This is a genomic window from Blautia sp. HCP3S3_B11 (assembly GCF_052064435.1).
In the GTDB taxonomy this organism is placed as follows: domain Bacteria; phylum Bacillota; class Clostridia; order Lachnospirales; family Lachnospiraceae; genus Blautia_A.
Genome location: NZ_JBQHVP010000002.1, coordinates 230,686 through 271,103 on the forward strand (window position 1 = coordinate 230,686; position 40,418 = coordinate 271,103).

37 protein-coding genes and 1 pseudogene (1 of these 38 running past the window's edge) are annotated in these 40,418 nt (G+C 40.7%); 4 read left to right on the forward strand and 34 right to left on the reverse strand.

Annotation, left to right across the window (positions count from 1 at the left end):
- The 3 genes from recG to ACTNC0_RS02580 all read right to left on the reverse strand — a co-directional run.
- Window positions 1–1,157, reverse strand: the 5' portion of a protein-coding gene (gene recG / locus ACTNC0_RS02570) for an ATP-dependent DNA helicase RecG (protein WP_441086239.1). 925 nt of this gene lie to the left of the window's left edge; only the first 1,157 of its 2,082 coding nucleotides appear in the window; it begins with the start codon at window positions 1,155–1,157; the stop codon falls past the left edge of the window.
- 141 nt (window positions 1,158–1,298) lie between these two features.
- Window positions 1,299–2,933, reverse strand: a complete 1,635-nt coding sequence (locus ACTNC0_RS02575) for a DAK2 domain-containing protein (RefSeq protein WP_441086275.1) — start codon at window positions 2,931–2,933, stop codon at window positions 1,299–1,301.
- Between the two features lie 58 nt (window positions 2,934–2,991).
- Complete coding sequence (locus ACTNC0_RS02580; protein ID WP_020993850.1) at window positions 2,992–3,351, reverse strand: Asp23/Gls24 family envelope stress response protein; 360 nt, start codon at window positions 3,349–3,351, stop codon at window positions 2,992–2,994.
- 208 nt (window positions 3,352–3,559) lie between these two features.
- Between ACTNC0_RS02580 and rpmB the strand changes: the two genes are divergently transcribed.
- The gene (gene rpmB / locus ACTNC0_RS02585; protein ID WP_019161496.1) at window positions 3,560–3,748 is read left to right on the forward strand and encodes a 50S ribosomal protein L28; all 189 of its coding nucleotides are present in this window, start codon (window positions 3,560–3,562) and stop codon (window positions 3,746–3,748) included.
- A 231-nt stretch (window positions 3,749–3,979) separates the two neighbouring features.
- On the opposite strand, the gene ACTNC0_RS02590 is transcribed toward rpmB, so the two are convergent.
- The 17 genes from ACTNC0_RS02590 to rsxC form a co-directional block, all read right to left on the reverse strand.
- Window positions 3,980–4,117, reverse strand: coding sequence for a hypothetical protein (locus ACTNC0_RS02590; RefSeq protein WP_178760763.1), 138 nt, complete (start codon window positions 4,115–4,117; stop codon window positions 3,980–3,982).
- A gap of 83 nt (window positions 4,118–4,200) precedes the next feature.
- Window positions 4,201–4,572, reverse strand: a complete 372-nt coding sequence (locus tag ACTNC0_RS02595) for a GerW family sporulation protein (protein WP_117677344.1) — start codon at window positions 4,570–4,572, stop codon at window positions 4,201–4,203.
- A gap of 2 nt (window positions 4,573–4,574) precedes the next feature.
- Window positions 4,575–5,531, reverse strand: a complete 957-nt coding sequence (locus ACTNC0_RS02600; protein WP_441086240.1) for a hypothetical protein — start codon at window positions 5,529–5,531, stop codon at window positions 4,575–4,577.
- 4 nt (window positions 5,532–5,535) lie between these two features.
- Window positions 5,536–5,847, reverse strand: a complete 312-nt coding sequence (locus tag ACTNC0_RS02605) for a hypothetical protein (RefSeq protein WP_441086241.1) — start codon at window positions 5,845–5,847, stop codon at window positions 5,536–5,538.
- A gap of 171 nt (window positions 5,848–6,018) precedes the next feature.
- A complete protein-coding gene (locus tag ACTNC0_RS02610; RefSeq protein WP_441086242.1) occupies window positions 6,019–6,474 on the reverse strand; it encodes an NUDIX hydrolase in 456 nt (151 codons plus the stop codon).
- Between the two features lie 458 nt (window positions 6,475–6,932).
- The gene (locus tag ACTNC0_RS02615; protein ID WP_441086243.1) at window positions 6,933–8,432 is read right to left on the reverse strand and encodes a peptidoglycan D,D-transpeptidase FtsI family protein; all 1,500 of its coding nucleotides are present in this window, start codon (window positions 8,430–8,432) and stop codon (window positions 6,933–6,935) included.
- Window positions 8,341–9,714 (reverse strand): FtsW/RodA/SpoVE family cell cycle protein, encoded by a 1,374-nt coding sequence (locus tag ACTNC0_RS02620; RefSeq protein ID WP_441086244.1) that lies wholly within the window; start codon window positions 9,712–9,714, stop codon window positions 8,341–8,343. Before ACTNC0_RS02620 ends, ACTNC0_RS02615 begins: the two co-directional genes overlap by 92 nt.
- Window positions 9,715–9,719: 5 nt before the next feature.
- Complete coding sequence (locus ACTNC0_RS02625; RefSeq protein WP_441086245.1) at window positions 9,720–11,999, reverse strand: peptidase U32 family protein; 2,280 nt, start codon at window positions 11,997–11,999, stop codon at window positions 9,720–9,722.
- Window positions 12,000–12,243: 244 nt separating this feature from the next.
- On the reverse strand, window positions 12,244–12,651 hold the full coding sequence (zapA, locus tag ACTNC0_RS02630; RefSeq protein ID WP_441086246.1) for a cell division protein ZapA: 408 nt from the start codon (window positions 12,649–12,651) through the stop codon (window positions 12,244–12,246).
- 245 nt (window positions 12,652–12,896) lie between these two features.
- Entirely contained in the window at window positions 12,897–13,901 is a 1,005-nt protein-coding gene (gene ruvB / locus ACTNC0_RS02635) for a Holliday junction branch migration DNA helicase RuvB (RefSeq protein ID WP_441086247.1), read from the reverse strand.
- A gap of 31 nt (window positions 13,902–13,932) precedes the next feature.
- A complete protein-coding gene (gene ruvA / locus ACTNC0_RS02640; protein WP_117845857.1) occupies window positions 13,933–14,541 on the reverse strand; it encodes a Holliday junction branch migration protein RuvA in 609 nt (202 codons plus the stop codon).
- 174 nt (window positions 14,542–14,715) lie between these two features.
- Entirely contained in the window at window positions 14,716–15,507 is a 792-nt protein-coding gene (locus ACTNC0_RS02645; protein WP_441086248.1) for an RnfABCDGE type electron transport complex subunit B, read from the reverse strand.
- Window positions 15,508–15,520: 13 nt separating this feature from the next.
- The gene (locus tag ACTNC0_RS02650) at window positions 15,521–16,096 is read right to left on the reverse strand and encodes an electron transport complex protein RnfA (RefSeq protein ID WP_441086249.1); all 576 of its coding nucleotides are present in this window, start codon (window positions 16,094–16,096) and stop codon (window positions 15,521–15,523) included.
- Between the two features lie 6 nt (window positions 16,097–16,102).
- Window positions 16,103–16,813 carry an electron transport complex subunit RsxE gene (gene rsxE / locus ACTNC0_RS02655; RefSeq protein ID WP_117677355.1) on the reverse strand — a complete coding sequence of 237 codons (711 nt, stop codon included), beginning with the start codon at window positions 16,811–16,813 and terminating at the stop codon, window positions 16,103–16,105.
- On the reverse strand, window positions 16,813–17,421 hold the full coding sequence (locus ACTNC0_RS02660; RefSeq protein WP_441086250.1) for an RnfABCDGE type electron transport complex subunit G: 609 nt from the start codon (window positions 17,419–17,421) through the stop codon (window positions 16,813–16,815). The genes rsxE and ACTNC0_RS02660 overlap by 1 nt, the downstream gene beginning before the upstream one ends.
- Window positions 17,418–18,395, reverse strand: a complete 978-nt coding sequence (locus tag ACTNC0_RS02665) for an RnfABCDGE type electron transport complex subunit D (RefSeq protein WP_441086251.1) — start codon at window positions 18,393–18,395, stop codon at window positions 17,418–17,420. The genes ACTNC0_RS02660 and ACTNC0_RS02665 overlap by 4 nt, the downstream gene beginning before the upstream one ends.
- 15 nt (window positions 18,396–18,410) lie before the next feature.
- The gene (gene rsxC, locus ACTNC0_RS02670; RefSeq protein WP_117677358.1) at window positions 18,411–19,727 is read right to left on the reverse strand and encodes an electron transport complex subunit RsxC; all 1,317 of its coding nucleotides are present in this window, start codon (window positions 19,725–19,727) and stop codon (window positions 18,411–18,413) included.
- Window positions 19,728–20,029: 302 nt separating this feature from the next.
- Between rsxC and ACTNC0_RS02675 the strand changes: the two genes are divergently transcribed.
- Window positions 20,030–21,034 carry a ribonuclease H-like domain-containing protein gene (locus tag ACTNC0_RS02675; RefSeq protein ID WP_441086276.1) on the forward strand — a complete coding sequence of 335 codons (1,005 nt, stop codon included), beginning with the start codon at window positions 20,030–20,032 and terminating at the stop codon, window positions 21,032–21,034.
- A gap of 135 nt (window positions 21,035–21,169) precedes the next feature.
- On the opposite strand, the gene ACTNC0_RS02680 is transcribed toward ACTNC0_RS02675, so the two are convergent.
- From ACTNC0_RS02680 to ACTNC0_RS02700, 5 genes are all read right to left on the reverse strand, one after another.
- Complete coding sequence (locus tag ACTNC0_RS02680) at window positions 21,170–22,360, reverse strand: M20 metallopeptidase family protein (RefSeq protein WP_441086252.1); 1,191 nt, start codon at window positions 22,358–22,360, stop codon at window positions 21,170–21,172.
- A 22-nt stretch (window positions 22,361–22,382) separates the two neighbouring features.
- On the reverse strand, window positions 22,383–22,772 hold the full coding sequence (locus ACTNC0_RS02685; protein ID WP_441086253.1) for a hypothetical protein: 390 nt from the start codon (window positions 22,770–22,772) through the stop codon (window positions 22,383–22,385).
- Window positions 22,729–23,019 carry a hypothetical protein gene (locus tag ACTNC0_RS02690; RefSeq protein WP_441086254.1) on the reverse strand — a complete coding sequence of 97 codons (291 nt, stop codon included), beginning with the start codon at window positions 23,017–23,019 and terminating at the stop codon, window positions 22,729–22,731. The genes ACTNC0_RS02685 and ACTNC0_RS02690 overlap by 44 nt, the downstream gene beginning before the upstream one ends.
- A 179-nt stretch (window positions 23,020–23,198) precedes the next feature.
- On the reverse strand, window positions 23,199–23,954 hold the full coding sequence (locus tag ACTNC0_RS02695; RefSeq protein WP_441086255.1) for an SDR family NAD(P)-dependent oxidoreductase: 756 nt from the start codon (window positions 23,952–23,954) through the stop codon (window positions 23,199–23,201).
- A 13-nt stretch (window positions 23,955–23,967) separates the two neighbouring features.
- Window positions 23,968–26,778: an oxidoreductase gene (locus tag ACTNC0_RS02700; RefSeq protein ID WP_441086256.1), complete on the reverse strand. Its 2,811-nt coding sequence runs from the start codon at window positions 26,776–26,778 to the stop codon at window positions 23,968–23,970.
- A gap of 182 nt (window positions 26,779–26,960) precedes the next feature.
- On the opposite strand from ACTNC0_RS02700, the gene ACTNC0_RS02705 reads away from it, so the two are divergent.
- Together ACTNC0_RS02705 and ACTNC0_RS02710 are read left to right on the forward strand one after the other, a co-directional pair.
- Window positions 26,961–28,529, forward strand: a complete 1,569-nt coding sequence (locus ACTNC0_RS02705; protein WP_441086257.1) for a PucR family transcriptional regulator — start codon at window positions 26,961–26,963, stop codon at window positions 28,527–28,529.
- 365 nt (window positions 28,530–28,894) lie between these two features.
- A complete protein-coding gene (locus ACTNC0_RS02710) occupies window positions 28,895–30,271 on the forward strand; it encodes an MATE family efflux transporter (RefSeq protein ID WP_441086258.1) in 1,377 nt (458 codons plus the stop codon).
- A gap of 132 nt (window positions 30,272–30,403) precedes the next feature.
- On the opposite strand, the gene ACTNC0_RS02715 is transcribed toward ACTNC0_RS02710, so the two are convergent.
- The 9 genes and pseudogenes from ACTNC0_RS02715 to ACTNC0_RS02755 all read right to left on the reverse strand — a co-directional run bounded on the left by ACTNC0_RS02715 (window position 30,404) and on the right by ACTNC0_RS02755 (window position 39,709).
- Window positions 30,404–30,694 carry a hypothetical protein gene (locus ACTNC0_RS02715; RefSeq protein ID WP_441086259.1) on the reverse strand — a complete coding sequence of 97 codons (291 nt, stop codon included), beginning with the start codon at window positions 30,692–30,694 and terminating at the stop codon, window positions 30,404–30,406.
- 609 nt (window positions 30,695–31,303) lie between these two features.
- On the reverse strand, window positions 31,304–31,957 hold the full coding sequence (locus ACTNC0_RS02720) for a DUF2290 domain-containing protein (RefSeq protein WP_055152347.1): 654 nt from the start codon (window positions 31,955–31,957) through the stop codon (window positions 31,304–31,306).
- A complete protein-coding gene (locus ACTNC0_RS02725; protein ID WP_118575914.1) occupies window positions 31,954–34,071 on the reverse strand; it encodes a DEAD/DEAH box helicase in 2,118 nt (705 codons plus the stop codon). Before ACTNC0_RS02725 ends, ACTNC0_RS02720 begins: the two co-directional genes overlap by 4 nt.
- A gap of 287 nt (window positions 34,072–34,358) precedes the next feature.
- Complete coding sequence (locus ACTNC0_RS02730) at window positions 34,359–35,612, reverse strand: AbiH family protein (RefSeq protein WP_441086260.1); 1,254 nt, start codon at window positions 35,610–35,612, stop codon at window positions 34,359–34,361.
- 254 nt (window positions 35,613–35,866) lie between these two features.
- Window positions 35,867–36,742, reverse strand: a complete 876-nt coding sequence (locus ACTNC0_RS02735; protein ID WP_441086261.1) for a hypothetical protein — start codon at window positions 36,740–36,742, stop codon at window positions 35,867–35,869.
- Complete coding sequence (locus ACTNC0_RS02740; protein WP_441086262.1) at window positions 36,739–37,014, reverse strand: hypothetical protein; 276 nt, start codon at window positions 37,012–37,014, stop codon at window positions 36,739–36,741. Before ACTNC0_RS02740 ends, ACTNC0_RS02735 begins: the two co-directional genes overlap by 4 nt.
- Window positions 37,015–37,605: 591 nt before the next feature.
- Entirely contained in the window at window positions 37,606–37,797 is a 192-nt protein-coding gene (locus ACTNC0_RS02745) for a hypothetical protein (protein WP_133303294.1), read from the reverse strand.
- A gap of 399 nt (window positions 37,798–38,196) precedes the next feature.
- Window positions 38,197–39,453, reverse strand: coding sequence for an RNA-guided endonuclease InsQ/TnpB family protein (locus ACTNC0_RS02750; RefSeq protein ID WP_441086263.1), 1,257 nt, complete (start codon window positions 39,451–39,453; stop codon window positions 38,197–38,199).
- 18 nt (window positions 39,454–39,471) lie between these two features.
- Window positions 39,472–39,709, reverse strand: a pseudogene (locus tag ACTNC0_RS02755) (transposase).
- Between the last annotated feature and the right edge of the window lie 709 nt (window positions 39,710–40,418).

Below are 40,418 nucleotides of genomic sequence, written 5' to 3' on the forward strand. Positions count from 1 at the left end.
TACTGCACCTTCTCCTGTATCAAAGCATGTGTTCCTATGACCAGATTTGCCTCTTTCGATGCGATCAGCGCATATTTTTCCCGCTTCTCCTTCGCCGTATCCGATCCGGTAAGCAGTACCGGATGACCAAATTCTATATTATGCTCCTGCAACAATTTCTCCATCGCCTGAAAATGCTGCCTCGCCAAAACCTCCGTCGGCGCCATCAAAACAGCCTGATAACCATTCTCAACCGTCATAATCATCGCCAGAAAAGCCAGAATCGTTTTTCCGCTTCCCACATCTCCCTGAACCAGCCTGGACATCAACGCCTGGCCACTTAAGTCCCTCTCAATTTCATGCCAGACATTCAGCTGAGCCTTCGTCAAGTCATACGGCAAATCCTCTATAATCTTCTCCGTCGTCCAGACAGGATGCATCGGAAACGCATTCGGCGCCTCTTCCGCCTTCTCCTTCAACATCTGCACCGCAAGAACAAAAAGAAGGAACTCATCAAACACCAGACGCCTCCTGGCAGATAACAACTCCTGCATATTCTTTGGAAAATGAATCGCCGGAACTGCAAAATTCCTGTCTGCCAGATGATACTTCTCCTTATATTCATCCGCCAGATACTCCGCCTGAAGACTCTGCTCCTTCAACACCTGATGAAGCAACTTCACGATTGTCTTATTCGAAAGCCCCGAAGTCAGCCCATAAATCGGCTGAAGACTATGCAGAATCTCCTCATAAGCCGCCGGAGTAAAAATCTCCGGATGCTCCATCTGCAGCTTTCCCTGCTTTCTCGCGATTCTTCCCCTCAGAACAAAAGCACACCCTTTTCTCACCGTAGAACGCAAATACGGCGCATTAAACCAGGTAACCGAAAGCCTCCCTGTAAGATCCGCCACCGTAGTTGTAATCACCTGAAGATTTCTCACCTGATTCACATATACCCCCGTAACAACCGTCCCGAAAATTGCCACAACAGAGCCCTCCTCCACTGCTTTAATCTCCACCGGCTCCTCATACGCATCATAATTCCGGGGATAATAACTCAACAGCGACTCCACATCCGTCACCCCGATTTTCGAAAACAGCTTCTCTGTTTTCTCACCTACACCCTTCAACGTACGCAAAGATGTTGACATATATAACAGATTCCTTTCCAGTCCCACCCACTGCTTATTGCTCTTCGCAACCTCCGCAGGGGACTTACTTGATTCAGTCAAAATACGAAAACGGATATACCTCACCTCTCCGGCGACCTATATCCGTCCTCATTTACCTATAAATATTCATTTAAATCCTAACGACCATTATTCAACGGAAATAACATAATAATAAATCGGCTGTCCGCCCGCATTAAGTTCCACATCACAATCCGGATAAGCCTCCTCAAGTGCTGCTGCCAGTTCCTCAGCTTCCGCTTTCTCAGTATCAGCACCATAATAAATACTGATCACCTCAGAATCCTCATCCACCATCTCTGCAACAGTCTCCTTCGTAACTTCCACACGATCCTTACCAACAGCCAGGATTCCATGATCACCGATACCCATGATATCTCCCTCATGAATCTCCTTATCATCAATTCTGGTATCACGAACCGCATAAGTAACCTGTCCTGTCTTGACATTCTCGATTGCCTGAAGCATTGCCTCTGTATTCTCAGCACTGTTCTTCTCAGGCACATAGCTGATCATAGCAGTGATTCCCTGCGGAATTGTCTTAGTCGGAACAACTACGATTTCTTTATCTTCTGTAAGATCTCTTGCCTGATTTGCAGCAAGAACGATATTCTTATTATTCGGGAAGATATAGATGGTCTTTGCATTTACTTTTGAGATTGCATTCAGCATATCTTCTGTACTTGGGTTCATTGTCTGGCCACCTTCGATCAGATAGTCTACACCTAGTTCCTTAAAAATCTCTGTCATTCCATTACCAACAGATACGGAGATAAATCCAACTTCCCTCGGAGGCTGTGCTGCTACTTCTTTCTCTTCCTGTTCAGCCTGCTCTTTCGCCAGCTTCTGGGCATCTTTGATCAGTTTCTCCTGATGTTCCTCACGCATATTGTCAATCTTCATGCGGGAAAGAGCACCAAATGTAAGAGCTTTCTCGATTGCCTGTCCAGGATGATTTGTATGAACATGTACTTTCACGATTTCATCATCTGCGACAAGAACGATTGAATCACCCAGTGACATAAGGAATTTCTTGAATTCATGTTCTGTCTCCTCGGACATCGGCTGATTCAGAAGAATGATAAATTCTGTACAATAGCCAAATTTAATGTCAGCCTCTGTCTGAGCATCAATCTTAGTTACTGCAGGTCCTTTCGCTTTATCAAACTGAGTATAATCGATCTCTTTACCAAGGAAACCATCATATGCACCATGATATACTTCCAGGAGTCCCTGTCCGCCAGAGTCCACTACTCCTGCTTCTTTCAGAACAGGAAGCATCTCCGGTGTCTTCGCCAGAGTTTCCTCTGCATGAGCAATCACACCTTTAAAGAATGTATCCAGATTCTCTGCTGTCTCTGCAATTTCAACAGCTTTCGCAGCTGCTTCTCTTGCAACAGTAAGAATTGTTCCTTCTTTCGGTTTCATAACCGCCTTGTATGCAGTCTCCACACCTTTCTCCATCGCTGCTGCTATAGCGCTGGCATCCAATTCCTTGCTGTCTTTAACACTTTTGGTAAAACCACGAAGAAGCTGTGAAAGGATAACACCTGAGTTACCTCTTGCACCGCGCAGAGAACCGGAAGAAATCGCTTTAGCCAGTGACTCCATATCAGGCTCTCCAAGAGATCCTACCTCTGCAGCCGCTGCCATAATTGTCATTGTCATATTGGTTCCTGTATCTCCATCCGGTACCGGAAATACATTCAGTTCATTGATCCATTCTTTCTTAGCTGCCAGATTCTTGGCTCCTGCAAGAAACATTCTGGAAAGTATTCTGGCATCTATGGTTTTGTTATTCACCACAAGTTCCTCCTCTATCCTAATCAATTGCACGTACACCTTCTACATAAATATCGATCTTGTCAATCTCCATTCCTGTAAAGGCTTCGACTTTATATTTGACATTGCTGACAAGGTTATCTGCAATTGTGCTTATATTTACGCCATATGCCACAATAACATGGAAATTCAGGCGGATTTTATTGTCCTCAGTAATTCTGACACTGATACCATGTTTCAGGCTGTTCTTACCAAGAAGCTTAACCAGTCCGTCTTTCATGCTGACTGCAGCCATACCTACGATACCAAAACACTCTACTGCAACGCTTCCTGCGTAGGTTGCGATTACATCTGTGTCAATTATAATCTGACCTAATCCGGAATCTATACGTCCATTCATATGGTTACCTCCAATTAATATATTGTATGTAAGTGTATTATAACCTCTTTTTACAGAAAAGGAAATATAATTTTTTGAGTTTTTTCCTTTTTTTGCTTGCAAAAGCACAATTCATCTGTTACAATGTAATCTGTTGAACACAAGGTTACTGTTTTAGACACCAGACACACAGCAGACAGTAACAATAAAGCGTCAAGGAGGTGCTATCATGGCTAAATGTGCAATCTGTGAAAAAGCTGCTCATTTCGGAAATAATGTAAGTCATTCACATAGAAGATCCAATAAAATGTGGAAATCTAACGTAAAATCCGTTAAAATCAAAACTGCTGAAGGCGGAGCTAGAAAGACATATGTATGTACTTCTTGCTTAAGATCCGGTAAAGTAGAAAGAGCATAATAACACCAATTGCCCCTGTTTTTACAGGGGTATTTTTTTACCCTTTCGAAAACCAGCCTCTCATTTCCAATGATCCAATGGATATTTACAATTACATGAAACTTACCTAATCTGTTAAAATCCACAATTATCAGATAAAAATATAAGAAACCACAGTCTGCCAGATATTCTACAAAATTTTATAGAAATCATGGCTGATCCTGCAGTCTCTTTTTCTTTTATATATTATTTTCAGTGGCAGAAAAGATGATATCCCAGCAACAGGAAAATACCGGCTGAAACTACCAGGATCACATTCTCTGCGATCAATAATCCGATCACCATCCCAAGCCCTATGAAAAACAGCATAAAACCTATCAGCTTTTCCAATTCTCCTGCACCTTTTCTTTTTCATTGGTTTGATATAGTTTATGCAAAAACTCTATTATGAATGCCTATAACGGATTTCTGTCTTATTTTTCAGGCTCACTGATTGGTTCATCGTCACCTTTTCCTGATGTGAAACGATCTACAAAATCCGGCACCATATCAAGAATCTTGGTCAGTCCATCCTGATTCTTCACGTTGACAAGTTTGGTTGTTCCATTCTGAATTACAAGTACTGCGCATGGAGTCATCTTTCCGGCCATTCCACCGCCGCCGTTATCCTTCTTCTCTCCTGAGAAAGCACCGGCACCTACACCAAAAGAGACATCCATCAGAGGAAGGATGATCGTATCACCTACATGGATTGCTTCTCCCACTACAGTTTTTGCAGAGATAAAGCTGTCCATTCCCTTGAATAATGAGTTTACAGTTTCTTTAAAGTTATTTTCGTTTGCCATGGTCATGCCCTCCTGGTTTTCCAACGTTTTATAACGTATTTTATATTTTTATCAAAATAAATGATCAATGCAGCGCGCAGAAAAACAAATCCATAGATTCTGCCTTTTGTCCTGATATTTCCTTGCAGATAATTCTCTCCACCAAAGCGAGGATTGATCTGAACACAGTTCTTATGAAAAGGAATTGTCATACCAAGTACAGCAAGTGCTGTTCCCGTCAGAGCAGGATCTTCAAAAGAAAATGCAACCTGTCCTTCTATCTTTGTAGGGAAAATATGCTTAAGAAGAAATTTCGCATGTTTCCACACCAGAGTTCTGGCAGCTTTTACTCTCGGATGTTCGAGAAAAGATTTCCACCAGGACAGATTATTTTTGACTTTCTTGAGTGTCCTGCGAATATTTTGCAATTTTGTCCGAATTCCTTTGAATATATTTCGAATTCGGTCATATATTCTTTTAATAAAGAACGTTTTCTGTTCTGAAACCTCCTCTGAAGCTGTATCTTCTGGTTGAATTTTATTTTCAGTAGAATTTGCGCCTTGATCTGACGAATCATTCGATGATTTTGCTTCTAATTCACGCTTTTCATTCTTTGAATTTGTCGCCTCAGATCTCGTTTCTTTTGTTCCGGATTTCTTTGAAGTATTCTTCACATTTTCCGAATCTGATTTTTTCTTCTGGCGTTTCTTCAATAATTTATCTACGGGAGTTCCAAATAGATGAAACGACATTTCCATCTGCTGATCTTTCCATTCAGTTTTCAGCGAAACTCCATGAAATAACCAGCTTACAACGCCTTCTCCTTCTATCTGATTCCAGTCGCCTTCCGTCTTAACAACTGATACCTTATATCTCACAGGGCAGAACAGAACAAGAAGCACTGCCAGTAAAAGAAGTCCCAGCAGGATCCCCAGTATGATCAATATAAACTTAAGGATCAGCCATAAAATATGTAACATATTCTCACCTGTTTTCTATATATTCAGCTATTGCAAAGGTTCCTGTCTCCGTATACATTTCATCAATCAGGCTCCTCACCATCTCCAGAGCTTCCTCCTTGCCCTTTGCCATTCCTATGATTTCAGGACAGATTCCGTAAAAGCTCTTCTGGAATAACATCGCTGCCGGAATAATATCCATAAGATTAGATGGATTTTCTGATAATGTAAGAAGATAAATGCCTGGCACCAGTTTTCCACTATTTAATTTCTTTTTTATCTTACCGGGATTCTTTACAGATTTCCCTGCCAGAAAATTCTCCTGCCACTTTAGCATCTTACACCTTCTCTCATTTCTGCCTACACCAAATCAATAAGCTTATCCTTTTTATTTCTCAGTCTTATATCCCAACAGGCATTTCTTCTGTAACGTAATTCATTTAAAGTATTCCCGTTTTCTCCAGAATTTAAACCGGGCTGCGTCGTAAAAAACACAGCCCTGTTCTCGTTAATAATACTTATGCTGTTTTCCCCAGAGTCCGTTACTTCTCATTTCCAGATATTCCTGATAAGCACGTTCTACAATCTGCTTTTCATTGGAAAATCTCAGCAGATGGTAGATCTCATGAAATTTGTAATATCCGGAATCTACAAAAAACTCTTCTCTTTGGGGCTTACTATGATAATTATCCGCAGTCATCAGATACCAATGTACCTCTTTGGAAACCACGTCCTCCGGAACGGTAAAGTTATATTGGCTCTTCCCGATATATTTCACAATGGTCGCACGCACTCCAGCCTCTTCCATCACTTCCCGCAATGCCGTCTGTTCATGCGTCTCACCCAGTTCCACTGTTCCCTTCGGTAATACCCAGCCCTCATAACGGTTCCTGTAAGATTTATACAATGTAAGAATCTTACCCCGATGAATTACCACACCGCCACAGCTCGTTGCTTCTATCATAATGCAATCCCTCCTGTTTTGCGTGGTATTATAAACTGAATATAGTATACCTCTTTTTCCCAAAACCCGCAACCCGTAAATATGAAATCATTGCAGTTGTTACTGTTCACGTTATTGTTCACTGGTAGTATTCCGCGAGGTGTTTTTTGTGAGCGAAGGTCACAGAAAACCCGAGACATACCGCGCGAATTTATGCGATTAGCATAAATTCTGTGCATCGCGTAGCGTGTTACTGGGCACGGAGTGAACAGTAACACTGTTCACGTTATTGTTCATACACCGCTATCCCAAGATACACAAGCCAAATTCCAATTGCTGCTGGCAAGCCAGAATAAATTGGGACTGTATTACCGAGAAGATAATGAACATTAATGCTACCGATATTACTGAATATAAACCAAATGCTCTGTTCAAAGATTTTTTCAAAATCCTCATTGAACAGAGCATTTCTTTAATTATCAGTTGTCATAATAATATGCATCAAAAATCTGTCCGGCAATCGGGACTGCTGCTTCGCTTCCCGTACCACCATTCTCAACGATAATAGCTACCACGAGATCCGGATTATCTACATTCGAATAACCAATAAACCAGGAATGACTGGAGCCATTTTCATCAAATTCCGCAGATCCGGTCTTGCCTGCTACCGTATATCCTCTTCCATTCAGTGCAGATGCCGTTCCATTCTCTACAACACCTTTCATCAGTTTTCCAAGGATATTCGCCTCGTTTGTAGTCATTAATTGTTTATAGCTCTCCGGTTCTGTTGTCTTGACCGTTTCTCCGTCTGAGCTGACTATCGAATCAATCAGATATGGTTTCATCAGTTCGCCACCATTTGCGATCGCACTGGTAATCAACGCCATATGCATTGGAGATACCAGGGTATTTCCCTGACCGATTGCAGTCTGCATAACCTCTGCCACCGAAGACTTACCATTTAATGTAAACGTACTCTTTTTATACGAAGTAAGAGGAAGGCTCTTATTAAAAAGAAGATCCTCTGCCGTCTTTTTCAAAGAGCTTCCACCAAGCATAGTTCCAATCTCCGCAAACGCACTGTTACAGGAATTGGCAAAAGCACTGTAAAAGTCTTCCTGTCCATGAACTGTTCCACCATAACAGCTGATTGTATGATCTTCCATGGTAATGCTACCCTCACAGAGATAAGAAAAACCTTCCAGACTTCCCTTTGTTCTGAAGTAGTCAAGAGCAGTTACCACTTTGAATGTAGAACCCGGAGGATACGCTCCGTTGGTCGCCCTGTTCAGAAGGCTGCTGTCATTGGAATCATTAACCAATGTATCCCAGTTCTGGGAGATCGTATTTGGATCAAAATCCGGCTTGCTTAATTCTACCAGAATCTTTCCCGTAGATGGTTCAATCGCAACTACCGCACCTCTTCTATCTCCAAGTGCATTATATGCCGTTGTCTGAAGATCCGCATTTAAGGTTGTCACTACAGAATCACCCGTATTCTTCTGATTCAGAAATTCATTTTTTATCTGATTCAGAAAGAATTCGTGAGATGTCAGAAGCTGGAAGTTCGCTTCTGATTCCAGTCCGCTTTTTCCATTTGTATCATATCCAACCACATGAGCAAACATATTTGCATATGGATAGGTACGCTCCTCTGTCCCATCTTCATAAACATTAGTCTGGGCAAGCACCTGCTCATCCGCAGATATGATCTTTCCCCTGACAACTCTGTCTGAAAATGTATCCTGTCTTGTATTATACGGACTGTTGATAAAATCATCGCTCTTTGCATAATTAAAGTAGACCAGATACCCAATCATGCTGACAAAGATCAGCACAAAAAAACAGGATACCAGTGTATATTCCTGATTACGGGGTCTTCTTTTTTTAGAAATCTCCTGAGCCTTGCGCTTCTGACGCTTCCTGAGCTCTTTGCGCCGCTTCTTTTCTTCGATATCTCTCAATTTCTTCGTCCTCATCTTCTCTCAAAATATACAATCCCTGAATAATTGCCAGCATCAGCACCGTACTCGCCACAGAGCTTCCTCCGTAGCTGACCAATGGAAGTGTCACACCTGTCATAGGGATGAATTTCGTTGCTCCGCCTATTGTCAGAAATACCTGAAATGCATATTCCGTACCAAGGCCAAGCGCGATCAGTTTATAAAATGGTTTCTTTATCTTAAGTGCAATATTTACGATCATCAGAAAGAAATTCATACATACAAGAATCAGACAGATTGCAAAAATACACCCCATTTCCTCACAAATGGCGCTGAATATAAAGTCATTCTTAACAACCGGAATCTTCTCAGGGGAGCCCTGGCATAATCCCATTCCAAACCATCCGCCGGTTCCAATCGCAAACAATGACTGAACGATCTGATATCCTTCATTCTGATATACTGCCATAGGATCTTTCCATGCTGTCACCCTCTGGCGTACATGCCCAAACAAATGATATGCAATAACTGCTCCAGCCGAACCGCCGCCAAGGCCAAGCGCCAGATATCCTACATTCTTGGAAGCAACATAAATCATCACGAGGTATGCCGCAAAGAAGATTACCGCACTTCCCAGGTCTCTGGAAAGCACCAGGATACCAACATGAAGCCCTGCCACTATAGTAGCCTGGACTACTTTTGAAAAATCTGCATCATTTCTCAATAATGCTGCCATAAAAAATACAAATGTGATCTTAATTGCCTCTGATGGCTGAATTCCCATCAGAGAAAGCTTCGCTCCATAGCTTGTCTGTGCAAGCACAAGTACCGCCGCTAGCAGGACAATTCCGATTCCGGCATAAACCCATGTCAGATCTTTGAGAAATTTCATTTTTCGGATCAGTACCGGAACGACAAGTGCTGCCACATTCACACCGGTTACGATCACCAGCTGTCTGGTTGCCGTTGATACATCTAATCTGCACAGCATGATAAATCCAACGCTCAGAAGCATACACATATTATTCAGCAGTAAAATCGATGCTTTCTTATATATAAGTCTGTACAGAATCTGGATTCCTGCAAAAAACGCCATCATCTCTACATAAAACAGAATAACCTGAAACTTACCAGTCTTCAGGTAGATGACCAGAAACGCAGTGAAATCCATAAAAAAGATAAGCATCAGCTGCTGCCGCAGCGATTCGTTTCTCTCTTCCTCACTCTGCTGTTTCACCAGATAGAAACAGTGAAAAGTATAAATTACCATCAGGGTAAGGATCACATACTTGGATAATTCTACAATTACATTAATCATATGCCTTACTCGGCTCCTCTTTTAAAATGTCCCTTAGTATAGTCCCGCTTCCGAGGGTTCTTCTCGTTCAGATAAACGTCCCTGAACTCTTCATAAATCTTTACTGCATCCTGCGGTTTCTCAATTGTGAATGCAAGTCTCAGGGAAGAAACACCCAGTCTGTCTATCTGTGATTTTTCCTTCAGCAGACCATAAGGGATACTGTTGTAAATGATATTATAGCAGGGTATGCGGGAATTTGTATTCTCCATTTTCCATGGATTACATACACATTTGGCTGTAAATTCCTTATCATAGCGGTCCTTCATAGTCACCCACTCTTCTTTATGATTACACCCATAGACATTCTTATGCACGCATTGAGCAGAAATCATAAGCGGCAGATAGCCATAAATGAGCATCTCGCTATTCTGATTATTTCTGTGACGGATTTCTCCCTCATTTAGCTCAAGAGGCACTGTATTGCGCATAACATGCTGTCCAATCCAGAAATCAACTGCTTCGTCATTCCATGTATACACGCTGTGATCCAGCACACATTTCTCTGCAAGCCCGGCTTTCTTAAGAATTGCAAAAGTTTCCAGGTTTCTTACAAGAAATCCTGTCATTCCTCTGTCCAGCCAGTTATCTATCTGGGTAAGAAGATTTTCCGGAAATTCTCCTCTCATAATGTGTGGCAGTGACAGATACATTTCCATTCCTCTGCTCACACCTTCATCAAGACAGGCTTCCATCGCATCACCGTTAAGGTACATTCCCTGTATCCCTTCTCTTTTATATAACGCAAGAGCGGTGGATTTTTCTTCACATGATATATAAATTGGCAGCGTTTTTTGTATTTTAACTGCTTTTTTGTTTGTATGCTGACTGTTTTTTTCTACTTCTTCTCTTCTATATGATTTGAGGATTTCTTCTTCCAATGATTCCAACGCCTGTCTGCGGACTTCATTCAACATTTTCATCGGGATAAAAATGCTCTCATCCATCTGAATTTCCAGATTCTCCCACTCATATTCCGTATTTCCAAGCTTCTCCATCTGTGAGCGGATACGTTCCCCAGTCAGCGGTTGATTCTGTGCATACTGCACTTCTCCGAGGGATGCGGATCCATGAATTCCCCTGCAGGATACATCCAGTATAGCAGGACTTCCCGGGAAAAGAATTAACGTTCCCTGAATTTTTTCTTTCTTTTTTCTTAATACAGGCGTGATATCTCCAGTCTTCTTCTCATTTGTGAACGCCATCATAGATGGACCATTCTGCATCTCATAGTATCCGGTGCAGGAACCGCCTCTGTTAAACAAATCCAGCAGATATTGTCTGTCTTTCTCCGCTACTTTATAATTCTCAGCACCTTTCTCAAAAAGAATGTCCAGATATTTTCTATATACAGATGTTACTCCCGCTGTATATCCCGGCTGTTTCATTCTTCCTTCTATCTTAAGGGAAGTAACTCCTGCCTCAATAATCTGCGGAAGAATTTCTATTGTAGAAATGTCTTTCAAACTCAGCGGACATACTTCTTCCTGAAATTTATCCTGTCGGTTTCTGCTACTCTGATTTTTATTTTCAAAATTTCTATTCGTACGATTTTTATTTATGTGACTCTTATTCGTGCAGTTTTTACTTCTCTGATTCTCAGTTTCCTCCCTGTATTCTCCGCACAGTCCTGTCTGATACGGCAGGCGGCATGGCTGGGCACAACGCCCTCTGTTTCCGCTTCTGCCCCCAAGGATGCTGCTCATCAGACACTGTCCCGAATAACTGTAACATAATGCTCCATGGACAAACGATTCTATCTCTATCGGGCTTGTCTCATGCATTCTCCGGATTTCATCAAGGGAAAGTTCTCTGGCAGTTACCACGCGGGACGCTCCCTGCTCTTCCAGAAACTTCATTCCCTCAGGACCAGTTACCGTCATCTGTGTGCTGGCATGAAGATGCATTCCCGGAAACATCTCCCTGATCATCTTAAACACACCCAAATCCTGAACGATCACCGCATCCAAGCCTTCCTTATAATACGGAAGCAGATAATCATAAAGCTGTTCGGAAAGTTCTCTGTTCTTTAGAAGCGTATTTACTGTCAAATACAACTTCTTCCCATGAATATGCGCAGTGTCTATCGCACGAAGAAGTTCCTCTTCACCGAAATTCTTTGCATAGGCTCTCGCACCAAATGCTGCGCCACCCACATAAACCGCATCTGCTCCTGCACCGATTGCAGCCTCAAATCCCTCATAGGAACCTGCAGGTGCCAGAAGTTCTATCTCTTCTCTTCTCACTTACATACCTCATTCTAAAATATTATTCATTCTATAGCAATTCTACAAAATAATGCAAATAAGACAATCCAGCAGAGTACGAAGGACAAGGAAGATATCTGCCGGCGTGCTGACGCACGACAAAGATATCTGGCGCGGGACTTCACGCTCTGATAATCTGAATTAATTGCATTATTTTGGGGAATTGCTATAAAAGCACTAACAAATCGTAAAGGGGAAATCACCGAAGCAATCCCCCCTCTTATTATTTCAGCAGCTCATCAATCTGCTTTTCCAGTTCTTTATTCTTTCCTTCCAGAAGGCTCTTCTGTTCAAGTGCTTCCTGCTCATTCTTCTGAGCTTCCTCAATCTGCATGCGAAGCGAAATCAGTTCATGCTTCAGATCATACATCTCCTGATCCTTCTGCTGTAAATCCTGTTCAAAAACCTCCGCCTGCTTCTTTGCCTTAAAATAATCATCCGTAATATTCAGGCTTAAAAGTGTATGCTTAGTTTCCATCGGCTGTCTGCTGTAACCAGGCATACCGCTTAATTCATCCATCTTTTTATTTATATAGGATGCTACTTTCTGGAAATATTCTTCCGATTCATAACCTCCCAGCGTAATAATCTTACCTCCTATGATTACCTTTGCTGTATTTTTGACCGCCATCCGTACGAGCCTCCTGTATCTTAATTATTACTATTTTTCAGTAATCTGAATTGTCTCTGTAAATATACATATATGTCATTTCCTGCCCATATCAGGCAAATAAAATCATCCAATTTACCATCAGGATTATCTGTCTCCTATTTATTGAGATTCTCAGACATTTACTTCATTATACTCGAAAGCAGTCGAAATGTATAGGAATTTTTAAAAAAGTTTTAATTTTTATCTCTTTAACATTTTTTTACTCAGTTTTTATCAGGCATCGGATACCCCAGATGTTTATACGCCAGTGCGGAAGCCATTCGCCCACGCGGTGTACGGTTCAAAAAGCCATTCTGGAGCAGATAAGGCTCATACACATCCTCCAGAGTACCTGAATCCTCTCCAATAGCCGCCGCCAGTGTCTCCAGGCCGACCGGTCCGCCCTGAAAGTTCACGATCATGGTCTGCAAAATTCTTCTGTCAATCTTATCAAGTCCATACTGATCCACTTCCAACAGATTCAATGCAAAACAGGCCACATCATAAGTAATCCTTCCGTCATATTTCACCTGTGCGAAATCACGTACTCTCTTCAACAGACGATTGGCAAGTCGCGGCGTTCCCCTGGATCTCTTGGCAATCTCCGCAGCACCTTTCGCATCAATCTCCACTCCCAGAACCTGCGCTGAACGGATAATGATCGTCTGTAATTCCTCATGCGTATAAAATTCCAGATGGTGCATCACACCAAAACGATCACGAAGCGGTGCAGAAAGAAGTCCTGCTCTCGTAGTTGCACCTACCAGAGTAAACTTAGGCAGATCCAGACGAATCGATCTGGCTGAGGCACCCTTACCAATCATAATATCAATCGCATAATCCTCCATCGCAGGATAAAGCACCTCTTCCACCTGTCTGTTCAGACGATGGATTTCATCGACAAACAGAATATCTCCCTCCTGCAGATTATTCAAAATAGCCGCCATCTCCCCCGGTTTCTCAATCGCAGGACCGGAAGTCACCTTCATATGAACTCCCATTTCATTGGCAATGATACCGGAAAGTGTCGTCTTACCAAGCCCCGGAGGACCATAAAACAACACATGATCCAACGCATCATGCCTCTGCTTGGCAGCCTCTATATATACTTTCAAAGTATTCTTAGTCTTCTCCTGACCAATATAATCATCCAGAGTCTGCGGACGAAGATTCCCCTCAAGCGAAAAATCCTCCTCCGTCACATCTGTAGTTATAATACGTTTCTCCATTTAATACTGCTCCTGACCTTTCAACAATCACTTAAAAATTCTTCAACGCAGCCTTCAGCAGTCCTTCCACATCATCCGGTGCCACATCCGTAACCTTACGCACAGCGCGAAGTGCATCTGTACTGCTGTAGCCCAGCGCAACCAGCGCCTCCACAGCTTCCTGTCTGCCATCCGAAATCTCTCCAAGTCCTGCAACAGCCTTCTCCTGCTCATGAGCCAGCTTCAGTTCAAAAGCATCCTCCAGCTTCATCTTATCCTTCAACTCAAGAATCAATTTCTGGGCTGTCTTCTTACCAATTCCAGGAGCCTTAGACAAAGTCTTCACATCATCCGAAAGAATCGCAAATCTCAATTCATCCGCAGTAATTCCCGCCAGAACTCCAACAGCCGCCTTCGGCCCTACTCCGTTCACGCCCAGAAGCAGCTTAAACATCTGCAAATCATCCTTAGACCTGAAACCATACAACTGCATGGCATCCTCTCTCACATTAAAATAAGTATGAATCTTCACTTCCTCTCCCATATGAATCTGCGAAAGATCCGTACCCGTCATATATATCTCATACCCGATTCCCCCTGCCTCAACAATGACAGAATTCTCGGTCATATCCACCGCCGTTCCACGAACAAATGCAATCATAATGCTTCCTCCGTTTCCATCTTCATCACTTCTGAACCATCATAACACATCCCCTCCCAGAACGCAAACGTATATTCGGATTCCTGAAATAAATTTATTTAGTTTTTTCTAGTACAACGCAGGACATTATTTAAAAAGAACTGCCATAGTTTCCCATAGCAGTTCTCTCCATAATCACTGAATAATATGTCTCGGACAAGCCTCTTTGCAGGCTCCGCAGTTTGTACACTTACTGTAATCTACATGTGCACAGAAATTATCAACCGTAATTGCCCCATTCGGACAAGTCTTCTCACACTTCTTACATCCGATACATCCCACCTCACAGGCAGAAGTAACAGCCTTACCTTTTGAATGAGAACTACACTGTACAAATGTAGTCTGATCATAAGGAACAAGCTCAATCAGATGTTTCGGACATTTCGCAACGCACTTACCGCATGCCTTACATGCCTCTTTGTCAACCACAGCCACACCGTTCACTACATCAATCGCGCCAAACGGACAGGCCTTCACGCAGCTTCCGAATCCAAGACATCCAAATCCACACGCCTTAGCTCCGCCGCCAGGAATGAATGCCATCATTTCGCAATCTTCCACACCTGTGTACTCATAATTATCTTTTGTCTTCTCACAGGTACCTGCACATTTCACATATGCAACCTGACGGGCTGTCTCAACAACTTCCTGTCCCATGATCGCTGCGATCACTTTGCCGACAGGCTCACCGCCTACAGGACATCCGTTTACAGGTGCCTCACCCTTTGCGATTGCTGCTGCCAGACCATCACAGCCAGGATAACCACAGCCACCACAGTTATTTCCAGGAAGAGCCTCACGTACGGCTACTTCTTTCTCATCTACTTCCACAGCAAATTTATTACCGGCCACTCCAAGGAAAATACCGATAAAAAGGCCTACTGCCGCAACCAGTACAGTTGCCGCGATAATTGCTCCTATATTCATACCAGTCCCCTCCTTAAATCAGTCCTGAAAATCCGAAGAAGGCAATTGCCATCAGTCCGGCTGTCAGCAGAACTGTAGGGAATCCCTGGAAGGATTTTGGAATGTCATTGTATGCGATTTTCTCACGGATACCAGCCATCAGCACGATAGAAATCGTAAAGCCGACTGCTGTTGCAAATCCGTTAACTGTTCCCTGAAGGACATTGTATCCTTTCTGTACGTTTGTAAGGGCAACACCGAGAACAGCACAGTTTGTTGTGATCAGAGGAAGATACACACCAAGTGCCTGATACAGAGAAGGCATTGCTTTCTTAAGGAACATCTCTACAAACTGTACCAGTGCAGCAATCAGAAGGATAAATACGATTGTCTGCAGATAAGTCAGGTTTGTAGGAACCAGAATAGCATTATAAATGATACCTGTCACAAAAGATGACAGTGTGATAACGAAAATGATCGCGCCGCCCATACCGGCTGCTGTCTCCACACTCTTGGAAACACCAAGGAAAGGACAAAGACCAAGGAACTGGCTGAGGACTACGTTATTTACGATTGCTGAGCTTACAAGTATGATCAAAAGTTCTTTCATAATCCATTACCCCCTTTTTCCCTTGCACATGGTATTTCCACAGGCTGCACAGCTTCCGCCGCAATCCGGATTACTCGGATCAATGCCACGTTTGGCAGCACCAAGTTTAAATTTGTTCTGTAATGCTGAAAGAGCTGCCAGAACAAAGAATGCTCCAGGTGCGAGAATAAAGATCGTAATTGGTTCATAACCAGCTTTACCTGCTGCAGCATCTGCCAGAGGAAGAATCTGGTGTCCGAAGATAGAACCGGCACCGATCAGCTCACGAACTGCACCGATACAGGTAATACTCAAGGTAAATCCAAGTCCCATACCAATACCATCAAATAAAGAAGCAATCGGTTTATTCTTGGATGCATATGCTTCTGCACGTCCAAGGATGATACAGTTTACTACAATCAGAGGAATATAGATTCCAAGAGAGTCATACAGACTTGGGATAAATCCCTGTAAAAGGAGCTGTACAACTGTTACAAATGAAGCAACAACTACGATAAATGCAGGCATACGTACTCTGTCCGGAATAAAGTTACGTAACAGAGAAATCATAAGGTTAGATGCCGCAAGAATTACGGTTGTAGTAAGTCCCATTCCGATACCATTAGTTGCAGATGTGGTGATGGCCAGTGTCGGACACATACCAAGCATCAGTACAAAGGTAGGATTTTCTTTGATGATTCCGTTATACAAACGTTCTGCAGGTGTGTTTGGTTTCATCACTGATTTCCTCCTTTCTCATACTGGAATGCACAAAGACCGGCGTTGACACCGTTTGTCATGGCATTCGTTGTGATCGTGGCACCACTTAAAGCATCAATCTGATTGTCCGCTGTGGCACCTGTTTTTGTATATTCAAATTTATCAACTTTCTTATCTTTGAACTGATCTTTAAATGCATCTGTGTTTGCTCTCATACCAAGACCTGCGGTCTCACCGATGGAAAGAATGGAAATTCCGTTTAATGTTCCATCATCCTGAATACCCATGGCAAACTGGATATCTCCGCCGTAACCTTCAGAAGTAGTTACTGTAAATGCATATCCCAGTTCATTACCGGAAGCATCTTTCGCAAGCATTGTCTCATCAATAGACTGTGCGGCATATCCGTTCTCGTCCAGGAAAGACTGGAGCGCATCTGCGTCTACATCTACTACATCAAAACTGTCAGCGTCAACAAATACTGCTTTGTACGCATCCTGTTTCGCCTGCGCTTCCTGCTTTGCAATCGGATCTGCTGTGATATCCTGGACTACACCAAGTGCGAGTCCGGCAACAAGTGTGATCACTGTAATAGCGATCGTATCTTTGATAATTCTGTTACTCATGCTTTTTTGCCCCCTTTCCCAAATGCCGGGTGACGAGTCACACGTTCAATCATAGGAACTAACAGGTTGCAGAAAATAATCGCATAGGATACGCCCTCTGCGGAACCGCCGAAAAGACGGAAAATCGCGGTCAGCACACCAAGACAGACACCATATACATACTGTCCTCTAGGTGTGATCGGTGTTGTGACATAATCTGTAGCCATAAACCATGCACCAAGCATCAGACCACCACCAAAGATGTGGCTAAACAGATAATTTACGTCAAATCCTTTTCCTGTTCCTAACATATAGAGGATTACAAATACTGCAAAAGATCCGATATAAGTAAGCGGAATCTTAAGGTCAATAACTTTGAAAATCAGAAGAATTGCTGCACCGATAAGAATCGCAAGTGCAGATGTCTCACCGATCGTACCCTGGATATCACCAAGGAACATATGTAATACGGATACAGAGCTGTCTGTAAATCCATTCTGTTTCAGGGCTGCCAGCGGAGTCGCACCGGATACTGTATCCACAGCACCTCTGAACTTATCACTTACTGCAAAGTCTGTCATCTTTCCTGCGAAAGAGATCATCAGGAAGCATCTTCCTGCCAGCGCCGGGTTCATAAAGTTCTGTCCCAGACCTCCGAAAAGCTGTTTTACAACGATGATTGCAAATGCGCTGCCAAGTACAGGCATCCAGAGTGGAATAGATACCGGCATGTTTAATGCAAGTAATAAACCTGTAACAACCGCACTGAAGTCTGTGATCGTATTCTTCTTGTGCATCAGCTTATCATAGATCCACTCAAAGAATACACTGGAAGCAACTGTGATCACTACTACCAGTAATGCGCGAACGCCAAAATTATAAATTCCAAACAGCGTGGTCGGCAAAAGCGCTAACACAACCAGCTGCATGATTTTGCTTGTTGTCATCTTATCCCGGACATGGGGATTGGATGATACATGTAACATCTGCTCCATTATGATGTCCCCCTTTTACTTTTTCTTACGGCTTGCCAGAACCATCTTACGCATAGATTTGATCATCTGGGTCAGCGGACGTTTGGCCGGGCAGATATAACTACAGCAGCCACACTCACAACATTCCATACCATCAAACTTCTGGAAGCTCTCCATGTCACCATGCTCTGCAAAAGTTGCAAGTCTTGCAGGAATGACATGCCCAGGACAGACTCCTACGCATCTGCCGCAGTTAATGCATGCTGTCTGTTCAGCATCTGCCACATCATCTTTCTCCAGGCAGAGGCATGCAGAACTTGTCTTAATACATGGTACATGAGTATCATACATGGCAAATCCCATCATAGGGCCACCGGAAATCACTTTAGATACATTGTCTGTCAGACCACCGGCAGCTTCAATCAGTTCTGCCATATCTGTTCCTGAAAGAACATCAAAGTTCTGAGGATTCTTAATTCCCTGTCCTGTTACTGTTACGATACGGTCCATAACAGGTTTTCCAAGGATAACAGCTTCGTAAACAGCAATCACTGTATCTACGTTATCTACTACGCATCCTGCATCTGCCGGAAGCATGGTGGAGTTGATCTCTCTGTCTGTAACGGCCTTGATCAGGAATCGCTCACCACCCTGTGGATACTTAGTCATCAGCTCCGCAACTTCAATACGCGGAATATCCTTTACCATCTCTTTCAGCTTCGCAATACAGTCAGGCTTATTATCCTCAATACAGATATATCCCTTCGCATTGTCAAAAAGCTTCAGCATAACTCTCAAACCCTCGATCAGCTTCTCAGAATCATCCAACATTCTTCTGTAGTCGCTGGTAAGGTACGGTTCACACTCAGCACCGTTTACAAGGATATGATCAATTTTATCCGGTTCCTTCGGAGCAAGTTTTACCTGTGTCGGGAATCCGGCACCGCCCATTCCCACAACTCCTCCTTCTTTGATTCTTGCAAGGATCTCTTCTTTTGATAAATCCTCCAGTTTCGCAGGAGTGTATTCTATACTCTCATATTTCTGGTCATTCTCAATAATAATAGAATTAACCATGGATCCTGTTGCTGTCAGGCGTGGCTCTATTCCCTTTACCATACCGGAAACAGATGCGTGGATCGGTGATGAGACAAATCCTGCCGCATCTGCGATCTTCTGTCCTGCAAGCACATGATCTCCTTTCTGAACTATCGGCGCAGCCGGCGCACCGATGTGCTGGGAAAGAGGATATACCATATCTCCCTTAGGCAGATATTTCACTACCGGACTGTTCTTGGATAATTCTTTTCCGTCATAAGGATGAACACCACCCTTAAAGGTTAAAATTCCCATTTCGTTCCCTCCTTTTTATATTAAGCATCTCAAGAGTGCTTTTTTCCTATCTGAGATATAACAAGCCTTTTATACAGACTAAAGAAACTACATATGATAAGCCAATTCATGAGGTGTTGAAAATCAATCCTCAAAATTGATAAATTCCACATGCTTTTTCTTCCCTTTTTTGTATATTTTTATCACTTACAGTTATACTATAAACCATTTTTTCAAAAAAAGCACTACCCAAATTTCAATTTCTTGTGTATAATTAAATACAATTTCAGAAAGGAAAAAATGTTAACATGATTGTTAAAAAAATGCCCATTTTACAAGGGTTTCCAGACTTTGAGACTGTTAATTTTTTCACTGGAAAATTCTTCCGGAAATACAATTTTTCACCTGTTTTTTTCGACATTGAAACCACCGGATTATCAAGAAAAACCACGTATTTATACCTGGTCGGAGCTGTTGGAATTGAAGATGAAACTTGGACTTTTTATCAATGGATGGCCGAAAATAGCAAGGAAGAAGAAACAATTCTGAGAATTTTTTCACAATTCCTTGAACAGTATGATTGCCTGATTTCTTACAATGGAGAACGCTTCGATCAGCCCTATCTGGAAGCCAGATATGAAAAATATGGTCTTCCATCCCCATTTGAAGGAAAAATTTCCCTGGATCTCTACCTGACCTTGAAGCCATTAAAGACACTTTTGAAACTCCCGGCCATGAAACAGCCATGCCTGGAGGAATTTCTCGGAATCAAAAATCGAATTTATGACAATGGAAAAGAATGCATTCAGCTTTATAAAGATTTTCTGAAAAAGAGAGACCATGTTATATCTGATGAAGTCCTTGGCCATAATCTGGAAGATGTACTCGGACTTGGGAGAATTTTTGAAATGCTTGGTTATCTTTGCATTTATAATTCAGAATATGAAATTACATATGTGGAATTTGACGGTGAAAACCTGATTCTGGAAATGAAGCTTCCATGTAAATTGCCGCAGAAATTTTCTAATGGAAATGAACAGTTTTATCTGACAGGGGAAGATGAACTCGTGAAATTTATTGCCAAAGCAGAAAATAGCAAATTGAAACAATACTATCCCAATCCGAAAGATTATTATTATCTTCCGGAAGAAGACTCTGTCATCCCAAAATCTCTCGGATCCGGAATTGGTAAAAAGCACCGGAAAGCAGCCACCAAAGATACCTGTTATACCTGGTTCGCCTGCTCCGATGCTTTTCTGAATAATCCACTGCAGCAAAAGGAATATCTGAGACATACTCTGCCTTATTTACTTAGTACACTAAAATAATAACCAGATAAGTCTCAGAAAAGATCATCACCTGATTCTACTTTTCACTACATAAAATCAGCTCTATCTGCTTTTATACATAATTTTATCAAAAAAGCTGACGCCCCTGCATCTCAGGAGTTACCATACCAATATTCATGTGAACGAATCCGTAATATCTTTGCTTCCTATTCTCCTGACTATCTCATACAGTGCTTCTGCACTGAATGGAAGAATCCTCTCATCCAGCCGAAATTTCGGGTGATGCAGGGGATATTCTTCTCCGCGAATTCCTGCCAGAAATACGGTAAACAGCCCTTTTGTTTCCCTGAAGTACCGATAGGCATTGTCACCGGATAAAAACAGTTCGTCTTCTCCCTCCAGAACAAACTTTTCACCAAATATTTCTTTCCCGACACATTTTGCAGTCTGTACCAGTTCATCATCATTTGCGAATGCATACACCGGAGATTTCGGAAATTCCATATGGATGTCTGCCCCTGTCCTTATCTCAATTTCCTGCAGACATTTTTCCAGTTCTTCCTTTAACGCAACATATGTTTCTTCATGAACTGCACGGATGTTTCCATTCAACACTACATGATCTGCAACAATGTTCGTATATTCACCACCATGAACTGTACCAATTCCTACGATATATTTTCCTGGATTTATATGTTTCTTTTTGAAATTTTCATTCAGATCATGAATAGCACTGACTACCTGTGAGGCGGCATAAATGGCATCAATCCCTTTCTCTGCCTCGCACCAGTGGCTGGATTTTCCATGAACATGAATCTGCATACTGTTGATCATAGAAGATGCCTGTCCCTGATGAACCGCCATCCCCAGTGTCATATCTGCTGCATAATGAAACATCAGGAAAGCATCCGCTTTCGGGTTCTCTAAAGCGCCAGCCTGAAGCATCCTTTTTGCTCCCTCTCCGATCTCCTCTGCAGGTTCAAAAAGAAAACGAATCCTGACAGGAAAATTCTCCTGTTCTTCTGCCACAATTTTCGCCAAAATCAACGCAGCAGCAATAATAAAATCATGTCCACATGCATGCATACATCCATCATTTACCGAAGCATATGCCATATCCGTCTGCTCCTGTATTGGCAGCGCATCCATTTCAGCTCTGAGAACCACCATTTTCTCTCTGTCCGAAAGACCTGGAAGTTCTGCAATAATTCCTGTAGGTTCTACATGGTTTACTTCATACCCTAAATTTTTCAGATACTTTTGAATATATGCAGAAGTTTCTACCTCCTGAAGCGCAAGCTCTGGATGCTGATGGAAATATCGTCTCAGTTTAATTAATTCTTCTGTATAATTTTGAATGTACATGATATGCTCCTGTTGCTTTCTATTAGTTTTTTCCACTCTTTATCTTATTTACAATCGAAATATATCCCTGAACCAGCAAATCCGTTACTACCAGCACAATAACTGACCATATCAGGCATCCTTTTACACTGAATCCACCAAAAGCAGCAAAACCGCCAATCACATAATATACACCTATATGTACAGCATATATCTTAGATATCTGTTTTGAATAATAGCACAGCTTATGATATCCGAATTTCCATTTCTCTATAATCGGCATTATCCAGAATGCAATCGCAAACACAAACATTATCGCACAGAAACTTCCTGCTACCTTTGCAAGTCCCGGAATTCTGTACTGTTCAAGCATATAATTAAAAAATTCTTCAATGCCCGGATGTAATATCATGCAGCATGTGGTCTTTTTCATAATACAGTACATTCTTATATACTAATTTAGGAGTAGCACAGCCAGAGACTGTTATGAGTTTTTGTTTCGTATAAGTACCATTTTTTTGACGGTAAATGGTGCTTTTTTGATCAGGATATTTTCCGGTAATTGATACGGTATAATTATAATCGCCGGATTGCATAGCGGCAGACACGCTTACCTGCATTCCCAAAAGCAGGAATAGTGAAAGAAAAATTAATAGGAACAAATGCTGATTTTTTTTCATCGTGAAATCCTCCTTCGTTTATTCTTAAACTAATTATAGCGTCAATAAGAAGTAGTATCAATACCTGTTGGATGATTTTCCTAATGGTACTATATTTCGATTTATCTCCGCAGTCAGATCTTACGTACTGAAAAAAAGGAGTCCAAACGACTCCTTTTTCCAATGCATATCAATTATTTTTAAAATATCGTATATCCGCCATCTACAGCCAAAGCTGCTCCATGGATGAAACTAGCTTCGTCTGATGCGAGGAATGCAATAGCCTGTGCTACTTCGATAGGTTCTCCAGGACGTTTTGCCGGACTCATTCCAATCTTCATTGTCACCGGATGCTGTGGAACTGCAAGCACACGTGCAATCATATCTGTTGCAATCGGTCCTGGAAGAACAGCATTTATACGCACTCCTGTACGTCCATGATCCAATGACATCTGACGGGTGAGTCCAAGAAGGCCATGTTTGGCAGAAGTGTAAGCAAGCCCTCCGCGGCCAGCTGCGGTTGCTGCCATGGAAGCTACATTGACGATGGTTCCGGCTCCTTGTTTTTCCATAATAGGGATTATTTTCTTGCAAAGAACAAATGGTGCTGTGAGATTTGTTGCAAGAACAGTGTTCCATTCATCCATTGTGATCTGATTCATATTGGCAGTTGTTCCGCCTACTCCTGCATTATTAACGAGAATGTCTATTTTTCCGTAGGCGTCCAGAGCTGTTTTAACCAGGTTATCAAGACTTTCATCAGATGTCACGTCTGTTTTACAGAAAATTGCTTCTCCTCCGGCCGCCTTGATTTCATTCACACAGCTTTCTCCCAGTTCTTCCTTTGTTCCAACAACTATGACTTTTGCTCCTTCTTTTGCAAAGAGTTCTGCGGTTGCTCTTCCGATTCCTCTTGTTGAACCGGTAATGATTGCTACTTTGTTTTCAAACTTCATGGCAATGCCCTCCTTATCTTCTTCCTGTTTCCATGAATGCTGTTCTGTCATACCGTGCGGTAAGCAGATACGGTGCCAGAACATCTGCGTCAATCTCTTCACATAAATTCAGTTTATGAACCATCAGATCATTTGAGGAATACGCACCTCCAATGACTGTTCTGATTGGAAGTTCTCCCCATGGATCATCAATGGACGATTGTAATTTAATCGCTGCAAAACCAGGCTCCCATGAATGGTAATTGTATTCACAGAGATTCTGAAGCAGAGCACCATTCTGGAAATGTGATTTTCCTTCTTTATCCGGTTCGCGGTCAAGGTGGAAGTAGAAACCACCGCCGTATGTCTTTTTACCGGATTCTGGGAACTGATACAGCATTCCGGTCATTGCGTTATTATATTCACCAATCTTGAGATCAATATTTACAAGTTCAGTACCACGACGGCAGACTTGAGCGGTCACATGATCATTGTTTCGACGGATTACAAATTCAGATCCCAGTTTCTTTGGAATTGATCCATTGTCACGTCCACACTGAACTGCCATTTCTGCACCGGTTCCCCCAAGTACAAGCCCTATTGGATATAATCCAAGCTGTGTTCCATATGTACAGTAAACACCAAGGATTGCTTCATAATAATCATCAGCAAAGGTAGGCTCCTTAACATGGCACACAGATACCGTAACTACAGGCACGGAAAATGGTTTTAACGGTGCAGGCAGAACCTTTGCAATAGCCGCAGGATCGGTGAGGTATGCAAGATATATTCCCTCCTGATTTTTCATAAGAGAGATCTTACCGAAATTAGGCATTTCCTCCGGAGCGGTGATAAAGCTTGGAGTTTTGACAGATGTCTTAAACAATTTCCTTGCTGCTTCAAAACCACTTCTGGATGCAGGAGCAATCGTACCGTCTTTCACAGCATTTCCGATAGCCTGAGCATGGATTCCTTTTTCTTTTAATTCTTCAACAAGATGGTTGTCCGGACGGAAACCAAGTGAAAGAACAACAGCATCTGCAGCGACTTCCACATTTATCTTATCGTTCAATCTTTCAAGAACAACTCCATCTTTTTTGATCTCTTTAAGGGCATGTGCCATCATGAACTGGGCATTGTATTCTTTCAATCTTCCACATACATCTGCAACATTTGTATGATTTGCATTAGGAGCAACTTTGTCAAGCATATCCGCAAGCACAACAGTATTTCCTTCGTGACAGAGATATTCTGCTGTTTCAAGTCCCGTAACACCTGCTCCGATGATCATTACTTTTTTATTCTTCAATCCGGCTTTTCCGACAAGAATATCTTCGATCGTATATACATTTTCTCCGGTTATTCCGGGAATAGATCCTGGAATGACAGATTTAGAACCTGTTGCTACAAGTACCGCGTCCGGATTCATTTCTGCAATTTTATCCGCAGTCGCTTCCATATCAAGTTTTAATTCAACTCCAAGTTTCTCAAATTCAACATTATAATAATCGGCAATCCAGCCCATACGTTCTTTGAAAGGAGGCTTCTTTGCAAGGTTTATCGTACCTCCAAGCTCACTCTGGCGGTCAACCAGTGTTACCTTCATGCCGCGTTCAGCAAGTGTTTTAGCAGCGATCATACCACATGGTCCGCCACCCACAACTACTACCTTATGTTCCTGAGTGTCATATTCTGCATTTCCATAAAGACGTTCGCGGCATGCACGTGGATTAACTGCACATTCCGCCGGAATACCCGCGCCCATCCATGCATTCAGGCTCTCAAAGCAGCGCAGACAATTGATACATTTACAAATTTCATTCTCTCTTCCTTCAAGTACCTTGAGTCCCCACTGTTCGTCTGCGAGCCAGCTTCTTCCCATGGAGACAAAATCAACAATACCTCCTTTCAAAAAATTCTCAGCTACCTGTGGTTCACGTATGCAGGAAACTCCTATCACTGGAATAGAAACGTGATCTTTTACAGCCTTGATCAGATCTTTTCTCCAACCCTGGGGGAAAGAGATTGGCTCTACACATACACTTCCTGTTTCGTATAAACCAACAGACACATCAATAAAATCAATCCCGCATTTCTCAAGCGCCATTGCAATCTTAACTCCATCCTGGATATGGATATAATCCTCTGTTACTCCTGTCTTATCCAGAAATTCTTCCACGCTTAAACGGACACCGATTGGAAAGTCTGGTCCACACTGTACACGGATTCCATTTATGATCTCAGTGATCATACGAAGCCTGTTTTCAAAGGAACCACCATACTCATCTTCGCGTTTATTTGTGTAAGGGGAAAGAAACTGTTGTAATAGATACCCATGAGCCGCATGAAGTTCTACTCCATCGCAACCCGCCTTTTTTACTCGTACAGCACCTGAGATAAACTGTTGGATCAAAGCTTTTACTTCTTCTGTTGAAAGAGCCCTTGTTTCCTGCTGAAGATATTTGCACGGTATTGCTGAAGCAGATACTACCGGGCCGCCTGTAAGAGCAGTTACTGTTTCACGTCCAGGGTGATGCAGCTGGATGAATATCTTTGTCCCATATTTATGTACTGTTTCTGCAAGCTTTGCAAGACCTTCGATATGTCTGTCTTTTGAAACAGACAGCTGACGCATCATCCCTGCACCATGCAGATCGTTTACCCTTGCAATCTCCGGAATAATAAGCGCTGCGCCACCAATTGCACGTGCTTCATAGAATGCAATCATGTCTTCCGATGGAGACCCATCCATCTCCGCCAGGCTTGTACCCATCGGTGACATTACAAGTCGGTTTTTAAGTGTAATATTTCCAATTTTTCCCTGTTTAAAAATTTCCTGATACATGTACGCCCTCCTTTACTTGTGTCTCTTGATATTATGGCTTAAAAATAACATTTTCTTTGTAAAAAAACAACGGCATAAATATAAAAAAGACATTGTGAATTTATGCACAATGCACTATAATTAATAATAATCCGCAAAACACTGTGCATTATTCATAAAGAATTGTAAAGAGGAGTATGAAAATGCTGTTTTCCGATCTTATTAATTATTTAAAAAATGAAAAAACTTTTAACATAATACTAAATTGTTCTACTGATCTTCATGAAATACGAGATGTAGAACTGTTGGATGGCACTCAAACAAGATATGCCACAGATATTGTCTATTTTGGTTATCCAAATGTCTTGTCTCCTGATATGCAGCCTTCTCAATGTATCCTTGTTCGTGGAGAAAACTATCTTTTTCCTTATTCTTGCACGGATCGTGCAACAGTACAGGCAAAAGAGCTTTTTGCGGTTTTTAATGCAGCAAAACAGTTTCTTCAGACACATGAACAGGTTAGTTTATATGAAGAACTGGTTCGAAAAGGCCACTCTTCCCATAGTCTGGATGAAGTGATTAACTCTGCATCCATCAAATTAGGATATTCCTTGGTATTTTGTGACAAGAAATTCCGTATCCTGTCATATTCCACATCAATTCCGGTTACGGATAAATTATGGAAAAAGAATATTGAACGTGGATATTGTACATACGATTTCATTAAAAATGTAATGTCATTGGAAGCTGTCCAGGGGGCTTCAGCCAGCATTGAGGCTGTTGAAGTATCTTGCCCGGAATCACCATATCGTAAATGTAGTTCGAAAGTGTTTTTAAACGGTGTTCAGGTTGGTTTTGTTCTAATGATAGGAAACAATATCCCTTTTACCGCAGAACACTTAGCAGCTATGAGTGAGGTAAGCCGGGCAATCAGCTCTGTAGTTGGACATTATCATCCTGAACTGTTTCAGTACACCAGTGCGGATCAGCAGCTTCTTGAAGCCCTGCTGATTGGAACTCCGGCTGATATATTGGCAGATTCCATTTCTCATCTTCGAGTATCTGATGCAATGTATGCACTTTGTATCCAACCGAAGACATTTTTGAAGGAAAATAAATTAAAGCAGCAGCTTTATCCTGTGATCCGACATATCTTTCCGGAAGCATATATGACTGTCCACGACAATGCACTAGTCCTTCTTGTACCAGATCAGAGTTCTGTTATATTGGTAGATACTCAAAAAATAATGCTTAAAACGATGGCAGAGTATCATCTGGATGTAGGAATCTCCCTGGTTTTTTCAAAAATGGATGAATTTTACAGAGCTTATCAGCAGGCGCGGACAGTTCTTGAATGGAATCACAGAATCCCTGATAACCTTAAGAAGGAAATATCATGGGATCGAAGGTATCCGATGGAGCATCAAATTCATCGGTATTCTGAAATTGAGTTCTACGAAATGATGAACAAGATCAAAGAACCAGAAAAACTTGCAGATTATATCCACCCTGCCCTTTACAGACTGAATAAATATGACCAGAGAACGGGAAATGAACTTTACCATACACTTGAGGTATATCTACAGTGTTTCCATAACAATAAGGAAACAGCTAACATTTTGTGTATTCACAGGAATTCGCTGGCTTATCGAATGGAAAAAATCATTGAAATAGGTAAAGCCGATTTAAACGATCCCATGACAGAGTTTCTGTTGAGAATGTCTTTTAAGCTTGTGGAATATCTGAAGATAAGAGACCTCGATCTCCCCTGATATTTAAAAAGGAAGCCCGGTATAGGCTTCCTTCGGTTTATATATTACAAACTGTAAGCATAAGAAGGATAATACTGTGCGGCATTATTTTCACTGATAAGAGAATAAGCTGCCAGATCCAGAAACAGCCCCGTCTCTTTCTTTCCAAGATATTTTTCCAGAATCTCCGGCAGTTTATATCCATTTAGGGTCTGACCCCGAGAGGCTGACCCCGAGAGGCTATTCTCAATATCTTTTACAAGGACAATATCTCAAAAATCATAGCTTTTTCTGTCCATATCTGTTAGAATTGACAATGATTAATAACAGGGGCTGCTGCACATACAGATGCGGCAGTCCCTGTCGAATGGATGAGGAAAATTAAAATGAACACAACAGCAAATCTTGGCAAGGCACCCGTACGCACTCTGGTGCTCCAGCTTGCCATCCCTTCTATGACCGCGCAATTTGTCAATGTACTTTACAGCATTATTGACAGGATGTATATCGGACATATTTCCCAAAATGGTGCACTGGCTCTTGCAGGTGCAGGGGTATGCGGTCCTATCGTTACATTTCTCACTTCTTTTGGCACTCTGGTAGGAATCGGAGGTTCCATTACCATGGGAATCCGAATGGGAGAAAAAAATCATAAAAAAGCAGAACAGGTACTGGCGAATTCTTTTCTGGTGCTCAGTATTTTTTCTGTTCTGCTGACTATCAGCTTTCTTCTTCTAAAAGATAAGCTGCTTATGTGGTTTGGCGCAAGTGGGGCTACTTTTCCCTTTGCCAATACCTATCTGACCATTTATACAACAAGTACCTTTTTCGCACTGATGGCTACAGGGCTTAATTACTTTATCAACTGTCAGGGCTTCCCCCTTGTAGGAATGTTTACCGTACTGATCGGCGCAGGATGTAACATCCTGTTAGACCCGATTTTTATTTTTGGTTTTCATATGGGAATTTCCGGCGCTGCCATTGCAACGGTTATTTCGCAGATACTCTCCTGCATCTTTGCAATGACCTTCCTGTTAGGAAAAAAGGTTCCTGTAAAGATTACCTTCGGACAATACAACTTAAAAGTCATAAAAAAAATCCTTTCCCTGGGATTTTCTCCTTTTCTGATCCTGGCCACAGACAGCCTGATCCTGATCTTTATGAATACAGTGCTCCAGAAATATGGTGGTGCTTCCCAGGGCGATATGCTGATCACCTGTGCCACCATTGCTCAAAGCTATCTGCTTCTGATCACCTCACCTATGATCGGGATCAGCGGAGGTACACAGGCAATCCTGAGCTACAATTACGGTGCCAGATGCGTAAACAGGGTCAAGGACGCAGAAAGGAACATTCTGGGAGTAATGCTTATCTTTACCACCATCATGTTCCTTCTCTCCCGGTTTATTCCCCGGTACTTTGTTCTTCTGTTTACCACTGATCCACAGTATATCAGATTCTCTGTCTGGGTCATCCGTACCTATACACTGATGATCATTCCGCTAAGCTTCCAGTATGTCTTTGTAGACGGGCTGACTGCCCTGGAATGTCCAAAGACAGGACTTGCGCTCTCCGTTACCAGAAAATCTCTTTTTGTGATCAGTGCAGCTGTCCTGCCTTCTTTCTTTGGTGCAAAAGCGGCTTTTTTCGCAGAACCTGTTGCTGACGGAATCTCTTCTGTCCTCTCAACAATTGTATTCCTGCTTCTGATCAACCGCCACCTGGATAAACGCTGCCGGATGGACAAGAAAGAGAGCCTGTAAATTACTCCTGTATCTCCGCATTTGGGAGATACAGAAATAAGTATAATTGTGCAGAAATCTATTCTATTTGATGCTTTCGTTGTTCCTACGCCAATCAAATCCTCTACTTCTTTTCTTGGGTACTTCATAGGGTCAGACCCCGACATTTTTCGGTGCTTCATCTGTCGTATGAAATTCTATATCCTCTCCACGTATGGTTTTTGCCATATCCTCTTCTACCAACGCGGTTCCTGTCTGAATCGTATCACCTTCTATACAATTCATAATTTCTTCCAGGGAGCAGTCTCTATATTCTTCTACAGTATATTTTAGAATATTACTCATAATTGGTTTATATGAAAAAATATTCTTTGCTGACTGATCTTTCGTTTCTTTTCCATCTATCGTCTTTAGTGTTACAGAAATACTGTCTTTCACATCCATAAGTCTCTCCCTTGACCAGCTTTTATTTGTAATTTAAGTATATATCTTTTGAGGGAACATAGCAACTACAGAATTCTACTTATTCATTCCACGTATCCCTTCTTAACTCAAAACATCTATACGATAGCCTCATATTCTTCTGACAGCTCCTCATTGTCTTTAAATGAGTTAAAAACAAGTCAAGCATCAGCATATCCGGAGATTCTTCTCTTGGATATATCTGATGCTCTCTTTTTCTTTTCGGAATTTCGGGCTTACTTTCGTTTCTACGGTAGCCTCTCGGAACCCTTGATTTTACTGCTTTCCTAGAGCTATTTTTACAAGTAATTAACTGAATTTTCTGTAAATTACCATTTTTACCCTTTTTTTGTGCTCGTCTAAAAATCTACCAACGCATGCACCATTATCATATGACCTCTTATCTCTTTTGTCAATAAACTACTTACACTATAATTTCCTGCTCACTCTTTCTCTGGCTTTTTTCTTCTCTCTTACCACTCCATATCCGATTTTATTGTTCTTTTATAGATCTTTTAGCGCTGCTTCATTCTTTTTATTTATACTTCATAGTGTCAGACCCAAACATTCCCCACATTTCATTCTCCATTTTCATACTATTATTCTGCTCTTATTTATGTCTTTTTCTGCAATATGTTCTTCGAAAGCTACTATACCCTCAATTTCAAAATTGAATTCCAACTGTGAACTCGGAACATAATAAAAATGTTCCATAATAAATTTCACAAATTTCATCGGTGATATTGGACGATCTACAGGAATTCTACAATTTTTATATCCCCCTAAAGTAATATGTGAATATGGATGATGCAGTTCGCTCTCCTCCGGATCTCGATTGTAATCAGCTCGAATAATCACAGGCAATACAGATTTATTTAAAATATCTCCGTAAATATAGTCAACATCGTATAATTCCGGATCATTCTGATAAAGTTCATACGACGGTGATGGATAATACCCCAATCTGTGCGAAATCAATTCTGTTCCCGTTCTATTAAAGCGATACATCAACTGTATGATACCACCATCTGGCAATTTAACATTATAATTATGATTTTTTTCTATTTCATCATAAATTGTACTGTAATCCATATTCCTTAAATATAACGAAATATTTTGATATTTTTCCCATACAATATCCATTTGTTGAATTACAGGATAGTTATATTCTTCTGCCAGTCCACATCTGATCAATTCCCTTGTAACTTTCTTTAACTCTCGAAATACTTTTTCTTGTTCTTTCAATTATACAGCACATCCTTTAAGCGATTCACAGTATCTTCATCTAAATCTTCTTTTCGAATTTCTCCATTTGCAAGTTTACTGGTAATATCCGCCAGATTAGAATTGCTTTTTCTGATATCTCTTAATTCATTTTGAGTCATGTCTCTATGAATAATTCTCATATTCTTTCGTTGTGATTTGTCCGGGTACGTGAACTCTAATTGAAAATTCCTTTCCTTAACGCTGTTAAACTCCTGTATTAACAGATCCATATCATCTCCGATTCCGCTAACCCGTACCCATGCCTTCGATCTTGTCATAGCAGTAAATATAATATTTCGTTTTCTTGATAAGTTGATGCCTCTTGCGCAAAGATCCGCATTTATCAGATAAACAACTGCTGCTTCATTTCCTTTTGCTCTGTAAATCTGAGAGATTGCAATAGAATCCTCCTGAAAAAAATCATCTGGTGTTGTCTGTACCCCAACAATATGCGATTTAATTCCCTTTTCCATTAATTTAACACGGATATGTGACACGTAACTCTTCGTAATTTTGGGATCAGGGTGAATGATCATAATGTCCTGATATCTTAATTCTTCATCATGCAGATTTTTTTCGATATCTTCAACTATCCAATCCGCTTCCTGTACATTATTTTCAAATCTTCTAAATTGTATAAGATCGTCAATTGACGAATGATCCTCTAAAAATGCAGGACTTGTTTCTTCTGTTCTATATAGCGTTACAAATTCTCCATCTCTGATCACACCTTCTTTCACTGTATATCCAATATCTTCCCATAACTGTTTATCTTCAAATAATTGAACTAACGATGTTTCCTCCCGTGCCTCTTTTTTTCTGTAAATTCCAAATCCCAGGCTGTGTGCTGTAATAAGAACTGGTCTTGAATTACGATAACATTTTGATAAGACAATATCCTCCGCCTTACCATTACTGTTATCAAGCACTACATTCGGCCGTCCATTACTGTATCCAAAAATGTCTTCCGGAGATTCAACGTTTTTGTTATCCAGGCTTTGGAGTTCATCATATGCATATACAAGCATACGGCTTTCATGTGGGAGTGACATATAACACATCTGAAGAAAATATTTTGAAAAATCCTGTGCTTCGTCTACTAAAATCACATCATACAATGGCTGGGGATTCGTTACTGATTCTACGGCTTCTTCACATACTCTGTCAAAAGCAGATGAATTTCTTCCATATTTCTGGCACGCATCCATATAATCATAACAAACTAGATTATTTGCCTTACAAAAATTGAAATACAGACCTTCTGAATTTTTACTTCCCCATGCATGAATTATTTTAATTCTGCTCCAATCAGGTTCCTCATTTGTATTTTCAACAATAAAGTTTGTGATCAGTTGAATAAATTGACCCTTTAATGCCCGGCTGTTAAATGTAACTGCTATCATCTTATTTTCATACATAGTATACAGATATGCTACCTTTAATGCCAGAACAATTGTTTTTCCCGATCCTGCCAGCCCCCGGATTCGTTGAACACCTTCTACCGTTTCAATGACTGCCTTACTTTGATACTTGTCCAGGCAGGAAATCTGGTCTTCAATTGCTTTTAATTTTGATCCCCTTGACGAAGCCTTCTGAAGATTTTTTCTGCCACCTCTTTTTTTCAGTTGTGAAATCATCTGAATCGCTTCCAGTAATTTCTTATAATATTCTTCGCCCTGTTTCCATTCCAGACTTTCTAAATATTCCTTTACTTCTTCTATTGATGTACAAATTTCATCACTCTTCGTTTTATAAAGGGGTGCATAAGACAGTACATTAATCGGCACTTGTAAAACTCGTCTTTTTGACAGATATCCATATCTTTTCAGCTTGGCTTCCATATTATTATATAGTTCATCCAATAACTGAATTTTATCTTCCATATTTTCTTCTGCTAATGTTTCCAGATCAAAAAGCACAATACCCGTCTGTTCGCTCACTAACAATGCATCAACTTTAATTTTTCCATCAATTCCCCCTAAAACAGGGTAGCCCAAATAAAAATATCCGTCTAATCCCATTGTTTCCAAAAGATTTATAATTTCATTTGCAAGCACCTGTTTAGATGTAACTCCATTTACAATTGTAAGCATCTTATCACCCTTTACTTTTAATATGTCATGTTTTTCTGTATATCATTTCTATCATATTGTCACACAGGGAAATTAAATAACCGAACGGTTAACGATTTTTCTCAGATATATGTCTCAATATAGCAGATATACTACCGATTGTCAATCATTGACAAGACATTTCTTCATCTCTTTCTCCATCGTGCATACTAATAAGATCTGTCTTATCCACATATATTCTGGAATTCAGAGCAAACTGAAATGCACTATTGTCTGGATTCACAAATCTTCCCCTGCTTTATTCTTTTTTATTTTTCCCTCATGGAATCAGATTCCAATGTGCACGTATTTATCTTTTGAAACACTATTGTTTTATTTTTCCCACCCGTTCTCTTTACCAATTCATCCTGCCCTATAATTTTTATCAGATTGATAATCTTCTTTTTATAATCCTCTTTATCAGTGTAAAAAATTATTATCTTAACATTTTCGTTTAAAATAAATTTTCTTAATATATCCTTATCCGTAATGTCTAATGAATGTCCAAATATAAAAACTTTATGGTACTTAACTACTCTGTGATGCTTTTTAACTATTCCATTCTCTTTAACGATTGCTGATATTTCATATATTTTTTTCTCAGACTGAATTTCCTCAAGCCAGCCTTCATATAAGCCCCCTGTTTCCTTATGTATTCTTTGAAAAAATTTCTTAAATTCTATAAATTCGAGGTCTTTATCTCTCACATCTCCTTCCAGATATTCATCAATTCCAAGCACCATATTTGTAGATTGGATATCATTCCTTAAATCAGCTTTTCCATGCACATAATCAAACTCCAAAAACTGATGTTTTCCATATATTCCCTGATATGTACATGTATAGTTGAACGATAAGATTTTGTCCAAATATGGCAAATTTTTTATATCTGGCAGTCCATTTCCCAGCATAAAATTCTCAATATAATCTGAGAAATAAATTTCAAGTGCACGTGTAAGTTTATTCAGATCCTCCAAAAGTTTCTGTTTCCAAGAGTCAATTTCTTCTTTTTTCCAGACATGGGTCGCCATTCCTGATGAACTATCCATCTTTTCCAAAAATAGTGCAAGAACGTTTAATTGCCTTTGTGAAAGCACCGTTCCTACGCCTCCCTTTTGTATGGTCTCTTGTATATCCCTGCTTACACTGTTGAATGTCTGTATAATCAGGGAAATTTCACTTTCAAAGTCAATCCACCCGTCTTTTCCTTTTTGCTCTCTGCTTTTATACACCTCTGAAAAATATTTAATCCATGCATTATCCTTGCACAAATCGCTTAACTCATGAATGGTTTTCCTTGATTGATTGTATAAATACTGATCAAATTCAGAATCTTGTTTACTGTTAAATAAGTCTGTAAAATACTTATAGCAATTGATATCCTCTCCCGCAATCAATTCTAATCTTGAACTTTCTTGTGCCTTATGCTTGTAAAAAAAATCTATAAACTTCAGAAAATCCGCATATTTCGTGGGCAAACCATGTGCCAAATCAAATCCATTTCCTACTATTAAAATATTCATCCTTTGTCCTTTACTGGTTATGAATTTCCACTTAAATCTACAACATCGCCTCTAGTCTATGTTCCAGTTCTATTTTTTGTTTAACATGATCCTTCCAATAATCCTCATGCCGCCGTATAAATAACTGTATCTTCCTGATACTTTGAGTCACGCTTTCATCCGCCTCTATAATCTGCTTTTCCTGCCCTGCCAGTACAATATAAAATATCTGCGTTATATCATAGAAAAAAGCGCAACACATATGTGTCGTTTTCTCATACCATGCATACATTTTCGTAATTTAAAAAACTAAGTTTCCACTCCTCCTTATTTTTCAAATCATATTGAAGAGAATTCAAAATTAAACTAAAGTAACCAGAAAACCATATTTCTCTTAAATTCTCATGTTTTTTCTTCTTTTTCTCGAACAATAAATTCCAATTCTCCAAAATATCTTTACTTATATTTTCTAAGATATATTTTTTTGATGTATCCGATAACCTTTCAAATTCCCAAGCCACAATATCCTCTTTATGATTCTGCAGCATCATATCCAGATTGATTGTCTGTGCAAAACGCTTCAGCGCTTCTCTGCTGACTTTAGAAAGAACACTAAAAAGAAGCTGCTGCCAATTTGTATTATGTTCCTTTCTTTGTACCCAGCGCTCCCACAACGCCAAATCCCTGTCAGCAATTCTCTTGACCGCTGCAATTATTGCCTCTTTGCATTTTTCATCTATACCCGATGTCCGTTTCAACAAAATCCTGGCACATTCATAATAGAAACAAGGATATGCTACATCCATCTTTGCAAAATCCACAAGCATATCTGTTTCACAGCAAGTTGAAAGAAATATCCAATAATCTACAATGTTATTTTTCTCTGCCAAAAGCTGGCATAAACGTGCAGAGTCCTCCCTATATGCTTTTTGAAACAATCTGCAGACTAATTCATCAGGTTTTATACTTTTTCCCCTCTCATACGCATCAATGAATTCATATATCTTATCCAAATCATTATCAGCAATACCTTCCTGCAAATGTTCAAAAAATTTCTGATCAGCCCTTCCTGCGTTACCAGCAATATGAGTACTATAACTCACCGAACTGATCATTTCCCAAATATCTTTTTTTATTGTCTTCTCCATCATACTCCTTTCTTCCATACCAGGCATTCCGGAGCATCCAGCTCATTCCATAATTCTTCAAATGCGTCTATCATCATCTGTGGATGTTCCACACTTTGAATAATATGATGTTTATTTCCAAGGCTATTCACAGATGTACCCAGTGACCAGACAGAAGAGGTACCCTGATTTAAATTAAGCACCATGAGAAAACGATCATGAAAACTGTAACCATAATCAGCCCACTGGCATCTAAGCTCTACATGTATACCATAATGATTACTCCTTTTCTCCATAATTTCCTGCTGCTGTTCTATCCAATCACATACACTCATTTTACTTTTTTCGGCAATTTCACCACATACTCCATTTCTTTTCTCTAAAATAGAGAAAGTATAGGCTCTCTCCAGTTGACGTACAATCCTTGTATAGCATGAATAGTTCCTTCCGACACCGCAGAGCTGTGTGAAATCTCACCGTATCGATAAACCCACATATTGCCTTCCCCTCAGACCACAGAGTCGGCACTCTGGAAATACTTGGGATTTCGGTGCTCAATAGCTATCCCTACTACCTTGCTGTCTACGCTTAGCACGTTACATTACTGCAACACACCCAAGACTCGCTTCAAATGCTGTGTGTTGGTTAACAGCTTATTTGACAGGATTTCCACCTGTCGAATTGCATGCCCTTTGCTGGACGCACGGTCTGACCTCAATGTCCTTGACAAAAGCACAATATGCTGAGACTATCTTTAGAATGGCAAAAACTAAAACCTGGACTTCATAGGATGCAGACTCCAATTCCGATTGAAACGAGCACCCTTTCGAGCATCACCAGTCGTCGAAAATTTAAGTCCCCGGAGTTTTCAAAATAACCACCCATTTCTATAATTTATATTCTTTATATAGTTGTTCACGATACACCTCGTCCTCAGATGCTTTCTCAGCATCTGAATAACGTTTATTCTTTAATAGAATATTTATAAGTGCTCCTAATCGATTTTCACCCTTTTTTTCACCTTTTTTTTCGCCCTTTTTTATTCCATTTTCCTCTGCATAAGAAATCATACTTAACATATCAGACACCTCCTTCTGACGAACTTAATTATCCGAATCTGGAATATATGATAATACTTTTTTCTGGTTTCCGGAAAATAATCCATATAAGAGATCCAAAAGTCCCTTTTCTTCCTGTCCTTCTCCACCGAGCCGTACTATTATAATCTCCAAAAGATCTGATTCCCTGGAATCAATTCGGAACTCTTTGTCTTTGATTCCCTCATTTTTGTAATTCTGCATCTTATAATATGATATGGTATTTTCCAGTTTCCTGGGAATATTATCGAGGCAGATCCAGATACTGTACACTTTTTGTGAATTACTCGGTAACTGAGTTACCAGAGCATCTGAATTAAGGCGGGATACCGCCTTAATTCAGGGTGCATCCATGGCACCACTACTGTTTGCTCTTTAGAGCTATACAGCTACTTTTATTATTTCCGGTGTTTTCAGTCCGATTACGGACAGTTCTCTTTTTACTCCGGATACGGAGTGATATTTTCTCAGGATATTATATGCGCCTACCGCATCTGCATTATAGACTCTGTTTCCATCCCTATATGATCCTCTCTCTTTCCGGTTAGACGGTTCCGCATATCTTTTCCCTACTTCCGGTGACAGCGGACTGCACTGGCTAGTATAACTTTCTTCCTGTTTTACAAAACGGATCCCATATCTTTTCAGCTTATATTCCAGCATGATGTAGATCCTGTTATACGGCAGGCTATGGAACTTCTGGTTTGTCCTGTGTCCCAGGTCTTTTTCTCTCCGGATGTTCCGGATATCCCCTGTAACGACACAGGTGATTCCCTGTTCCCGGCAGTATTCTGCAAGATATCTTGTGAGCTTGTGCAGATAATCCGTTACTGAGTCTTGTTTTCTCTTATATAACTTCCTGATATGTTTTGATGTGACCGGATGCTTTACTCCCTTTCCGGACTGCTGCCCATACCACTGGGCCTGCACCCTTGCGATCTCTTTATGGAAATATCTTTCCAGTGCAAGGTACTTCCTGCCCAGGATAAACGTCTTCCCATTTCCAGAATCATAACACGTCATAAGGTTGTGAAGCCCCAGATCAATAGACAGTTCATGTCCGTTCTGTGGAAGTTCTTCCTGGTCAGGAACCTCATAAACAACAATAATTTTACAGCTTCCCTTCTCCGGCGGATAGATCCGCATCTGTTTGATCTGGTCCATGCCCCTGAAAATCTTATTTTCAAGGTAAAGAAAGTTTTCATGGATCTGATACGTTTCTTCCATATATTTTTTTAATGCCTTTGGAAGGGACAGGCGGACTCTGCCCGTATCCCGCTCATGCACGATCCCCATCTGCATATAGGTAATGGGGATACTTTCCTGCTTAAACCGCGGCGGTCTGGGAGTCTCAATCCCCCCGGTTCTTTTCAGGGCATAAAAAGACTTCCATGCCTTTTCCAGCAGCCTGCAGACTTCCTGGGCGGTCTGGGACGGGAGCTGTTTATACCACAGATCCTCTTTATGGGCTTTTTTCTGATAGTACCAGTCAGGATACTGCTCCATCCCTGTTTCTTTGTAATGCTGACGCTCGTAATTACAGACATTCCAGAGCTTGGATGCTGCATAGCACATATGCCCGATGAGGTTCGCATATTCCCGGCTGACCTTTATGGATGTTTTCTTTGACAGAAGCATTTCCTCTCCTCCATCGTATCAGTAAGCTTTGCTCTGATGTTCGATGTACCTGCGGATGTTTTCTTCCGATACAGATCCGACCGTTTCCACATAATAGGAATGGTTACACAGCTCCCCTTTCCAAAGCTGGTTTCTTATTTCCGGAAAACATTCGAAAAGTTTCCTGCCGGAGATCCCCTTCAGGTATTTCACTGACCATACCATATGGTAATTAATATTACACACAAGTGCGGTAATGTATAAGATTTTCTTTCATACATATATAATACCATGATATCAAAAATTCCGCAATAAAATATCGAACATATTTTCTTTTTATAATGCTGGATACAGCTTTTTGGTTAAATTTTATACATTTTTTCTTAAACGAAAAAACAAACTCATCAGTTTCGCCATACTCCATTTCGATAAGTTCTGTCAGTCCTTTACAATACAAAACAAACATGTATGTATTCTCAAACGAAGCTCCATATGCTTTTTCAGCCCCTTTTTTCTTTTCCATTTTATGGAGTTTCCGAATCATTTTATATCCATTCTTTTTCAGATCTTTATTAGTTTTTACAACAGATTTAATTTTCATCATTTGTCCCTCTATTCAATGTACAATTTTTAAAGTAATATTGCTTTAGAACACAAAGTTATTAGTTTTTAATCAAATTTTTTTCTCACATTTTCGCCGATCCATAGATCATTGCCTACTGCTCACCACGGAGAGGGATGCGATTTATCAAAAGATTTTTGACTTGTCCGAGCAGCGTAGGGAGCTACCGCTCCTTTTGTTTTGTTTATAAATTCTTTAGAAATGTTTATTTTTTCTTTATGGGGTCTGACCCCAATGTGGTCAACTTAAGCCCAGAATGCTGAAAATTCAACCATTCTGGGCTTATATTCTGGATTTTTTATATAAATATCTTGACATATCCTCCTAAATATGTGGTTTATAGATTAAGCAATATTACGTTACC

Excerpts from the sequence above, each read along its gene's own strand:
- ACTNC0_RS02740 (WP_441086262.1), bottom strand. The coding sequence starts at position 37,014 with ATGGAGAAAAGGAGTAATCATTATGGTATACATGTAGAGCTTAGATGC.
- ACTNC0_RS02650 (WP_441086249.1), bottom strand. The coding sequence starts at position 16,096 with ATGAAAGAACTTTTGATCATACTTGTAAGCTCAGCAATCGTAAATAAC.
- ACTNC0_RS02705 (WP_441086257.1), top strand. The coding sequence starts at position 26,961 with ATGCTGTTTTCCGATCTTATTAATTATTTAAAAAATGAAAAAACTTTT.
- rsxC (WP_117677358.1), bottom strand. The coding sequence starts at position 19,727 with ATGGGAATTTTAACCTTTAAGGGTGGTGTTCATCCTTATGACGGAAAA.
- ACTNC0_RS02745 (WP_133303294.1), bottom strand. The coding sequence starts at position 37,797 with ATGTTAAGTATGATTTCTTATGCAGAGGAAAATGGAATAAAAAAGGGC.
- ACTNC0_RS02645 (WP_441086248.1), bottom strand. The coding sequence starts at position 15,507 with ATGAATATAGGAGCAATTATCGCGGCAACTGTACTGGTTGCGGCAGTA.
- ACTNC0_RS02665 (WP_441086251.1), bottom strand. The coding sequence starts at position 18,395 with ATGGAGCAGATGTTACATGTATCATCCAATCCCCATGTCCGGGATAAG.
- rpmB (WP_019161496.1), top strand. The coding sequence starts at position 3,560 with ATGGCTAAATGTGCAATCTGTGAAAAAGCTGCTCATTTCGGAAATAAT.
- ACTNC0_RS02695 (WP_441086255.1), bottom strand. The coding sequence starts at position 23,954 with ATGAAGTTTGAAAACAAAGTAGCAATCATTACCGGTTCAACAAGAGGA.
- ACTNC0_RS02620 (WP_441086244.1), bottom strand. The coding sequence starts at position 9,714 with ATGATTAATGTAATTGTAGAATTATCCAAGTATGTGATCCTTACCCTG.
- ACTNC0_RS02605 (WP_441086241.1), bottom strand. The coding sequence starts at position 5,847 with ATGCTAAAGTGGCAGGAGAATTTTCTGGCAGGGAAATCTGTAAAGAAT.
- ACTNC0_RS02660 (WP_441086250.1), bottom strand. The coding sequence starts at position 17,421 with ATGAGTAACAGAATTATCAAAGATACGATCGCTATTACAGTGATCACA.
- ACTNC0_RS02750 (WP_441086263.1), bottom strand. The coding sequence starts at position 39,453 with ATGCTTCTGTCAAAGAAAACATCCATAAAGGTCAGCCGGGAATATGCG.
- ACTNC0_RS02690 (WP_441086254.1), bottom strand. The coding sequence starts at position 23,019 with ATGAAAAAAAATCAGCATTTGTTCCTATTAATTTTTCTTTCACTATTC.
- ACTNC0_RS02610 (WP_441086242.1), bottom strand. The coding sequence starts at position 6,474 with ATGATAGAAGCAACGAGCTGTGGCGGTGTGGTAATTCATCGGGGTAAG.
- ACTNC0_RS02685 (WP_441086253.1), bottom strand. The coding sequence starts at position 22,772 with ATGAAAAAGACCACATGCTGCATGATATTACATCCGGGCATTGAAGAA.
- ACTNC0_RS02580 (WP_020993850.1), bottom strand. The coding sequence starts at position 3,351 with ATGAATGGACGTATAGATTCCGGATTAGGTCAGATTATAATTGACACA.
- rsxE (WP_117677355.1), bottom strand. The coding sequence starts at position 16,813 with ATGAAACCAAACACACCTGCAGAACGTTTGTATAACGGAATCATCAAA.
- ACTNC0_RS02615 (WP_441086243.1), bottom strand. The coding sequence starts at position 8,432 with ATGAGGACGAAGAAATTGAGAGATATCGAAGAAAAGAAGCGGCGCAAA.
- ACTNC0_RS02600 (WP_441086240.1), bottom strand. The coding sequence starts at position 5,531 with ATGTTACATATTTTATGGCTGATCCTTAAGTTTATATTGATCATACTG.
- ACTNC0_RS02595 (WP_117677344.1), bottom strand. The coding sequence starts at position 4,572 with ATGGCAAACGAAAATAACTTTAAAGAAACTGTAAACTCATTATTCAAG.
- ACTNC0_RS02575 (WP_441086275.1), bottom strand. The coding sequence starts at position 2,933 with ATGTTTCTTGCAGGAGCCAAGAATCTGGCAGCTAAGAAAGAATGGATC.
- ACTNC0_RS02680 (WP_441086252.1), bottom strand. The coding sequence starts at position 22,360 with ATGTACATTCAAAATTATACAGAAGAATTAATTAAACTGAGACGATAT.
- zapA (WP_441086246.1), bottom strand. The coding sequence starts at position 12,651 with ATGGCGGTCAAAAATACAGCAAAGGTAATCATAGGAGGTAAGATTATT.
- ruvA (WP_117845857.1), bottom strand. The coding sequence starts at position 14,541 with ATGATTGCATTTGTTCGTGGAACGGCGGTGGATATGACCGAGAATTCT.
- ACTNC0_RS02700 (WP_441086256.1), bottom strand. The coding sequence starts at position 26,778 with ATGTATCAGGAAATTTTTAAACAGGGAAAAATTGGAAATATTACACTT.
- ACTNC0_RS02725 (WP_118575914.1), bottom strand. The coding sequence starts at position 34,071 with ATGCTTACAATTGTAAATGGAGTTACATCTAAACAGGTGCTTGCAAAT.
- ACTNC0_RS02735 (WP_441086261.1), bottom strand. The coding sequence starts at position 36,742 with ATGATGGAGAAGACAATAAAAAAAGATATTTGGGAAATGATCAGTTCG.
- ruvB (WP_441086247.1), bottom strand. The coding sequence starts at position 13,901 with ATGGAGAAACGTATTATAACTACAGATGTGACGGAGGAGGATTTTTCG.
- ACTNC0_RS02715 (WP_441086259.1), bottom strand. The coding sequence starts at position 30,694 with ATGGATGTGAAAGACAGTATTTCTGTAACACTAAAGACGATAGATGGA.
- ACTNC0_RS02675 (WP_441086276.1), top strand. The coding sequence starts at position 20,030 with ATGCCCATTTTACAAGGGTTTCCAGACTTTGAGACTGTTAATTTTTTC.
- ACTNC0_RS02710 (WP_441086258.1), top strand. The coding sequence starts at position 28,895 with ATGAACACAACAGCAAATCTTGGCAAGGCACCCGTACGCACTCTGGTG.
- ACTNC0_RS02730 (WP_441086260.1), bottom strand. The coding sequence starts at position 35,612 with ATGAATATTTTAATAGTAGGAAATGGATTTGATTTGGCACATGGTTTG.